59 protein-coding genes and 1 pseudogene (1 of these 60 cut by a window edge) are annotated in these 56905 nt (G+C 56.1%); 43 read left to right on the top strand and 17 right to left on the bottom strand.

The genetic code is table 11. From position 1 onward, the window contains the following. On the bottom strand, positions 1-34 hold the beginning of the coding sequence (locus APH44_RS18125) for a xenobiotic compound monooxygenase A subunit (protein ID WP_023383513.1). The gene continues 227 nt to the left of window position 1, outside the view; only the first 34 of its 261 coding nucleotides appear in the window; the start codon lies at positions 32-34; its stop codon lies off the left edge, out of view. A 356-nt stretch (positions 35-390) separates the two neighbouring features. Here APH44_RS18125 and APH44_RS18120 point away from each other — a divergent pair, with 356 nt between their 5' ends. Further along, complete coding sequence (locus tag APH44_RS18120; protein ID WP_023383514.1) at positions 391-858, top strand: hypothetical protein; 468 nt, start codon at positions 391-393, stop codon at positions 856-858. Positions 859-2628: 1770 nt separating this feature from the next. Further along, complete coding sequence (locus APH44_RS18115) at positions 2629-4092, top strand: RepB family plasmid replication initiator protein (RefSeq protein ID WP_175442762.1); 1464 nt, start codon at positions 2629-2631, stop codon at positions 4090-4092. Between the two features lie 2 nt (positions 4093-4094). On the opposite strand, the gene APH44_RS18110 is transcribed toward APH44_RS18115, so the two are convergent. The 3 genes from APH44_RS18110 to APH44_RS18100 all read right to left on the bottom strand — a co-directional run bounded on the left by APH44_RS18110 (position 4095) and on the right by APH44_RS18100 (position 6647). Beyond that, positions 4095-5042 carry a hypothetical protein gene (locus tag APH44_RS18110; RefSeq protein WP_023383516.1) on the bottom strand — a complete coding sequence of 316 codons (948 nt, stop codon included), beginning with the start codon at positions 5040-5042 and terminating at the stop codon, positions 4095-4097. 116 nt (positions 5043-5158) lie between these two features. Further along, on the bottom strand, positions 5159-5815 hold the full coding sequence (locus APH44_RS18105; RefSeq protein WP_023383517.1) for a hypothetical protein: 657 nt from the start codon (positions 5813-5815) through the stop codon (positions 5159-5161). A 16-nt stretch (positions 5816-5831) separates the two neighbouring features. Continuing rightward, positions 5832-6647, bottom strand: coding sequence for an HDOD domain-containing protein (locus tag APH44_RS18100; protein ID WP_054893895.1), 816 nt, complete (start codon positions 6645-6647; stop codon positions 5832-5834). A 305-nt stretch (positions 6648-6952) separates the two neighbouring features. Between APH44_RS18100 and APH44_RS18095 the strand changes: the two genes are divergently transcribed. Then, a complete protein-coding gene (locus APH44_RS18095; protein ID WP_023383519.1) occupies positions 6953-7570 on the top strand; it encodes a hypothetical protein in 618 nt (205 codons plus the stop codon). 37 nt (positions 7571-7607) lie between these two features. Here the strand turns inward: APH44_RS18095 and APH44_RS18090 are convergent, their stop codons facing one another. Further along, on the bottom strand, positions 7608-7931 hold the full coding sequence (locus APH44_RS18090) for a hypothetical protein (RefSeq protein ID WP_023383520.1): 324 nt from the start codon (positions 7929-7931) through the stop codon (positions 7608-7610). 111 nt (positions 7932-8042) lie between these two features. Here APH44_RS18090 and APH44_RS18085 point away from each other — a divergent pair, with 111 nt between their 5' ends. Further along, positions 8043-8411, top strand: a complete 369-nt coding sequence (locus APH44_RS18085) for a histone-like nucleoid-structuring protein, MvaT/MvaU family (RefSeq protein WP_023383521.1) — start codon at positions 8043-8045, stop codon at positions 8409-8411. Positions 8412-8494: 83 nt separating this feature from the next. Here the strand turns inward: APH44_RS18085 and APH44_RS18080 are convergent, their stop codons facing one another. The 5 genes from APH44_RS18080 to APH44_RS18065 form a co-directional block, all read right to left on the bottom strand. Then, positions 8495-9664: a hypothetical protein gene (locus APH44_RS18080; RefSeq protein WP_023383522.1), complete on the bottom strand. Its 1170-nt coding sequence runs from the start codon at positions 9662-9664 to the stop codon at positions 8495-8497. A gap of 24 nt (positions 9665-9688) precedes the next feature. Then, positions 9689-9973: a hypothetical protein gene (locus APH44_RS18075; RefSeq protein WP_023383523.1), complete on the bottom strand. Its 285-nt coding sequence runs from the start codon at positions 9971-9973 to the stop codon at positions 9689-9691. A gap of 705 nt (positions 9974-10678) precedes the next feature. Beyond that, positions 10679-11224: a hypothetical protein gene (locus tag APH44_RS29265; RefSeq protein ID WP_082412236.1), complete on the bottom strand. Its 546-nt coding sequence runs from the start codon at positions 11222-11224 to the stop codon at positions 10679-10681. A gap of 91 nt (positions 11225-11315) precedes the next feature. After that, the gene (locus APH44_RS18070; RefSeq protein WP_054893894.1) at positions 11316-12317 is read right to left on the bottom strand and encodes a lambda-exonuclease family protein; all 1002 of its coding nucleotides are present in this window, start codon (positions 12315-12317) and stop codon (positions 11316-11318) included. A 210-nt stretch (positions 12318-12527) separates the two neighbouring features. Beyond that, entirely contained in the window at positions 12528-13166 is a 639-nt protein-coding gene (locus APH44_RS18065) for a hypothetical protein (RefSeq protein WP_023383562.1), read from the bottom strand. Positions 13167-13938: 772 nt separating this feature from the next. On the opposite strand from APH44_RS18065, the gene APH44_RS18055 reads away from it, so the two are divergent. Beyond that, positions 13939-14256, top strand: a complete 318-nt coding sequence (locus APH44_RS18055) for a hypothetical protein (RefSeq protein ID WP_054893893.1) — start codon at positions 13939-13941, stop codon at positions 14254-14256. A 684-nt stretch (positions 14257-14940) separates the two neighbouring features. Here the strand turns inward: APH44_RS18055 and ltrA are convergent. The 3 genes and pseudogenes from ltrA to APH44_RS18035 all read right to left on the bottom strand — a co-directional run bounded on the left by ltrA (position 14941) and on the right by APH44_RS18035 (position 19105). Further along, positions 14941-16363: pseudogene (gene ltrA / locus APH44_RS18050) on the bottom strand (group II intron reverse transcriptase/maturase). A 475-nt stretch (positions 16364-16838) separates the two neighbouring features. Next, a complete protein-coding gene (locus APH44_RS18045) occupies positions 16839-17363 on the bottom strand; it encodes an RDD family protein (RefSeq protein ID WP_023383565.1) in 525 nt (174 codons plus the stop codon). Between the two features lie 704 nt (positions 17364-18067). Further along, positions 18068-19105, bottom strand: coding sequence for a ParM/StbA family protein (locus APH44_RS18035; RefSeq protein ID WP_023383567.1), 1038 nt, complete (start codon positions 19103-19105; stop codon positions 18068-18070). 223 nt (positions 19106-19328) lie between these two features. Between APH44_RS18035 and APH44_RS18030 the strand changes: the two genes are divergently transcribed. The 10 genes from APH44_RS18030 (at position 19329) to APH44_RS17985 (ending at position 28091) form a co-directional block, all read left to right on the top strand. Further along, positions 19329-19856, top strand: coding sequence for a hypothetical protein (locus APH44_RS18030; protein ID WP_023383568.1), 528 nt, complete (start codon positions 19329-19331; stop codon positions 19854-19856). A gap of 1803 nt (positions 19857-21659) precedes the next feature. Next, the gene (locus tag APH44_RS18025) at positions 21660-21947 is read left to right on the top strand and encodes a hypothetical protein (RefSeq protein ID WP_023383569.1); all 288 of its coding nucleotides are present in this window, start codon (positions 21660-21662) and stop codon (positions 21945-21947) included. A gap of 30 nt (positions 21948-21977) precedes the next feature. Then, complete coding sequence (locus APH44_RS18020) at positions 21978-23849, top strand: UvrD-helicase domain-containing protein (RefSeq protein ID WP_023383570.1); 1872 nt, start codon at positions 21978-21980, stop codon at positions 23847-23849. A gap of 33 nt (positions 23850-23882) precedes the next feature. Then, entirely contained in the window at positions 23883-24284 is a 402-nt protein-coding gene (locus APH44_RS18015; protein ID WP_023383571.1) for a hypothetical protein, read from the top strand. A gap of 355 nt (positions 24285-24639) precedes the next feature. Further along, on the top strand, positions 24640-25125 hold the full coding sequence (locus APH44_RS18010; protein WP_023383572.1) for a DUF2726 domain-containing protein: 486 nt from the start codon (positions 24640-24642) through the stop codon (positions 25123-25125). 46 nt (positions 25126-25171) lie between these two features. Further along, a complete protein-coding gene (locus APH44_RS18005) occupies positions 25172-25840 on the top strand; it encodes a hypothetical protein (RefSeq protein WP_023383573.1) in 669 nt (222 codons plus the stop codon). Beyond that, positions 25833-26498, top strand: coding sequence for a hypothetical protein (locus APH44_RS18000; RefSeq protein ID WP_023383574.1), 666 nt, complete (start codon positions 25833-25835; stop codon positions 26496-26498). Before APH44_RS18005 ends, APH44_RS18000 begins: the two co-directional genes overlap by 8 nt. Then, positions 26491-27096: a hypothetical protein gene (locus APH44_RS17995; RefSeq protein ID WP_054893892.1), complete on the top strand. Its 606-nt coding sequence runs from the start codon at positions 26491-26493 to the stop codon at positions 27094-27096. The genes APH44_RS18000 and APH44_RS17995 overlap by 8 nt, the downstream gene beginning before the upstream one ends. Positions 27097-27216: 120 nt before the next feature. After that, positions 27217-27663, top strand: coding sequence for a hypothetical protein (locus APH44_RS17990; RefSeq protein WP_023383576.1), 447 nt, complete (start codon positions 27217-27219; stop codon positions 27661-27663). A 62-nt stretch (positions 27664-27725) separates the two neighbouring features. Continuing rightward, positions 27726-28091 (top strand): hypothetical protein, encoded by a 366-nt coding sequence (locus tag APH44_RS17985; RefSeq protein WP_023383577.1) that lies wholly within the window; start codon positions 27726-27728, stop codon positions 28089-28091. A gap of 65 nt (positions 28092-28156) precedes the next feature. Here the strand turns inward: APH44_RS17985 and APH44_RS17980 are convergent, their stop codons facing one another. Further along, positions 28157-29449: a DUF5623 domain-containing protein gene (locus APH44_RS17980; RefSeq protein WP_023383578.1), complete on the bottom strand. Its 1293-nt coding sequence runs from the start codon at positions 29447-29449 to the stop codon at positions 28157-28159. Positions 29450-29810: 361 nt separating this feature from the next. Here APH44_RS17980 and APH44_RS17975 point away from each other — a divergent pair, with 361 nt between their 5' ends. From APH44_RS17975 to APH44_RS17910, 16 genes are all read left to right on the top strand, one after another. Continuing rightward, positions 29811-30707, top strand: coding sequence for a hypothetical protein (locus tag APH44_RS17975; protein WP_023383579.1), 897 nt, complete (start codon positions 29811-29813; stop codon positions 30705-30707). Between the two features lie 116 nt (positions 30708-30823). After that, positions 30824-31162 carry a hypothetical protein gene (locus APH44_RS30100; protein WP_175442754.1) on the top strand — a complete coding sequence of 113 codons (339 nt, stop codon included), beginning with the start codon at positions 30824-30826 and terminating at the stop codon, positions 31160-31162. Positions 31163-31350: 188 nt separating this feature from the next. After that, positions 31351-31668 carry a hypothetical protein gene (locus APH44_RS17965; protein WP_023383581.1) on the top strand — a complete coding sequence of 106 codons (318 nt, stop codon included), beginning with the start codon at positions 31351-31353 and terminating at the stop codon, positions 31666-31668. Positions 31669-32336: 668 nt separating this feature from the next. After that, on the top strand, positions 32337-33884 hold the full coding sequence (locus APH44_RS17960; RefSeq protein ID WP_023383582.1) for a DNA cytosine methyltransferase: 1548 nt from the start codon (positions 32337-32339) through the stop codon (positions 33882-33884). Positions 33885-34069: 185 nt separating this feature from the next. Continuing rightward, on the top strand, positions 34070-34411 hold the full coding sequence (locus APH44_RS17955; RefSeq protein ID WP_023383583.1) for a hypothetical protein: 342 nt from the start codon (positions 34070-34072) through the stop codon (positions 34409-34411). A gap of 218 nt (positions 34412-34629) precedes the next feature. Continuing rightward, positions 34630-35274, top strand: coding sequence for a hypothetical protein (locus APH44_RS17950; RefSeq protein WP_023383585.1), 645 nt, complete (start codon positions 34630-34632; stop codon positions 35272-35274). A gap of 238 nt (positions 35275-35512) precedes the next feature. Then, entirely contained in the window at positions 35513-35746 is a 234-nt protein-coding gene (locus tag APH44_RS17945) for a hypothetical protein (RefSeq protein ID WP_023383586.1), read from the top strand. Between the two features lie 167 nt (positions 35747-35913). Further along, positions 35914-36747, top strand: coding sequence for a hypothetical protein (locus tag APH44_RS30440; RefSeq protein ID WP_224459409.1), 834 nt, complete (start codon positions 35914-35916; stop codon positions 36745-36747). A 289-nt stretch (positions 36748-37036) separates the two neighbouring features. Continuing rightward, positions 37037-37201, top strand: coding sequence for a hypothetical protein (locus APH44_RS29800; protein WP_156342218.1), 165 nt, complete (start codon positions 37037-37039; stop codon positions 37199-37201). 39 nt (positions 37202-37240) lie between these two features. Beyond that, the gene (locus tag APH44_RS30435) at positions 37241-37801 is read left to right on the top strand and encodes a hypothetical protein (RefSeq protein WP_224459408.1); all 561 of its coding nucleotides are present in this window, start codon (positions 37241-37243) and stop codon (positions 37799-37801) included. Between the two features lie 89 nt (positions 37802-37890). Beyond that, a complete protein-coding gene (locus APH44_RS29795) occupies positions 37891-38043 on the top strand; it encodes a hypothetical protein (protein WP_156342216.1) in 153 nt (50 codons plus the stop codon). A gap of 94 nt (positions 38044-38137) precedes the next feature. Continuing rightward, positions 38138-38956 (top strand): hypothetical protein, encoded by an 819-nt coding sequence (locus APH44_RS17930; RefSeq protein WP_224459407.1) that lies wholly within the window; start codon positions 38138-38140, stop codon positions 38954-38956. Between the two features lie 474 nt (positions 38957-39430). Beyond that, on the top strand, positions 39431-40276 hold the full coding sequence (locus APH44_RS17925) for a hypothetical protein (protein WP_054893891.1): 846 nt from the start codon (positions 39431-39433) through the stop codon (positions 40274-40276). Between the two features lie 795 nt (positions 40277-41071). Next, complete coding sequence (locus tag APH44_RS17920; RefSeq protein WP_023383598.1) at positions 41072-41497, top strand: hypothetical protein; 426 nt, start codon at positions 41072-41074, stop codon at positions 41495-41497. A gap of 17 nt (positions 41498-41514) precedes the next feature. Further along, complete coding sequence (locus tag APH44_RS17915) at positions 41515-41823, top strand: hypothetical protein (RefSeq protein WP_023383599.1); 309 nt, start codon at positions 41515-41517, stop codon at positions 41821-41823. Between the two features lie 5 nt (positions 41824-41828). Beyond that, positions 41829-42305, top strand: coding sequence for a hypothetical protein (locus tag APH44_RS17910; RefSeq protein WP_023383600.1), 477 nt, complete (start codon positions 41829-41831; stop codon positions 42303-42305). On the opposite strand, the gene APH44_RS17905 is transcribed toward APH44_RS17910, so the two are convergent. Both APH44_RS17905 and APH44_RS17900 read right to left on the bottom strand, forming a co-directional pair. After that, entirely contained in the window at positions 42300-43058 is a 759-nt protein-coding gene (locus tag APH44_RS17905) for a hypothetical protein (RefSeq protein ID WP_225786313.1), read from the bottom strand. The genes APH44_RS17910 and APH44_RS17905 overlap by 6 nt on opposite strands. Further along, on the bottom strand, positions 43055-44074 hold the full coding sequence (locus tag APH44_RS17900) for a hypothetical protein (protein WP_023383602.1): 1020 nt from the start codon (positions 44072-44074) through the stop codon (positions 43055-43057). Before APH44_RS17900 ends, APH44_RS17905 begins: the two co-directional genes overlap by 4 nt. Positions 44075-44722: 648 nt before the next feature. Here APH44_RS17900 and APH44_RS17890 point away from each other — a divergent pair. From APH44_RS17890 to APH44_RS17875, 4 genes are all read left to right on the top strand, one after another. Further along, positions 44723-45523, top strand: coding sequence for a phosphoadenosine phosphosulfate reductase family protein (locus APH44_RS17890; protein ID WP_023383604.1), 801 nt, complete (start codon positions 44723-44725; stop codon positions 45521-45523). 61 nt (positions 45524-45584) lie between these two features. Further along, positions 45585-47597, top strand: a complete 2013-nt coding sequence (locus APH44_RS17885; RefSeq protein ID WP_023383605.1) for an RNB domain-containing ribonuclease — start codon at positions 45585-45587, stop codon at positions 47595-47597. 39 nt (positions 47598-47636) lie between these two features. Further along, a complete protein-coding gene (locus APH44_RS17880) occupies positions 47637-47852 on the top strand; it encodes a hypothetical protein (RefSeq protein ID WP_023383606.1) in 216 nt (71 codons plus the stop codon). Positions 47853-47972: 120 nt separating this feature from the next. After that, positions 47973-48737 carry a hypothetical protein gene (locus APH44_RS17875; RefSeq protein WP_176483540.1) on the top strand — a complete coding sequence of 255 codons (765 nt, stop codon included), beginning with the start codon at positions 47973-47975 and terminating at the stop codon, positions 48735-48737. A gap of 61 nt (positions 48738-48798) precedes the next feature. Here the strand turns inward: APH44_RS17875 and APH44_RS17870 are convergent, their stop codons facing one another. Next, positions 48799-50055, bottom strand: coding sequence for a hypothetical protein (locus tag APH44_RS17870; protein ID WP_023383608.1), 1257 nt, complete (start codon positions 50053-50055; stop codon positions 48799-48801). Positions 50056-50319: 264 nt separating this feature from the next. On the opposite strand from APH44_RS17870, the gene APH44_RS29250 reads away from it, so the two are divergent. The 8 genes from APH44_RS29250 (at position 50320) to APH44_RS17835 (ending at position 56903) form a co-directional block, all read left to right on the top strand. After that, the gene (locus APH44_RS29250) at positions 50320-50616 is read left to right on the top strand and encodes a hypothetical protein (protein ID WP_176483539.1); all 297 of its coding nucleotides are present in this window, start codon (positions 50320-50322) and stop codon (positions 50614-50616) included. A 372-nt stretch (positions 50617-50988) separates the two neighbouring features. Then, the gene (locus APH44_RS17865) at positions 50989-51363 is read left to right on the top strand and encodes a hypothetical protein (protein ID WP_023383609.1); all 375 of its coding nucleotides are present in this window, start codon (positions 50989-50991) and stop codon (positions 51361-51363) included. Between the two features lie 137 nt (positions 51364-51500). Next, a complete protein-coding gene (locus APH44_RS17860; protein ID WP_023383610.1) occupies positions 51501-52028 on the top strand; it encodes a hypothetical protein in 528 nt (175 codons plus the stop codon). Positions 52029-52238: 210 nt separating this feature from the next. Continuing rightward, complete coding sequence (locus tag APH44_RS17855; protein ID WP_023383611.1) at positions 52239-52493, top strand: hypothetical protein; 255 nt, start codon at positions 52239-52241, stop codon at positions 52491-52493. 162 nt (positions 52494-52655) lie between these two features. Beyond that, on the top strand, positions 52656-54185 hold the full coding sequence (gene dnaB / locus APH44_RS17850; protein ID WP_054893890.1) for a replicative DNA helicase: 1530 nt from the start codon (positions 52656-52658) through the stop codon (positions 54183-54185). Positions 54186-54243: 58 nt separating this feature from the next. Then, on the top strand, positions 54244-55641 hold the full coding sequence (dnaB, locus tag APH44_RS17845) for a replicative DNA helicase (protein ID WP_023383613.1): 1398 nt from the start codon (positions 54244-54246) through the stop codon (positions 55639-55641). A gap of 168 nt (positions 55642-55809) precedes the next feature. Further along, complete coding sequence (locus APH44_RS17840) at positions 55810-56061, top strand: hypothetical protein (RefSeq protein WP_023383614.1); 252 nt, start codon at positions 55810-55812, stop codon at positions 56059-56061. 416 nt (positions 56062-56477) lie between these two features. Continuing rightward, the gene (locus APH44_RS17835; protein WP_023383615.1) at positions 56478-56903 is read left to right on the top strand and encodes a hypothetical protein; all 426 of its coding nucleotides are present in this window, start codon (positions 56478-56480) and stop codon (positions 56901-56903) included. The last annotated feature ends 2 nt before the right edge of the window (positions 56904-56905 follow it).

Here is a 56905-nt window from a genome sequence, read left to right as displayed (position 1 = left end):
CCAGGTTCGATTCCGGTACCGGGCCGTCAATCAACTCGCGTGGTCATTTCACTGTGAAACGTAGGGATGAAACGAGCTCATAAATTAGCCATTTCACAGTGAAAATCAGGCCCCCGGTCATCAAGGACTTTAGGTGAAGTGCATAGATGAACCGCCCAATTGTTCTCGCCTGCCCAACGTAACCAGTACATAGACGGTGCGTATGCTTGGCCTGGCATGGGGTCCTCCTTTGATTTGTAGAGTAGAGGGCGTGGGGCAAGCAGATCAATCTGTTACCATAGGATTCAATAAAAGTACGTTTACGTGTTATGCGTCGAATACAAAACCATGTGCTGCATAACAGCAGTGCAAGCTATGGCGCATACGCCCCCAAAAGATCAGGAGAAACGCATGTCTATTGCACTGGTATTGAGCGAAGGCTCCGGAACCATCTTCGAGAACAAGAACCGCACATCTGATGCAGCACCCGTGATGATCGGCTATATGGAGTTCCCGCTGAACAAGGAGCGCAGCCATAAGCTGAAGCTTGAGGTAGCGGTCTGGCTCAAGCAGAAGAACGGCTCGAACGAGAAGTTCTACTCACTGTCAGTAGGCGGGATCAATGCCAGCCTGTTCAAGGAAGCTGACAAGAAGGAAAAAGGTCCCGACTACGCGGGTAGCTTCGGCTTCAACCACGAAATGCGCATTGCAGGCTGGCGCAAAGACGGCGTGGATGGTGGTGCACCATTCATCAGCCTTTCGGTTACACCAAAGGTTAGACCGGTGAGCCAGCCGTCGCCAGCAGCTGACGCTGCTGCGCATGCAAACCCAGCTCAGGATGGTCTAGTGGATACAGGTGATCCTCGGTTCCAATTCTGATAACCCCAGACCCCGCTTAGCGGGGTTTTTTTTTGCCTGTTCATTTCCGCAGGCAGCTTCGAAGTCGAATCACGAGGTACTGGCCCTTCATCTCAACGGCAATGGACCTCAGCTTACTACCCAGGCTTAACCGCTGTAGGAGGGTGACTTCCGCGAAGCGGTCGAAAGCTCAAACTCTGACTGCAATTGGGCCTTCACAGCGTCATTGGCGCTCTCTGCCATATGTGACCAGGCCGCCCACAACATACGGCCCACATAATCATGCAGCCCTTCATTACTGGTCTTGGGTACCGTGTAGGCAGGCACTGCCGGCGCGAGGCCAGTCAAGACTGCAACCGATCAAGACCAGGGCCATGCTGCCCATACCCATAGAGAGAGCGTGTTCTGCGCACCTGGTTACCGCCCGGGCTTTAGCTGCGTGCGGGCTCGCTCGGTCCGACTGCCATTTAGGAGGCCTTGCCAGGCCGAGCAGATACATTATTCCCGCCAATTAGGCCGGCAACACGGCTGTTCCCGATAAGGCCACGGGCACTCTGGCAATGGTGTCCTATTCCCCCGTTATCGCCCATGCTCGTTCCATCAGACGCAGCATGAGCCTGACATCTTGTTTCGTAGCCTGGTCGACTCGATCGCCCCCCTTTTTCTCTCTGTCATGGCTCAAGTGACCCAGGGCTCTTGATCGAGGTGACCTGCTGGGACCGCCTGCAGTGTTTTCACGTGAAAACCTCATGCCGCCAATTGTGCCATGGCTAGAGGTGGCGTCCTTCGTAGGCGCGGACCTCCCTGGACCTGGCTGTCTGATCACAGGGCGAAACAGCGAAATGTGCCATCTCTAGAGGCACGACAGATCGAAATTGCCCAAATGTGCCATGGTTAGTGGGCAAAATTGGGAAGCCGTCCGAAATGTGCCATCTCTAGATGAGGTAAGGGCAGTGGCCACCCAGCCAAATGTGCCACGCTTCGAGTGTCTCCCCATCAGTCTTATGCCACTTTTCACAGTGAAAACTATATCAACGATGCCGATCGCGGGCTTCGTTCAACTAGTTCAAACAGGTTGAGTCATTATGCGTCGTGGCAATCCACTATTAGGGGGGGCTAAGGGGGGAGTCGCACCTCCCTAGAACATCAATTGTGCCATCGTCAGGGGGAGGAGGGGTTCTGTAGGTGTCTGATAAGGCTGAAGAAACGAAATGTGCCATTGTTAGAGCACTGCTAAAGCAATTTCGGCAGATCGCTGCGTTCGTGTGCCACGAATCGTGCTGAAGAGTGCCATCGTTAGGGAGGGTGCCGATGCGAAATCGATCATCAGTAATGGCTGGAAAGCCCGTATTTACTGGGATTGGCCCAATTGTGCCATTGCTAGGAAGCCACAGGCCTACCAGTGGCACAATTCACGAGATCGCCTAGCGATGGCACAGTACGGGTCTAAAGGTGGCACATGTTTCTAAGGATGGCACCGGAGCCATCTACCGCCGGCACATTAGTCTCGGAGGATGGCACTGTTTCCCCTGGAGATGGCACAGAAAAATGGCTAGAGCCCTTGTGTATCAAGGGTTTGAGTGATTCACTAACAAAGCTTTAAAAAAGCAGTGAAAACAGAAACAAGCTGTTGTAGGTTTTTTGCTATCGCTTTTTTGAGTCAAAAGCGAAGGGCAAAAGCGGTACCTAGGGATGGCACAATTGGGCACTGACGTTGGAACCGTATTTTCGTTGACCAGAAGTCATACGTTCGAGTAATGTGCCACCACAGTCACCGATGGCACAATTCACATGGACTCAGAAACCCCCACACCGCGAGCTCCGAGAGCAAAGCGTACAGCCGGAGCGACAACGGATACCAGTCCAGCTAAACGCAAGAGGGCACCCAAGCTCCAGGTCGTTCGTGATGTAGAGCCATCCAAAGCCGTAGAGCTGAAAAAGGCAACCGAAGCCCTCTCGATGCGAAACGTCTCTGCCGCCAGTGACTTCACATTCCTTCAGCGAAAACTCTACAACACCCTCCTTCAATTCGCCCAGCAGCGGCCGAGAGAGGAGATGGTTCATGAGATCCCGATCAAACAGGTCGAGGACAACATTGGACACACCACGTCGAACAGCCGTGATTACCTCAAGAAGGTACTCGTGAGCATGTCTCAGACCCAGGTGGAGTTTGACTACAAGGGTGAAAGCCCTGGGCGCAAGAGCGAATGGGGCATCGCAAACCTGATCGCTGAAGCCTACATCTTGGAAGATGGCCAGACCCTTCGCTTTTCGTTCCCACCGGATCTGAAACGCCGGCTACTCGACCCAGCGATCTTCAACTTGATCGACTTGCGGATGCAGTACCACTTCTCCAGCTTCTCTGCTCTCACTCTGCACGAGATCACGTCTCGCTACCTCGGCTCACCCATGGGAGAGACGTACCGTGCACATTGGTCTGAGTGGAGCGTTGTGCTGTCAGGATCTGCTACGCCACATGCCGAATTTCGCGACTTCAACAAAATGCTGGGTCGCGCAATCGACCAGGTCAACAGCATTGAACGCAGATTCCGCATCTCACCGCACGTCACAAAGCTAAACCGGAAGATGGACAAGCTTTGGTTCAAGCTGGAGACACTGATTCAGCCTGGCCTAGACCTTGGACCATCACCAGAGCTGGTTAGCCAGGACGTGTCAAAGCGCCTTAAAGCACTGTCCTTGAGTCAAAAAGATATCGATGAGCTTGGCATGACTCACGATGAAGAGTACCTGCTTGCGCAAGCTGACTACACCGAGGCACAGATGCGCAAGGAAGGGGCTAACGTTGCAAGTCCAGCGGCATATTTCAAGGCTGCAGTAGCCAACAACTACGCCAAGGCGCCAACTCAACAGAAGGCCGCGGAACCAGGCAGGGGCAAAAAGCCAGCCGCCTCTAAAACCGGTGAGAAGTCGAAGCCGGCGCAGGCGCCATCGCAAGCGCCGAAAGCAGCACCATCGAACCAAATGGCAGACCTGCTGGAGCAGTGGGGAGCAGCTCAGCGTGAAGCTATTCGCGCCCAGTTCATGGAACTGTCGGACGAGCAGAAGAAAGAGCTTGCGGAGAAATATGAGACCGAGCTGCGCAAAGACGATCTGGCCTACTCGCAATACCGGTCGAAGGGTTTGAACACGATGGTGATCAATTGCTTGGTAGCGATCCAGTTCCAGGAGCGTTTCCCTGAGACCCCAAGCTCGGAAACACTCCTGCAATTCTTGCTGGGTGGAGCGAAGATCTAAAGCTATCTGTGGCCGTTCGAGGACGGCTGCGGGGCTATCTGTGCGGTGCGCTGGACAATGTTCAACAGCGTATCAGCGGAGAGGAAAGGGGAGTTCTTCAGCATCTGCTCAATGAGCAGAGTCACCACGCCAAAGCAGTCGCCTGGCCCGATAGGCACCGATCGAGGTGGCCGGCCTTTCGTATTCACTGAGAGAAAAACCTTCCCGGGCTGATTCTCGATCGTGAACCACTTTTCGTTTTGTGCACCATGCCCTTTCCCATCAAACTTTGTCTGCATTTGCATGAAGGTCGCCAGCACGCCAGGCAGCTCGCGTCCAGATAGCTGAATGCTGATCTTGTCAGACCAGTTGAATCTCTTGGATGCGGTCGACTCCGCGGCTTCGATCCTAATCGTGTGCTCACCGCCCCTGGTCATATCGGACTGGAAGCAAACGGCGACCTTTCCGCCGTACACGTGCCGAGTAACAAAGGTCTTCTCGCCTGCAGGCTCGCAGGCATTGTCGGAAGTGACAGGCTCCTCGGCAGCCTCAATATCCGCAGCTTCGATCAGCACCTCTGGTTCCAGGGATGCACTGTGCTGCGAATGAGCGTTCCGGTAGATTTCGCACAGAGACTGACCAACATCTGAGTCTACGTAACCACCATTGGCCCATTGTTTGAGATCTTGAGAGAACTGCGGGCCCTCGGATTTCCCAATGCTGATCAGCACTGGGAGGGATGGTTGTGGGAGCTTGGCCTGGAGGATGCGCTCGGTACACCCTGGTAGAATCGTGAAGAAAACTCCACGAAGATAGTGCAGGGCTGAGTTGTCGCCGGCTTTTGCCCGATCGATCGCGTCGGTGAGGTCATCACCCTCTGATTTGTAAACCTCATCGAGCACTTCGATGTCGGGTGCAGGAATTCGCAAACTAGAGAGCTTGGCAGATGCAGACTGGGCATCGAAACGCATAAAGAAGAACCCTTGGCTCAGTAAAATACCGTTCGTAGCCTTACGGATACTAGCAATAGGGTCTTTTCTTATCAATACGTGTTATATCCCATTTGGGAATAACTACGCAAAAGATACTACAGGATGTCTATATCCAGGGCTTTGTTTAGCTCGTCTTCAATGTCGACGGAGCAGCCATCCAGCTGGAAATCAGATTTCGCCAGTACGCCCAACGCCATCATGATCACTGGGGTTCCGAGATCAATACGCTTTGCTACGATCCTGATAGCAGCAAGATCGCGGAGGGAGGGCTTAGGGCGACCTGTGCGCCACGAGTTGAGCGTCTCATACGGCACATCGATTTTCTCGGCGGCCTCCTTCAGGTCTTCTGACCAAGTGGCTGCGATCAGTTCATCCAGAATGAAAATCGGGGATGAGGCGACGTCTGCCTTCGTGACCTCTTCGAAATAGGCCGCGGTCTCATGGCTCTGGCTGACAGCTTTCGAATTGAACACCGCTGACTGCTGAATCAGACAGTAGTCCGACCAGCGAAAAACGTCCGCCATCTGCAGAACTCGGAACCCCGAGCAATGAAGAAATGCAGCAATAAGGTCGATTCGTTTTCGATCCAGTACGTCATGGAGGGGGCGCGGTTTGGCTTTTGACTCATCCCCAAAACAACTGGCCAGCGTGTCTGCGGTGAAACCACAGGCCTTGCTAGCCTCTTGGAAGGGGAGCGATAGCAGTTCAGATCTATCGATTATGGCCTGATATAGGCGGAGCCCTGGGTTCACTACAAATCCTTCTCTCTTAACCGATCATCAGCACTGATTCAGACACACGTTGTCGGCAGCTATCCAACAAATCATGAGAGAGGCCAAGAGATTTTGCTATCTCTGGGTCCACCCAGTCTGCGAGTGATGATCTATCCAACCCCATAACCACGCCATAAGCATAGGTCGAGGATACTGATAGCAATTGGCCAAGGATATCGGGTAGGGGGGATCTATTGGAATACGTGAGCAACGCTTTTTGGATTGGGGTCGGGAATTTCCAGCGCTTCAGCAGCTCTGCTCCAACCTCAGCATTGTCAAATCCAAGCTGCGCCTGCTCGACAGGACGCCGGCCGACAAGATCGAATGCATCAACGGATTGAACTACAGTGCAGGCTTCATCGGGCATTACCAGGTGAATGAGTAGAGCGCCTATGCCTTGCATCAAACCCGTAGTGAAAGCGATATCCCGTTCTGCACCTATGCTCTCCGCCAGGGCAGATGCCATGAACGCAGTATGCAAACCCATTTTCCAGTAGGTCGGCATATCAATGCCTGGTGCGTCCGGCAGCGCCTTCAGTAGGCCAGTCGTGATAATGGTGGTACGGAAGTTGTGTATGCCAATTGTAGATATGGCATCTTCGAGACGGGAGACAGTTCCGCTGCGTCCGAAATAAGCAGAGTTGGCCGTGCGTAGTACTTTTGCGGCGAGAGCCTGGTCAAGGCTCACTGCTTTCACAATGCTGGACAACGGCACTGAGAGATCCCTAGACATCGCTAGTAGCTCCATAACCACCGAAGAGATCGTGGGTAAGGCTGCGGGATTCTTGAATATTTTTGCTAGGGCTTTCATAAAAAGTCTCAGTGAAATTTTGAGCCATCTATCCGTAGGTAGAAATTCAAATTGTAACGTCTTGAACAGGCACGGTCATTAATGATTCAAGAATTGGAAACCTGCGCCGATAGTGTCAAATGGCCAAAAAAAAGTAATTTCAGCAATCCGTAACGCGGAGATGTACGTCACCTGTATTGATTAAATTTTGATAGTATTTTTCGTTATTGGTTCGTGATTTCATCTTACACACGCATGTGACACATCCCCTGAGGCAAGGCAGTTAGGCGAAAAGCCTCAACAGCACACTCTTTCAGGAGACCCACATGATTTCGTACCCACAACATAATCAAGCGCAAACTCGTTCCCTGCTGATTTCCGGACTGTTCCCCAATGGGGAGCCGTTCGCGGAAGAGGTCCAAGCCGATTCTTCCTACGTAGCCCAGATCAAGGTGCTCGCCCAGTGTCGCTATAGCGATCTGGGTGGTGACCTGGATGTCACCGGGCTGACAGATGCTGCCACTGGGTCATCTGTACAGGACTCGCTACTGTCGGCCAAGCAGGACCTCCTCAGCGAAGTAGAGGCTGTCGAGTATGTGATTCACACCGTTCAAAATTCCCTCAATAATGGCCGCACGTTTTCAGCTGGTTCCACCAGCGAGTTGCGCGCTTACGTTGAGTTCTTCGACCTCATCCTATCCGAGGCCCCTCATGCGTTTGACGGGCTATGCTCCGGCGATCGGGTGGCAGATGATGAGGAAATCACCCTTGATTTCGAAGATTCCAGTTCCGCTGAGTTTGCGCTCGTGCCGGCAGATGCTTTGCTGACGCTGGCCACCTTGGCGCTGGGGGAGGGGAGGGCTGTTGCCGCTTATCAGGTACTGACGATGGCGAGCATCACCCGTGTTGCATTGAGCAAGGCCTGCATTCGGGCCTTGGTGTAAAAAAGACCTTCTGGATACCCTCCAGAAGGTCTTTTTTTTACCACTGCATTTTCAGTTGGTGTAGCTCACTGATGCGCGCATGCAACTGGTCCTGGAAGTGAGCTACCTGGCCTCTCAGAAGCACCCAAATGCTCGTAAAGCAGTCACCCTCTACCCAGCCTGCCCTTGCTGGATCAACGATGCAGCTGATGGTGCCGGTGAGGTCGGATGCAATGAAGCTCAACCAAGTCTCCCCCTCAATGAGTGCGCTCTTGGGTGGCTCTGAAATCAAGTAGACGCCCTCGAAGTTACGGCCGGCAAGCAGTGTTGCAATGTGGTGGTGGCGGCCGCTTTCTGCGTACTCATCAGCGTTGCAAATCATGGAATTTCCGTCGACTCAGTAGAAAAAGAACAGCACCTAGGGTATAGTAATTTTTATGCAAATTAGTTATAGATACTTGTTTGCTGAATTGCACACCAATGAGGATTACGCATGAGCAAGTTGGCTGAATTTCGTGCTGCAGAGAAAGCACTGCAAGAGCAACTTTCTGCTTTGGAAGCGCTGAAAAATGATTCAGGGCTGCAACGTGAGATTGAGTTCGAAGAAAAGCTCAAAAGCCTGATGGAAGAGTACGGCGCGAATTTGGGCAAGGTCATCGCCATACTTGACCCGGCTTCAAGTCTGCGCAAAATCAATGCACGGCCAGAAGCCGATCGTCAGCAACGTAAGCCACGTGAGGTCAAGGTCTATAAAAATCCCCACACCGGTGAGACTATCGAGACCAAAGGCGGCAATCACCGCCAGCTGAAAGAGTGGAAAACTCAGTATGGTGGTGACGTCGTCGAATCCTGGAAAAGCTAAGCCCCATTAGCTCTTCACAAAACCGGCTTCTGCAGCCGGTTTTTTTTCGTCCAAAAAAAACCCGCATAGATGCGGGTTCTTATTTAAGTGCGCTCTGCTTGAAGCCGCTGCTCTACAGCTTTTCTCATGCGCATTTCGTAGTCGATCCGCTGCTCATAACGAGCCAGGGCCGTTGCATCGGGTTTGGTCTCGTTGTTGCGCCACCGGTAGATCGTCATTTTGGTCACCCCAAGTATGGTGGCCATGTCTTCGTCTTTCTCGGTATCGATGGCGAGGCGAGTCATCCATTCAGCCAAGATGACGTTCATGTCCCGGTCGAAACGCAAAAGGCGTTCTCTCCGGTGCGGCTCCTCTGCCAGAAGACCCCGAGCCTTTTCCATTACCTCCGTGGGCACCGACGCAGTCCGGCCATAGATGTAGGAGGAGAGTCGAGGGAGACCGATGCCCAGGGCAAAGGCGTAGTCTTGATTGCGTAGGCCCAGGTCAGAGCCGATCTTCACCAGTTCTTGCTGATCAACCGAAAGCTCGGCCCGGCTTCCGCCGCGGGGACGCTTCACACCAGCATCAGCTGGCTTGGATCGCGATGAAGTGTCCGTATCGTTTTCTTGGTCGTCCGTAGGCTGAGGTTGTACAAGGCGTACCATTGGATCTTGATCCATGGCATAGATGCCGGAACTGGCCACTGTTTGTTCTCCGTTGATCACCCGTTTAAGTGCTGCGGCCATTTTAATGGTGGCAGCTTCTGTATCGATATCTCGATCGTGGTCTACTTCTACCTGGTCGGCTAGACCGACTTGCTCCAGTTCCTCACCCTTCTCTTGCATGTCCTCGATGGAGCGATGATTGATCATCAGCTTCTGGCGATCTCGCAGGACTTCTCGGCTGACGTTGTGCGCCACAGCGTACACAACCGCATAGACGGCATCCTGATCTTCAATCTTAGCCAGCATAGAGCCGAAGAAGACTTCCAGCGTCCTTTGCAGGACCTCTTCAAAGTCGCTGAGTTCGCACTTGTTTTGACGGAGCTTGACCCTGCAGATTTTGCGAACGCGCTCATCGCGATCCATCTCGAAGGCCAGACGGTTCACAAACTTGCGTGAGCGGTCCACATTCGAGATGTAAGTCCCGCACAGCTTTTCAAAGGTCGAGGGGGGGCCGGATGGCTCGGAGGGGGGGAGTGACTCGATGTCGGTGTCTTGCACAAGCCCTGAAGCAGTCTCTTGCTCCAGGGCATCAATCTTTTCTACTGCCATAAAGGGCTCGTTGATTTATCCAACCTACGCAGCCACGGTATCCACAGATCGGTCCAGTTGAGGGAGAGCGACACTCCTGAATTGCGCCAGCGAACTGGACACATCGAGGAGGACATTGATGCCGGCGGCCAAGATCTCAGTCTTGATCTCAGGGTAGGCACTCATCGCGTGCTCGATCCGCTCACCTACTTTTCGGATCTGGTCCGCTTGGCTTAGATCATCCACCCCGAACACTGTGCTGGGGTTCTGACCAGGTTCCACACCAAGGGCGTCCAGGCCGATTTCGATTGGGGAGTACTCGTGGATCATGAAGCATTACCTCTGGTAGCGACCGCATAAGGTCGCTTTTATTGATTATACGTACGTGACAGAGAACGTCAATCAAATCCATAACGCGTAAGTGGAAGACTGGTCCGTTTCAAATCGTTGTACTGTGCATTACGCAGGCATGTGATTGGTGATGCAGGGGCGAGTGATCAGATGCAGGTAGCCTGGATTGCCCGCTCGAAGCCGGACAATGCCGCGTGAACCTCAGTCATATCTGATGCAAATGTTGACGCGATAACGACGCCAGCCAGAAGAATTTCAGTCTTGGCTTCTGGGAAGTCTGTCATTGCTTTGAGCATGCACTTGGATGCGCATTTGTTAGAGCAGCTTTTATTGAATCGTGGGCAGTGCGGTTTGCCATCGGTTGAGAGGCAACCCAGCGACGAAAGACCGATTTCCGTAGCTCCCTGGTATGTGTCAAAGCTGAAAGACATGCTGTGTCCCTAATTCCTATCTAGTCCGTTGATTGGCGATGCGGGACAAATTATAGGGACGTGTTGTTATGAGGGTCAACAAATCGGCGCCAGAAAAGTTCCCTAAAAAGTGCGGTTTAATGCGTGCAAAATTTGGTCTGCACGATTTTTCGTATGCAAAAATGCAGCTCAGGCCTTGGGTGGGTGAAGTGTAATCTATTTGATGAATAAAAAAACCAGCGCCTTAAATAAGGCGCTGGTTTATGTGATGCAGTTAAAGAAAGACGTCTCCATCAGGAACAATGAGAATGTCTTCTAACGTGTCTACTATGCGGGTTTGATCTTCGAACAGGTCGCCCATGGATCCAATAGTAGGAGCTACATTTTCCGGGATCAGTTGCTTGACCCTTTTGGCTACGAGTGCACATTGCACGGGTTTTGGCCGCTGTTTACTGGTGGGTGGACTGATGCCGTTTCCTTGAGGAAGATTCTTGAGATGTGCATCGTTTCTTCTTTTAGGTGGGTGCGGAATGTCGCTAAGGTCATACGCCTTCGGCGTATCCCGCTTGCCTTTAGTCTGTCCTGTACGTTCGTGGTCGTATGTCCGTTTTGGTTTAAATGAAGCATTGTCACTTTTGGTATGAATAACCGGCCAATATGTGAAGCTTCCTGTTTTCCACCAAGCAATCACTGGTACACATATAACAAACGTCAATGTGAATAGCGCTAGCTTATGCGATGCACCCGTAGCCGCCACCAACGCGGTGTAGATACAAACTACTACAAGCCACGCGGATACATGCCTATTGATACGTTTCATTTGGTCTCCCAGGTTCGCTTTATGAGAGGGGATGCCGCACACGCCTGTGCAAAACAGGCAAAAAAAACCCCCGTTTCCGGGGGGTGTAGCGTTAGAAGATGAACTCCTTCCTCAAGGTTTGTACCGCTGGTTTAGGTGCTGGCTGTCCAGTTTGCACGGTGGGGGATACCGATTGAGGCAAAGTCGCCGCCGGCAAGTTAGGCATCGTCAGGGGTGCATTGAACTGATCACGAACAGTCACATGTTCTACAGAGGGTTTCCTGTAGACATCGATTTGGCTTTCAGTCAGGTCTACGCCGTGTGCTTTGAGCAAGGCGCGCCAGTCGACAGATCCTTTACGTGTGGAAAGGTGAACAGAGACACCTTCACTTTCATGTCGCTTGCGGCCTGGCGGCATCTGAGAGAGCAGCACAGCTCGGGCTGCTTCCTCTCGCGCTGTGGCTTCCTGAAATTGCCGGTTTGACAGCCGCCAGGCGGCCGCTGCGGCTTCCCATTCATCTGTACTCCATTTGCCTGTTTGGAGCCGGTGCCAGAAGTCGAGCTCGCCTTTAAGTATTTGATCGATCCGCTTCTGGTTACGCGGGACTTTGAGCAGCACGCCTTTAGACCCATCGAATGAGTAGTAGTGGGCGAAGCTGGCTTCAGCAACAAAGATCTGGTGCTGAACCTGGTCCACATACTCCGGTGGGACGATTCCTTTGAGAGCAAGCCCATGAGCTGTATCCCCTGGACATTTGATCTCGACCGGTATCCCCAGAAAGGGATTGAACCCGTCTAGCGATGCCCTGATAAATGGGATCGAGTCACTCTCGGCAATGATGGGCGTAACCGTGGTACCGGTGTGCTTTTCATAAGCCGCCCTAGCTATGGGTTCCAGCTGATGACCCCTGGCTCGAATACGATCGACGTAGGGGTTTGGCGGCGGGGGAGGCCCGATGCCCAGGCGGAGTCTGAAAAGCTCATATGAACTGCGGAATTTTGACGTGCCCATGATCTGGGGCGCCTCGCTAGCTCCGATTCCCTCACGACGCCATGCAAACCAAGCAGCGGAGTTTTGCTGAGCAGCTGGACCCGTGATGATGCGCATTGCCATATCGCAATCTCCTCTAAAAGTGACCTGCACCGGAACAGTGGAAGGCCTGATAACGGGAGATGCGTAACGTTCTTGCAGAAACTAGATGCCTTGGACTGGCGTCAGTGAGAGGGGGATTTAAGTAAGGAAGGTCTGAGGAGAAGGGACTGGAGCAATGGTGCTAACCTTGAAGACCGGCTGCTAGGCAGCCGGTAGCGTACAACAGCGGTGTTACTCGCCGATCCTCATCGTGCGGGGAAGGCCCAGCATGGCGTTCTGCATACGGAGATCATTCAGCGAGATCGAGGGGTCTGAAGTCGCTGCAGCTGAACTGGCGCAACCCCGGCCGGTTAAGCAAACCGTGTGAATCACCAGGTTCGTCCCCGCGAGCTTGTCGACGTTCTGGCCGCTGGTGGTCTGTGCTGCATCGGATGCTGCGGTTAGGCCTGAGGCGACGTTGTTCCCAACCATCCCAGAGTCGGTGCAATTGTTCAGCAGTGAGCAGGTCGCGAGGGATACAGCCAGAGAGGCACCCGTGGCAACAGCATTGCCCACTGCTGTGTGAGCTTCCTTGTACTGTGAGGCTGGGCCCGCATAGACCTCGCTGATTGTGTACGTGACCTTGGCATCACCCGCAGTCTGGTTGTAGCCAGCTTTCTTGAGAGCGTCATTCACATACGCTGTCATGTCACCAAGGGCGGCGTCCTCGGTCACGGCCTTGACAGGCACACCCTCTACCAGGCGCCCGTTGATCTGTGCTGCTTGAACGCGCACCGGGCCTTTCTCAACGGTGATTGGCTTCGCTGCACAACCAGGTAAGGCGATGATGACGCAGGTGGCAGCTAATGCCGCGATTGCTTTATGGATCACGTGAGCCTCAGGGGGTTGAATAACATGTAACTATAATACTGATGGGTGGCCATGGAGGCTAGTGGCAAAATGCTCATGCAGATGGGGCCGGGGCTGCCGGCGGCGCAAATAGCCATCTGCGTTAGTTGCGAATCGCTGCACCGCTAGTCGTCTCAACGAGCTGCAGGAGGGGGATCGGCTAAAATTTCTGGTAGTGCGGAGAGGTAGAGTAGGCCATGAACAATAACGTCTTCCACAGCGCCACCATCAGGGGTCAGCTTTTCGAGGCCTCAATGATTTACGAAGGCCCCTGGATTTCATTAATCACCCCACGGTCGGCCGTCCATGATGGTGTGCACCTCGGGGTGTGCAACATCGTTCAGTTCGATCCTACTAGCTATAGGTGCCATGGGTTTGGGTGGTACATCGTCAAATATCGCAGTGAAGCTCGGGTATTTCTCAGGGGGTTCACTATTGACGATGCCCGTGCCTTATCGGATGAGTTCGGGATCAAGTTGCTGGACCACGGGGGCTGGGACAGTCGAACGCTTTTTTATCGCAGCAAGGCTTGGGAGGGATTGAGAGCCTGGGTGAGATCGCATCCGAGAATTGCGAAGCGTTATGCAGCTGGTACTAACCCTTACCTTTCAGATTGGTATCTCAGAGCTACTAGCGAAGAAATGGTGCCATTGCCGCTAGGGTAGAGCCAAGATGGTAGTGGCGTGTGCGATCCTCATCTCGTGGCCCCGGCTCCCAGCCGCTCGCCCCCTCACATGTTTTTACCGAGGTTGCAATGGACAAATCGGAAATGAGCAGGCTTTTGGAGCTTCAAGTGCAAGAGAAGCTGAGGGATGGCTATTCAATAACCACCTATGCGATGGACGCAGCTGGTCGGGATCGTGTGAGGTGTGGGATTAAGACCAAAGGTCATTCCCTTCCCAACGAGAATCATGCGGCGGAGGACTGGCAGGAGTACATCGGTAAACTGGAGACGGGGGCGTACAAATCGGTAGTGAGGACAAAAGTGATCGAGACGGGCGACTCTCCAAACATCGATCAGTCTGCCGGCGGCAGTGGTACGGTGGGTCTGTGGAAGGCCCGACGTCACTGAGACAGTGGAGGCTAATACGCCTCTAGACGTAAGGGCTAACAAAGGCGCCCGCGGCGAAAAAAAACTGGGCCTTTGATATACAAAGAGCCCAGTCCTGGTAACCACAGCTGCCGCGGCGCTGTAGGTGGAGAATCCACCGTTACCAAGACTGAGCTCACCTCTTTATCGCCATTAGGATAGTCGACAGCAGTACGACGTCCTGCTTGGCTAGCTTGCGAATCCCCACCAGTTGCACCTGGCTGCTATGTGAAGGACATACGTCCGGGGAAGTCATTTGCGCTGCTCACGTAGTGGTGAGCGACCTGAGGGATAACCGCTTCGACCTAATCGTCCAGCTGTGTTGTCAGTTCCTGGGAGAAGCCCGGACTCGACTATTGTCTGATCTCAAAACTGGCGGTGCATCACCGAGTCGAGAACACAGAGGCAAACACAGGGGATGCATTAGGGAGCGGAGATATCAGGCGGTATGTGGGTAGTGCGCTAACCCGTTACCGTGTTGCTGACTACAAAGGAGGCTTCGCGACCTCGGACCTGACTGGCTTCTCCAGTGGGAGTATCCGTTAACTTTGCCTCAGGTAATGTTCAACATGGGCTGATAAACACCATTTCTATAATCGAGTAGGAGGCGGTTTCACAACCGCCGTCCTCTCACACCACCGTACGTACGGTTCCGTATACGGCGGTTCAGGTTATGCGATTAAGCCGGTTTATCGTATCCAGTATTGAGACCAGCCCGAGTCGATCCCACAGCTTCTTCGGTAGCGCCTGATTCATATGTGACGCTCCCGAGTTCCACCATGGGCCTCGGCCATTGACCGCCGATTTCCACGCCCGCGCCTCGTCGATTCCCAAACGCATCAGGTTGCGCGCCCTCGTAGAGGGCCGCTTCCATTGACGCCATATGACGCAACGAAGTTTGTGACGCACCCAGCCATCAAGCTCCTCAAGTGGCCGCTTGCTCTGACTCAGCTTGAAGTAGCCAGCCCAACCACGCAGCACGGGAGTCATTTGCTCAACGATAAATCTCATTGAGCGGGCCCGTATCCGACGCAAGAGTTCCCTGAGTCGGTCGCGCAGGCGGTGCAGGCTTATGCTCGCTACCCTCAGCTTCGGCTGTTTATGCCAGCTCATCCCATAACCCAAGTAATCACAGGCCCAAGGCCGTGCCACACGGCTCTTTTCCCGATTCAGTGTCAGTTTCAGGCGCTGGATCAGGAAACGCTCAACACTGGCCATGACCCGTTCGCCTGCACGATGACTACGCACATAAATGTTCGCATCGTCGGCATAGCGCACGAAGCGATGGCCCCGCCGTTCCAGTTCGCGATCGAGTTCGTTGAGCAGGATGTTCGACAGCAACGGCGAGAGCGGGCCGCCTTGCGGCGTCCCTTCCTGCCGTCGGCTGACGAGTCCACCTGACATCGTTCCCGCTTCAAGATAACGACGGATCAGCGTAAGAACGCGTTTGTCCTCGATCTGACGCGCAACATGGGCCATCAGGACATCGTGATTCACCCGATCAAAGAACTTCTCCAGATCGAGTTCCACGCACCAACGGTGACCCGCCACCACATGGCCGCGGGCGGTTTCGATGGCTTGGTGAGCGCTTCTGCCCGGACGAAAGCCGTAGCTGTAGTCCGAAAACAAGGGGTCGAAGATCGGCGTGAGCTGTTGCAGCAAAGCCTGCTGGATCAGGCGATCCACGACGCAGGGAATACCCAGCTGCCGTGTTCCGCCTTTGGATTTGGGGATGTCGACGGCGCGTACACCTTGCGGGTGATATTCGCCAGCCAGCAACCGAGTCTTGAGGATCGGCCAATACTGTTTCACGTAGCCTGCCAATTGGTCGACCGTCATGCCATCGGCACCCGGTGCACCCTTGTTGCTGACTACGCGTTGATACGCACGCTTGAGGTTGGCGGGTGCAAGCACCCGCTCCATCAGCGTGTCCGGCTCCGCGTTCGTCCACGCCACAGACGCCGCCGATGTCTGCGCACTGACAGCCGCAAGCCCAGGATTCTGTCCCGGACTTGGGGTTACAGTTCTCTTGCGGAGAAATTTCTGCTTTTCCGACATTCGACGAGACTCTGACGCCTACTGGCGGCATAACCTGTTCGGCCCTTGGTGGCATGGTTATTTGCCACTTACTACGGCCTCGGCTGACTTCTGTAGGTTCATCCCGTCGCCTCTCGACGCTCGGTAGCACAGTGGCAAACCTACAGATCTCCCAGGGTAATTCGCGTGACCTTCCTGCTTATGCCTGTCGGATTTACGTCACAGCGTTCCGTGCAAGTATCGGGCTTTGACGGTTTGGGCCATCTTACCCCGCTGCGCCGCCTCTATCCGCTTCCTGTTCGTCAGGCCAGCATTTTGCCTCGGGCTTCCTTCAGATTCGCAGTCACCCGCGACACCCTTGCCTTCGGCTAACACTTCCCCTTGCCGGGTGTGTAGAGGACTTTCACCTCCAAGTCACCAGCGTGGCCACCACAGCCAAGCTGGTTGCGCTTGCGCGCAACGCGCCATGCCTGGCGCACCCAAAAAAAACCGGCCCTGAGGCCGGTCATGTAATTTGGTGCGGGTGGTCACGTGCCCCGTTTAGTCACGGTGGTGGACGCCATGAGGTCGAAGATGAACTGGGATTTCACAGTGAAAACCGGAACCGCGATGAAGGCTGCAAGCACAACGGCTAGCACGAGCGGATGCCCGATGCTGAGCAGAAGCAAGACGGACATGATCTTCAAGGTGGTGCGCAAGATGCACTGCCAGATGGATAGGTTGCCGTTGAGCGAGATCGTCCTGACACGGAACAACAGCTTGCCGGCCGTCGTGCCACGCCAAGTCCTGGTCAGTGTCGCTTCGTAGATCAACCACACCAAAGGCAACAGAACAAGGAAGTAAGGTGCCAGGCTGAGTGCTGCCCCCTCAGTCCAGCTCAGGCCGGGGGTAGCAACGTCGAATGGGCCCGACGTATCGACATGGGCATTATGAGCCATGACTAAAGCCAGTAGTGCTAGCGATCCACCCAGTACCAGCGATACCAAAACAAAATCTGTCGTGGTTGCCGCTATGCGCTGAGCGACGTTCAGCAGTTTGGAGCCAATTTTCATCGTTCACCTGATTGCTTGTGGAGGACTAGAACATGTTGCCCATCGCATCGAGTGCTGCCATTTGCGAGTTTGTGGGTTCGGCCGTGGTCGGATCTTGAGAGTCATGCGATGGGCTGGCCTCATCAAGGGCACCTGCGCTTGAGAGCAGCTGCGGCTGTTGGTCGATCAACGAGTCCCGAGCATCCATACCGTAGTCAGGTGGGGTGGCGACAGGGACAGACAGTGCATGAGCCTCGACAGCACCTGTGTGCAAGGGAGCACCACTCTGGGTGCCCACCGGCTCAGGTTGCAGGGGAGGGCGAACCTCCTCGACAACCAGGGCCGGCTCCATCGGTTCAGCGGGAGCTAGGGGCCCTGAGGGCGGCGCGACTGCCGGAGCTTTTACAGCCCCTGGTTTTGCGGTGATCTCTCGCTGCCGTGGTACCCGTTTCTTTCGGCTCGGTGGAGCTGCACTTTCACGCTTGGATTGGCGGCCCGTCGCAATCATTCCCCCCGGGCCAGCAAGAGCGTTATTCAGAGCTTCGTCTAGGGTGCCGGCCTCACTGTGGCTCAAAAACCACTGATAAAAGACTCCCCTGATAAGAGGCGTGTCTTTACCGTATGGCAGTTCGGACATGAACTCCAGCAAACCTGGGCAAACGTCTTCTGGGATATTCAGATTTATTTTGCGCTCAGTTTCATTAGGGTCATATACACGAATTAACTTAGCCATTTACAGCAGACACCCTTTTTGCATTCGCGTTTACGATGCTCCGGATGATTTGTCCAAGGGCATAGCGAGCAAAACCGTCAGCAACAGCCCAGCGAGGATTTTTTACAAGAATGCTGTGTTGCCATACATCTTTGGCGCGAGCATAGATCGCCTCGGCGCTTCCACCCGCAACTAAAATCCCATTGAGGGAACGAGCATCATCGGAAAACAACGAGTTACCTTTAGAGATAACCTCCTGAACCACATGCTGTTGAGCTTCGGTCACTTGCTCTTGAATGTTTACCTCCTGACCGTACTGGAAAAGACATTTGGTGCTGAACGATTCCTCACACTCCACCAGGCTTGCTTGAATCTCGCGCTTGCCTAGGATGCGGCGCAACTGCTCTGCAGCAGCACTCATTCCTGCGCAGGAGTCAGCGCCCCGTTCAATATATTGACCTTCCCTCATCAAAAGAAAGTCAGTCGAGTAATGCCCACCCTCGATGACGCCATAGGATTTAGGCCTTCCGTTAGCACCATTGATCAGATTTTCAATGGGCATGCCCGACTGATCAAGGATGTAGTCGCAGTAAGCGCCCATTGGCTGAGGAAGTGCTTTCAACTCGACAGTTTTAGGGAGTGCTTTCCGAGTGCGCTCGACCAGACTGTCCTTACGAGAGCCGAACAACTTAGACGGGGTACCGATAATTACAAATGCCTCCTCAATACCTTGAACTCCCTTAGCACGTAACCTGGTGAAAGCCGACTGAATAAGCGCCAGATATTCAGCGGTATCCGTCCAGTTGTCGTTCAACCCGATAGAGGAGGTGAGGTTGCCCTGGAGGCGAGCGGTATCGCCAGTGAAGTATGCCTTGCCATCGACAATTTCGGTCTCGGCCTGGGCGCGAGCCGCAGTCGTCGGGTCGGTGAGTTCGACAGCTGGAACCGCCAGAGTGGGGTACATGATATCCGTTCGTTTGCCGTCGTGGTAAGCGACGACTTTAATGGCACTACGACCCGCATCCAAACCGATTGCTACGCGACCTTTCATGAAAAAAACCTATATAAACCAGTGACTTAGAAGGGTTAACGATGCGCACTGTGCAGTGTGCAGTGCCTACAGTGCAGTGCGATGTAGCTACTGTGCTGTATGCATTGATGTGAGTCTAAGATACATAACACGTATTGACAATACTGGATGGTGACAAAGAAAATTCGCCGGAACGCGCCCCCTCGGCGCGGCTATACACAACCCCCCGGCGAACGCTTAAACAATGGCTATACACAACCCCCCCTCCATCGACGATTTCGAAGAGCTTCGGCGCAAAGGCAAGGAGTCGGTCGACACCGCTGTCGACTACCTGATTCGCATCGATCAGCTCCTGGTCCGCATGGGTGAATTGCTCTACGTCATGCAGCCGTTCCAGACGGGGCGCATAGGGATCGACTTCAACCAGCACCGGGGCCAATCGCGACCATTCGTGCGGGTCTATCGAAAGCTCAAGGCCGGCAAGGGGAAATGGATGTCCACGAACGTGAGCCACAAAGGCCTCACGAAGAGAGTGAAGCGAGCCCGAGAATTCGAGCCCAATCACAAGCTTGTTCTGAGCCTGTGCGAAAGGGTTTCCAAACTCTTTGACCTCAGAGCCGAAATGCACGAGCGGGTACGAAATATGAGCCATGGCGTAAAGCTGACGCTCAAGGCCAGAGAAGATGATCTGGCATCTCTTGAGTCTCTGGTGGGCAGCATGCTGGACCAGGTGGAAACGAAGTTCGAAGGAGAGATCGACGTGGATGAGTAATCGCTAATCAGTTTCGCGAAGGCCTTGTCGATCAACGTCGGCAGGGCTTTTTTTTCGTGGCTGAGGGCGACCAGAAACTATTCGGTGACAGGCCAAGTATGAACCGGGCTATGGGCAAAGCGGACTAGAAGCGAACCGGTGTTACGCGATGTGTGACTCTGCGGCTTTGGCGAAGCTAACTAGAAGCTGACCGGTGTTATGCGCAGTGGGATCCTGCGGCTTCGGTAAAGCGGACAAGAAGCCTACCGGTGATTTGGCGAAGTGTTATCCGGGCTCTTGCTGAGCGTAGTGTGATCCGGCCGCTGAGAATTGCTTTTGCATTCGGTGGTGAGCTGACTTTTATCTGGGCCTGGCGGTGTTTGAACCGAACTGCCTCGCGCCCGCTCCCTTAATCTAATTTAATTCTCTTCATTCATTTTCTCTTATTCCGGTTGCACCATCGGCCTCATTCTGGCGCCGGCACTTGTGTCGGATTCTCTTTTTCCGCTGCTCGTTGTGCCACCCCTCGTTTTGCAAGTTTGGTTTGGGTGCCTGTCGTGGGGCTGGCCGTTGTGGATCTGCCAGTTCTTTCTGTGCCGCTTGTGCCTCTGCACCCGCCGGCTCCCTTCTGCTGATGACGTATTGGGTTCATTCTTCTTCTGTGGATTCTCTTTTCTCTCTTCTCTTCTTCATCTCCATTATTTCACTGCGACTTCTACGTCGTCTGCTGTGCGTGAGAGCATGAGTGGTGGGATCCTATTGTTCTCGCACCAGTTCTAGATGTTGAATTGTGCCATCGCTAGTTTGGGGTTTCGTTGTTGCGCTGCCGCATTGGCATTTCATTGTGCTGGCGCTTGTTCTGCTGCCGCAGGTTTGGCGCTTTTTCTCCTGCCGACAGCATAACCATTTGTGCCTTTCGCTACGCACCTCGGCCGGCGCTCAACCGTCAGTCCCTGCGGGTTGCGTCAAGCGAAACAGGCCACCGGCAGTCGGTGGCGACCCCAAGAAGGATCTGACGGGGGAGGAGAGCGACGGGCTGAGAAGGATGCGACGGGGGGAGGAGAGAGGCTGGCTGTGCAGGGGCTCGATGCTGGTCCTGCAGCTGGCCTCCGATGATCGGTCGCGGTCGGTGGTGGGCGGTGTGAGACCTGTTGCTGCGGTTTGCGATCCTGGCGTGGCCGGCAGAGTGCGATGCCCGGCGGCCGGTGGTGGGTGAAGCTGGATCTGTGCTGGCGGTGCTCGATCCGGCTCGCAGCGTGTGATGCTTGGCTGGCGGTGGGTGGTATGTGACCTGCCTGGCGAGGCCGACCCTGCTGCTCTCCTGGTGCCGCTTGTGACCGGGCAGGCGGGTATTGACGATTGGCTGGCAGTAGTCAGCACCTGGTGCCGAGTGGTGGTGCTTGGTCGGATTCGTCTCAGCTCAGGGTGCTTGGAGCCGCTTTTCTCTGTTCGGTGTCTCGTGGGTGGGAAGCACTTCATTGCCTCCATGATTCTCAGCTCATTGCATGCGTGCATGCCCCTAGGCGATTGCGGCCCGGGGTATCTCTGCCAGCGAGCGCCTCCCTTTTGGTTGCTGGGCGGCGTATCGGCGCCGACGGGGCCGGCTTTTATGGCTGCGCTTAAGCATAAATGGTTGTGCTGCGGCTTTCCGCTTTTGTCTCTCCTAGGGCATAAATGGTTGTGCTGGCGGCCAACGCTTTTCTCGCTACAGAGTCATAAATGGTTGTGCCTGTATTCGTAACACGTAACTATAATTTGCCTTGCATCCATACAAATCTATAGGTATTGTGGAGCCATAAATGGTTGTGCCAAGGAGCCACCGAGATGAACAAGTCCTTTGTGATGAAGCAGGTTGGGAAGGGGGCCGGGTCGATCGCTCTGGCTGCTGCAGCTTGTCTGTTTGCTGCATACGTTCGACAGGCCTTTGGTGGCTGGGCCTTCGCCGGCTCGTTACTCCTGGTGATCGCAGCCAGCATTCCGATGGTCCTGTTCTTCAACCTGTTTGCTGACCCAAACGTGAAGTTCAGCAAGAAGGAACGGCTGATGGATCAGGAAGACCCTCACTGCATCTTCAATGACAGCCTCAACATGTTCCGCAAAGACGACGATTGATTCACCACTCGCACCTCAAGGAGGCCGGCAATGGCCGCGAAAGCTTTCACCCCAAACAAAGACCAGGCTGTTGCCCTGGGCAGTACCGCCAAGCGCTTGCTGATCCGCGCCAAGGCGGGTGCTGGTAAGACCTCGCTGCTCATCAAGCACGCCCTGCAGTTCCCAACCCAGCGCCTGCTGTATGTGACCTTTGGAAAGGCCAACAAGGAGGACGCAGCTGCTCGCTTCCCTGACAACGTGACCACCAAGACCAGTCATGGGCTTGCTTGGGAAGTCGGTGGCCAGTTCAAGAAGGTTGGCAAGCAGGATGATCTCCACCCATCCCACCTGGCCAAGCAGTACGGCATCCCAATGGCGTTCGCTCGCCACCTCTACGTCACTCTGCACAACTACATGGTCTCTGCAGACCGGGAGATCCTGGCAGCGCATGTGCCGGCACAGATCGTTGGCGATGACCGTGAGAAAACAGCGGAGTGGGCGAAGGTTGTTTGGGAAGACCTGCAGCGCTTGCGCCAATGGTCTCGCGGGTGCGGCGATAGCCAAGCCGAGCGTGCTGAGTTCCTGGAAACCACTCATCTGCGAATGCCGCACGACGGCTACCTGAAACTGTGGAGCCTGGGTGACCCTGACCTGAGCCACCGTTACGACCAGATCCTTCTGGACGAGTACCAGGACACCAATCCTGTCTTTGCTGCGGTGATCCTGCGGCAGAACTGCCCGCTGCGCTTGGCCGGTGACGACTTCCAGGCAATCTTCGGTTTCCGTGGTGCCTACAACACCTTCGAACCGTCGCAGTTCGACCAGGTCGTATCGCTGAGCGAGAGCCACCGTTATGGCGCCGGCATCGCCGAGCTGGCCACCATGCTCTTGCGTGAGTTCGCCGGCGAGCAGGATCCAGTGCGCAGTTCACGCCATGAGCTGACTACCCGTTTTGCCGTCGACCGCACCAAGCCTTACGCGATCATCGGGCGCACCAATGCGAAGCTGTTCGCCAGTGCTGTCCAGCTGCTGGAAGGCCAGCGTCTTCACTTCGTGGGTGGCGTCAACGAGTACCCGTTCGACAAGCTCGTTGAAGTGCACCACCTGCGCGCCAACACGGGTGTCCGTCTGCGCGATCCTTTGCTCAGTGCGTTCCGCTCTCTCCAAGATCTGGAGGCTTATGCCAACGACACCGATGACAAAGAGATCCACGCCCTCATCAGTGTTGCCAAGCAGTATGGCGATCAAATCCCGAGCCTGGTACAGCGCATCAAGGATGCTTGCGTCAGCGACATCAACGACGCGACCGTCATTCTTTGTACTGCCCACCGCTCGAAAGGTTTGGAGTTTCCGCAGGTGGTTCTGCTGAGCGACTTCCTCAACCTGATCACCGATGCCGGCCTGCCGCTGGTGCTGGATACCCCAGAGCTGCGCCAAGAGCTCCACCTGCTGTACGTGGCGCTGACCCGTGCGATGGAATCCATTGAGGTGAATGAGCAGATCCAGGCAGTTTTGCGTTACTGCGAGACCGCTGGGGTGGTGGGTGAAGCGGTGGAACCTGTCGCGAAGCACACCGAACAAGTGGGGGGCCTATCGCTGGTTGTTAGCCCTGAACAAGAGGCCGAGACCTTTGCTGCGATCACCGGCGTGGGGGCGCTTTCCAAAGTGGCTGAGCTGGTCGGCGCCGATGCTGCCCTGCTGTTCGAGGGCGATCAGGTTGAGTCGCGCATCGAGCTGGCCATCCTGCGTCATGCGGCCCTGACTGCGGCGGCGATCGCGGGCGTAGTGGGTGTCTCCGTATCCCAGGCGGCCGATACCGTTGCGTCGATGGTGCGCCAGGGTCGCCTGCATGGTGGCCTGTTCATCGGTTGCCCAGATATCACCGGGCGCCTGGTCAGTGACCTGCACCTGGAAGTGGCCTGATGCACTACCTACTGATCGTTGCAGGGGGCGAACATGGCTGACGATTTCATCCGGATCTTCTACCGCCGGGAAGCGGGCGGAAAATCCAAGAAATCATCCGTTTCCATTGACCCGCTGATGTTCGAGATTTTCGTCAAGATCAAGGGGAGCATCGGTGAGGCCCGGGACACCCTGAGGGAATGGGCGAAGGCTGCGGATACCGAGCGTACCGATGCGAACTACCGCATGGGGAACTCTCGAATTGTGCAGCAGCGGATGTCCCAGGAAATCCTGGACATGGTCAATGAAGGCATGGCCGCTCGGGCGGTGAAAGAGACGGAAGCCGCGGGCGAGGGGAAAGGCCGGGGTTCTCGACGGGGCAAGCGGGTGGTGGGTGTCCAACCCTCGCATCAGCTGCCGGCGGTCACCGGGCATCTCTCGGAGGATCACGTCTAGCGGCGTTGCTGGCGCTCATGATCGTGCCAGGCGGGGCAGGCTTCGAATGGTTCGTTTGTGTGATTGGTCAAGTCGGCGCGCATGATTGCAGGACGGTGACTTGCTTTGGCTACGGGAGGTTTGGAGAGAGGTGTTGCACGACACGAGCGTGTCGCTAAGGGAGGATGACTCACCCTAACGGTTCCACGCCCAACGAGCAATACCCAGGGCAGGTTTGTTGATCGGCGGAGGCGCGTGCTCCTCCCGAGTTGGAAGCGAAATCACATTTACTTGACCAACATCACAGGCGGACTACACGCCATTTTTTAGCCAGTGTGCGTATTGGTACGCGTAAAGAATCTATTTAGGAGTAGGTATGTCAATTCTCAACAGCATGGATGGAGTGCTTGTTCCCGCGCTGGTGATCTGCGCCTTTGCGTATTTCGCCATTGCGATGCTGAAGCGCCGCAAAGGCTACTCGACCAAGCATTACCAGTGCATCCCCCTGCTCACCGAGCGCGAGCAGGACTTCTTCTGGCGGCTCAAGGAGGCGGTACGCGACGACCTGGTCATCGCGCCCCAGGTGGTCTTCGGCGCCTTCATCAAGGTGAAAGCCACCGCCATGACCGACAAGAACCACGCACGGCATATGGTCGCCCACAACCGCTGCGACTTCCTGCTCTGCGACAAGCAGCTCAAGCCGGTAGCGCTGGTCGAGGTCGACGACTCCACGCACAACAGCGGCAAGGCCAAGGCAAAGGACCGGCGTCGCGACGAGCTGATGAAGGCCGTCGGGGTCACCGTGCATCGGTACCGCGGGATGCCGTCGGCCAGAGACATTCGCAAGGACCTGAAGCTGTAGAGCTCAGGACCTCTCATCCACAATTAGAACTCAGAAGGTGATCACCATGAGTGACTTCGATTCATCCAGCGAATACTTCGCTCGCGCAGAAGCTTCGGCCGGCGAAGGAAAGCTGACTTTCCGGGGGCTGTTCCTCGCGTTGCTAGGGCTGTATGTCATTGCTGCGGCAATCAGCATCGGCGTCTTGACTTTCAAAGTACCGGTCAGTGCTGAGGATCTACAGCATGCATCCTGGCTGGTGCACGCCCCCTACTTGCTCCCCTTTATCTCCGGCGCATTGTTGATCATAGGCTTCGCACTCGTGCTTCAGTTGATTAGCCCGATGACCCTGAGCTTCGGTGTGCTCATGATCAGCTTTATCGGCGCCGTTTCCACTGAACCGAGTGTCTCACTGCGCAGTGCTGTTCTGGCTGGGGAAGCGAAAATCGGCTGTTACGATTACAGCTTGCTCGCCTGTACCGAGATGCTGGGGTTACCCAGTCGCGCAGCCAACCTAGATCAGCCGGCCCAGCCGAGTGTCCACCAATTCATCCCTGTCCAAGCGATGGCCTTCGTTCGAGCTCCGTTCGATGTGTTCAAAGCGGATGAACTCAACCAGATGCTCGATACACAGCGCCTGGAAGTGAAAGGTGAGATGCGCAAGGGCCTGAAAACTCAGCCCGACACCCTCCCCACATCCGAAGCGACGAGCTCAACAGGTGAGCATCATGAGTGACCACGATTCTTCCAATGACTACTTCGATCACACGCCGGGGACGGCAGGCGAGGGATCACTGATCTTCGCGAGCGTCTTCATGGCTGCGGTGGTGGGGTACGTCGTGTTTGCGGCAATCAGCACCGCCGTCCTGAACTTCAAGGCTCCCGTGAGCGCCGAGGACCTGCACCTCGCTTCCTGGTTGGTGGTTCCGCCATCGCTGTCGTTCATCTGCGCATTTTTCAGCTTCATGTGCATCATGGGTGGCGCCCTGCAAACCTTCAGAGGCAGCTCTTTGGGACTGTTCCTCATCATGATTGGTGTGCTTGCTATGCCCACCATCTTCCCCAGCGTCTCGTTCCGCAGCGCCGTGCTGGCAAGCGAGGCGAAGGTCGGCTGTTACGACTACACGAGCCTTGCCTGCACCAAGATGCTTGGCCTCCCCAGCAGCGCGACATCCGATCAGTCGAGCAAAGTTGAACGCAAGACATCGGCGCCGATCGAGGTGATGGCTTTCCTGCGAGCACCTTTCGATGTGTACAAAGCGGACCAGCTCAACCGAATGCTCGATGCCCAGCGCCAGGAGCTGAAAGAAGAGATCCGCAAGGGCTTGCACAGCCAGGAAAACACGCCCCCTACATCCCTAGTCACTAACCCAGCAGGTGAGCATTATGAGTAACCAGGAATCCTCCAGTGAATACGTCGACCCTGCGCCAGGGACGGCCGCCAAGGGGCCTCTGATCATCGCAAGCCTGCTACTGGCCGTGCCGGTGCTGTTCGTCGTGTTTGCCGTGATCAGCGCAGCCGTTCTGAACTTCAAGGCTCCTGTGAGCCCCGAGGACCTGAAACATGCCTCGTGGTTGGTAACTCCTCCAACCCTCTCGTTCTTTTTGTCCGGTGTCAGCGTCTTCGCGTTCGTCATCGGCGCCTTTCGCGCATTTATGGGCAGTGCCTTCGGCCTGGTACTGATCATGGCTGGGATTGTGAGTGGTACCACTATCTTCCCGAGCGTCTCTTTCCGCAGCGCTGTTCTGGCAGGTGAGGCGAAGGTGGGCTGCTACGACTACACGAGCAGCGCCTGCACCAAGATGCTGGGCCTTCCCGACGCCGCGGCCTCTGAGCAGTCGAGCAAAGTCGAAGGCAAGACATTGGCGGCGATCGAGGTGCTGGCGTTTGTCCGGGCTCCGTTCGATGTGTTCAAAGCGGATCAGCTCAACCAAATGCTCGATGCGCAGCGCACCGAACTGAAGAAGCAGTTGGACGCTTACGCCGAGTAGTCGGTGAAGTCTCGGGGTGGCCGGTGCCGACCACCTCCGAATCTAAGGCTCCACCGAACAAGGGGTGGAGCTCTAATAGTTAACTGGATGCGCTGAGCACCAGCCATAAGGAATCGAGATATGAAATCGCTGTTCGGGATCGTTTTTGGTTGGTTTGCAGGGGTTGCGCTCGCGGGGGCAATGATTGGTATCGTCGGCCTGTTCGATGCCGGGGTTGAACACTTAGGGTTCACTGAAAATACAGCCAGGTACTACATCCTTAGCCTGATGTTGTGCATCACCATGCTGGTGATGTCCAAACCTGCCCGACGTATGTGGAAGCTCATGGGGCTGTTCGGTTTGGCCCTGTTTCTGATCATGGGAACTGGACTGACTCAGGGAATCGAACCGGTACCTGCAGGCGACCAGGTTGAGCAGATCCGAGCTCAGCTGGATGCCTTGGGCATCCTCGGGGCCAAGGCTGTCATGTACCTTGCGCCAGGAGGTCTGGTGTTGTTCTACACCTTGATGGCTTACATCGGGATGCGTGAAGAGCAGGCGAGGAAGCGGGTTTACCTGACCGACTAACGGATCGACTGGGGGCGGGCTGTTTGAGGCAGCCAAAAACACAGAACAGAAGGGGGTAGGTGATGCAAAAGCATGAGTTGGACGCAGTGGACGGTGTTGACCGAAGCTCGGTTTATCGGGTCCTGGGCGCAATGTGTTTGGCCGTCGGGATTTTCTGCATCGGTCCCATGGTGATCGATCAGCAGCTGGTGAACATCGCTCTGAACATGTCACCAGAGAAGACCGCTGTGATGATTCTATCGGCGGCCGGTGTGGTCCTGTCCCAAAGGGGGATCGCCGGTTTCATCGTGCTCATGCTGGGGGTCTTGGTCGCTGGGGCAGCGTTTGAGCTGTACTACGCTCTGGATGCGGCTGCGACGATGGGGGCGATCGGCTTTCCTTTCCTCATGCTTGGGATAGGTGTGCTCATCTTCAACCCAGCTCGCTGACCTCCGCACTACTCGCAAGGCCCGCCATCATGGCGGGCTTTGTTGTTTGAGGCTGCGGGGGAGGGTTACGGGTTTCTACGTGCAGCGAACCGGCGAACCCACTCTTCGCATCTATCTAGGCGGTCTAGGAGGTCCTTCTTTGGCTTGCAGTCTTGATACCCATCTGAAACCATCTGCCTGACCACTCCTAGCCCTGCCAGGACGTCAGCTGCTCCTCTGATGGGGGTAGGGGCCGGTGAGTAGTAGTCCTGGCGCATCTGCTTGTCGGGAAGCTCTGCATCTTCGTACTCTTCCTCGAACCATTTGTTAAGGGTTATGCGGACATCAATAAGCGGTGACGTAGGGCTAAAAATCATTGAGAACGGGAAATTCTCCAAAATAGGGCCGACTTGTAAGTGCTTATCCAAGTCCATGCGGCGAGCCGGCCGCCATCGCGAGCGAAATCCCGGCTCACCGGGGCCACAAGGCACAGCGCCGTCTCGCTCAACCCCTTGAGGGGGTGGCATTATCCTCGCACGCCTCCTTTTTCCACTGAGCGCTCTAGCCGGGCTGATGAATTGGCTGTTGTATGCGTGAGAGTCGTATGTCCACTCCTCAGCTTGTAACCGGGCTTCGAGGGCATGGAGCTTCTTGGCCGAACGCGTGATTAGAGCGGCTGATACCGAGTGGAGGCGTGGGGTTTCGCCGGCCGAATAGACCCCTCGCCATCGAATCCCAACTGTATGAAACCCGTGCTCTTTAGCCCAGTCGATCTCTTCTCGGAACAAATGCCGATATGGCTCATCCAGAATGACAATGCACTTCGACTCATCGTCGTACCAGGTAGACTTGTGATCCGCCTTTTTTGAGAGATTCAGGCTTGTGCCATAGGTCTCGTTTACAAATGGGGCTCGGAAACCTGTCACAGCCATGAAATTCAGAGCGAGTGCGGCCCGTTGCGCCTTCCTCAGGCCGTCGTGCTCGCTATAAGCATCACCCCTGAGCTCCAGATGATCAGGGGCCTCCAGCCGAAAACCGGATAGGTAGGCTGTCCTTTCAAGAGATCTTCCTGGGAGAATTTCTGTCAGGGGGAGCGGCAGCAGGAATGACAGGGTGGTCCGCCCCGATCGAAGTTCAGGACCACGTTTGAAGGGATCTGGGCTCTGGCCGTGATCTTTCCAGTAGAAGGATACAAAAGTCTGGTGGAGTTTCTTTGCGGTCCCTAAAACTGACTGGGCATGCCGGAGGTTCTGAAAGCCAGCACTCTGCGCCGCTTCATCAAGGGCAGCATGATGAGGAATGCTCTTCTCTTGCTTGATTAATTTAGCTACGCGCTTGATACGCGCAACGGTGGTAGGTCGAGTGTGTTCGGTTGCCACGATATCTCTCCGGCCCTACTTGTTGCTGCGTCACCCGTCCACCGCTATGCATCAGGGCCAAAGTTATGGTCCGAATCTTGAGTAGCTGGCAGTGCTGCTCGTGCAGCTTCGCGATGACGGGTAGCTGGCGTCTGCTGGGCGCCATGGGAGATTGTAAGCTGCGTTCTGTGTGTGTGACTAGACCAAACACACAGACGGACCACGCACTACAGGCCGGCAATCACCTATAAAAGAAATCACCTCACGCGACGTATAGGTACGTGTGGTGAATTAGATTTGCCATTATGATGTAGGTCTGAAGGCGGCCCTCGGTATCCCAGGGCCTCATGTAGCGATCCTCAGCGGATCCAGGGGAGGGGGCATGGCCAAACAAGATGAGATGACGAATCGATCCATCGCGATCCTGATCAATCTGTCTGCGGGCTTGGATGAAGCCGGCATCGAGTGCGGCGATGAGCGCGTACCGCTCACCGCACACCTGCGCCTGGCCGCCGCCGCCGGCGCCGCCTCGTTATCCCAGCGAGCCAAGCGGTCGACGCCGTTCTCGAACCAGACGAATAGTCCGCATGTGAAGTTGGTCAAGACCGCTGCTAACTGGCTTGACCAGCTGAAGGTGGTCAAAGGGTTCCACGGAGACGTCTCGGCTGCCGAGTTTCTCGGTGTCAGCCAGACCCAGTTCTCCCGCTGGCGTACCGGCAAGGACCTCCTGGACAACTACCACGCCTGGCAGATCGCAGCAGCGTTGAATGTGAACCCGATGGTGGTGATCGGCAGCGTTGGTTTCCACCACTCTCGCGACACTGATCGCACCAGGTGGTTGGCCATGCTTTCAACGGTCCTTGATTCGGAGCTTCCTGCGGTACCTGCGCTGACGCCGTCGGCGCCAGCCCGGGCAACTGAGCAGGTGCAGCAACAGCAACAGCAACAGGCACCTGCGCCTAGCAGTACTGGCGCTGAGTCGACCGCCCAAGGCAGCAAATGGACAGACGAGGAAGATCAGCGGCTCGTTGCGAGCTACCGTGACGGCTCGGCGATCGACGTTCTGGCTACGGCTCACAGGCGCACTCCCAAGGCCATTTTGCTGCGACTGAGCAACACGCACCGCTTGATACCGGCTGAGCAGCTCGCAAGCTTGTGTGAGCTCTACGGGGTGAACCTGAACAGTCCTGGGAACGGGCGCAAGACCGAACAGAGAAAGGGCTCCCCGCGGCAGAGAAGGGGGAAGGCCAAGGAACATGCTCCAACGGTGTTCCTTTGAGTGATCTGGTGCCTGAGATCAGCTGCTGGCGCTAGGAGTACAAATGTACTCCTAGCGTGCAGGTGGCACTTTGGCGACTCGACCAAATGTGCCACGCGGATCACCAGAAACTAACGATGGCACATTTCGAATGGCGCCAGCCCAGTGTTTACAGGTTGGAAATGGCGGTTCCGCAACAAACACTAGCGATGGCACATATCGGCGCCATCGGGACAACTAGCACAACAGAGGTGGCCATGAACAAACCCCAACTCCCAGAAGCACCACCCCGGCGAACGCTGCTGCAGCGGCTCTTCGGCGCTGGAATTGGGCAGAACTTGATTAAAGTCTGGGTGACAGAGACAGGTAGTTACGCCTTTGGCCAGGTGGTTACCGAGACGAAGGTGAAACTCGGTCGATACACGGTGCTGCAATGGAAGACATACAGAACGCCTGATCTTGATCGAGAAGAATAGGGGCCAGCGCTATAGCCGGCCTTTGCTCGGCACTGGGGATCCCCCTCTTGTTCAGTGTGCCTTGCTGGTCTGGGCTTCGTTATCTGCGGGTGTTCCCCATATCGAGTTGACCAGTGAACGCGATGGCGCTGTCGGCCTCGCACCTACTCAATCCTGCTACTGACAGAAGTCAGCAACGGAGATCATTGATGCGCACACCCAACGAACAGGATTCACCCAAACTGATGGCCAGGTCGATCGAGCTGATCACCGACCGAGACGAGAAGTTCTCTGAAGTCGTTACCAGCATGGGCAGCTACGGCAACAAGTCCTTCCAGGAGGCCTTCAAAGCACAGTACCCCGAGGACTGGGCGACGATCGAGCGAAGCTACTCGTTGTCCGGGCTCCACTACGGCGAGGAGGGACGGTTTGTCGATGGGGAATGGACCTTGATTGCGATCGAGCCTTCACCATCTGCGCTGCTGGACGCGCAGTACTGCGACTACCTGCGGAACCCACCCTTTTAGCGATCGGTTGGCATGCACCGCACTCTGGCCTTGGATGCTGCCCGGCCGCATGAACGCTACACCCACTCCGGCCATGCTTGGCCGGAGTTTTTCGTTGCTGAACCTACCAATCAATTGGAGTGACCTGACGATGCCAAGAGGCTTTACATCAATTCATTTTCACGGTGGGCCTAAAAATGGCGAAGTGCAGGAGGACGTTCCCTGTTCAAGCTTGGGGGACTCTGTGAGCGTTCCGAGCGGGAGCGGATACACGGATGAGCCAGGCGGGGTTGTAGGTGTCTTCGTAGATGCATTCGAGCTGCCCGACAACTGGATGATTTCCAGCTCATTCAAATACGTCAAGCGGAAGCCAGTTACAGGTTGCTCTGGGGCGCATTACGACTTTCAGGAGAGGACGCTTGTGGAACGTTGTCGCGCTACTACCAAGTCGAATACGTGGTGCAGAAACGTAGCCATGCAGGGGAAGAAAACCTGTAGAGCTCACGCCAAAAGCCAAAATCTAAAAGACAAATACTGAAAGGGCGCGGCCAGAGAGTTGTTCTATAGTTTAATAATCTCTTGATAAAGATTGTCCTATAGTTTAATTTCGGTGTCCAGTAAGTAAGCACACCAGGTGAGCTCCACCAATCCACTTGGCGGGCACCACACAACTCTTCTAGGACGGCTGCATGCTGATCAAAAAAATCCTCACTCACTTCCACTTCTGCTGCGGCTTGGGCGGTGGTGCCAAAGGCTTCAACGAGGCGAAGCCCATCGTCGGCAACATGCAGGCTGAATGGGAGTGCCTAGGCGGCGTCGACGTTGATCCGGCCGGCCTTGCTGACTTCAAGCGTTTGACCGGTGTGGAGGGTACGCAGTTGGATCTCTTCACCCGCGAGCAGTACATCAGGTTCCACGGCAAGGAACCGCCAGCCGGATGGAGGGAAGCAACCACAGAAGACATCCGCCGTGCAGCACAGAACCGCCGGCCCGATACCGTCTTCATCAGCTCCCCGTGCAAGGGCGCCAGCGGACTGCTGTCGGAGAAGATGAGCGCGACCCCCAAGTACCAAGCCTTGAACGAGCTCACCCTGCGTTGCATCTGGCTGATGGCGGAGACCTGGCGCGACGACCCTGTGCCGATGCTGGTGTTCGAGAACGTCCCGCGTCTGGCCAACCGCGGCCGGCACCTGCTGGACCAGATCGGCGCCCTGCTAAGCCACTATGGGTACGCAGTCGCCGAAACCACCCATGACTGCGGGGTGATCGGCGGCTTGGCTCAAAGCCGCAAGCGTTTCTTGCTGGTGGCTCGCCATGTAGAGAAGGTCCCGCCGTTCTTGTACGAGCCCGAGAAGAAGAGCCTGCGCTCTGTAGGCGACATCCTCAGCCGCATGCCTCTTGCCGGCGACATCGAGCGAGCGGGACCAATGCACCGAGTGCCAGCTCTGCAATGGAAAACCTGGGTCCGCCTGGCTTTGGTTGAGGCCGGGAAAGACTGGCGCAGCCTCAACAACCTGGCGATCCAAGATGGGTATCTGCGTGACCTGGTCATCGTCCCAGGATATCGAGCGGGATATATGGGGGTGCATGGCTGGAACGAAAGTATGGGCACGGTGGCTGGACGATCGAACCCAACAAACGGGGCGTTCTCGGTGGCTGATCCGCGTGCCCGGGCAGGCGCCCTGCAATATCAGCAGTACGGTGTTCGCCGGTGGCAAGATACCAGCGGCGCCATCATTGGCGTCAAGAGCCCAGGGCAAGGCACATTCAGTGTCGCTGATCCCCGAGCGGCCAAGATGCGCACGAGTGGCGAACCCTACCTGCCTGGCGGGCACTACGGCGTGGTGCCTTTGCATGGCGTCGCGGGAGGTCAGCATGACGACAGCCGGTGGGACGTTGCCGGCACCCAGCTCCCAAGCGCTGACGAGAAGCTCACCTGCATCATCGAATCGCTCGACGGGACCTGGCACCGGCCCTTCACGACCTTGGAGCTGGCGGCGATCCAGAGCCTTGTCGAGCCAGAGGAGCAGCTGGAATTGGACGGGTTGAGCGATCAGGCCTGGCGCGAACGAATCGGCAACGCAGTTCCCCCGAAGGCAGCGAAAGCCATCGGTCATGTGATGGGCACTACGTTGCTGCTGGCAGCTCAAGGGGAGACTTTCATGCTGAGCAGCATGCCCATCTGGGTGCGGCCAGTCGCGGTTGGCCTGAGCGTATCTCAGCTGGCGGCACAGTGATCATGATCGGCCCACGGCTCCGGCGTGACCGCGGCTTAGGCGCGAGCTCCGCCGGCGCACACCGGCTGAAGACCCTTTGGAGACCGTCGATACAGTGCTGCCACTGATCGGCAAAACCGATGCCGGGTGCGCCTGGCATCATCACCACGACGTGAAAATCACGTCAACACGATGAGATGTAGAAAATGGATGATAGAAACAACGGCCTTCTGATCGAAGGCTTCGTGCAGGGTTCCTATGACCGTATGTTCGGTGCCGGCAAGGTGGAGGCTCGCCACCACCCGCTCACCAGCTGGTCTCAGGCAACCGTCTCCGGTAGTCAAAGCAACTTCCAGGACACGCAGCGCGATGTAAAGCGTACCGTCGAAGCATTGCAGAGCACCCTCTACAAGGAAGGTGGCAATGATGAGCTGCTGACCGAGCTGTCTGCAGTCGAAGAGCGTTTGACCAGCGCTACGACCGTCGATGAGCTGGGCACCGTGATCATCGAGTCGCGTCCAGTGCTTGACCAGGTGTTTGGCCGGTAAGGCAGCCGCCTGAAGCCCTGGACTGCGTTCAGGGCTTCTCACAGATCGGTGCACGCATCCGCCACCTCATGCGATCGAGCTGACGGGTGTGTAGACCTCCGGCATCCGCAACACCGCTATGCACAGTCTTCGAGCTGTGCCGAGCCCATAGAAACACAATCATCAATGCCCTGCTGGCGCCGTTGCGCCAGAGGTTGAACGCCTGCAGGAGGCAAAGCATGAGCATCACCAAGATCACCGAATGCCGCGAGTGCGGTAGCACGTCCCTGAGCTGGCAGACGCACAACAAGAACATCAGCGATGCTCAGCACGGGCGTTTGCGTACGAGCGACATTCGTTGCCAGCTGATTTTGGGTTGTGATCACTGCTCGGAAACTCTGGCCATTATGAGCGCCGATCAAGTAGCGGCATGGCTCACAGAACAAGGGCAGGCACAGTCCGTTCAGTACCAAGGCAGCGATGCCGTACCAACGGCCGCCAGTGCTGGCGAGGTTGAAGAGTCGCTTCTGTGGCTTGACGACTTTGTTGCGCGCTGCAATGGGGATGACCGCGGCTCCTGCGCAGCAGTCGAGACTCTGCGTGCCGCCCTGTCCGCCCAGGTGCAGGCCAAGAAGGTCAGCGCCGTTGTCTTGCGTGAGGCGATGGAGAACCTCGCGATCAGCGCTTCTGTGGCCGACCACCCACCCGTATTCCTGCCAGCGTCCGTGCGCCAGCATCCGCTTGTGATGCTGGGCGGTGTGTGCGTGCGGGTTACATACTCCGGACTGAAGTGGTACCACGAGCAGCTGGTCAATGACCGCTGGGAAGCGCTGGCCGTGGATGAGTTCGAGGCGCTGTTGGTCGAAGCGCTGGCGAAGGCATGAGCATGCCCGCTGATCACTGAGCTCTCGCGGTACCGAATGCCCAGTATGAGCTGGGCTGCCGCAGCTGTTTGACTTGCGAATCATCCACTGGCCTGTGCTGATGGTGGTGGGTCTCCAGACCGAACCGGCGTCAGCGGCGCAGCAAAAATAGGCACAAGTGCCTAAATCAGCCTACTAGGCACAAGTGCCTACTGAGGATTCTCTATCTCAGACCCACTCATCGATGGAGAGCCGACACATGGCTGTCACCCCTCGCAAACCTCGCAACAAGCCGACTCAACTGCAGACCGGCATTCTCCTTGCCGCTGCGGATCTCTCTCGCTACATCTACGACAGGGGCGATGCCGCTGCGCTGCTAAAGCGTCAGGGGCTAGCCGATGCCAACTGCTCGGCCATGGACGAAATGGACAAAGAGGAGCTGCGGATTCTGCGCGATGACTATGGGCTTGCCAGTCTGCGCGGGCTGGATTGAGGACCGCCTCGTTCCAACCATTCTCAACTCACCCAGGAAAAGAGCCGCCCGTCATGCGACGCTAGATTGTTCCACTGCAAGAACCGCACGGAGCCAAACGCCAAAGTGCGGCCTGTTGCAGGCTGAACCAGGCCATCGGGCAGGCTATTGAAGAGGCTCGAAAGTCAATGGATGACCAGGACTACAGTCCACCAGGATGGGTTTATCGTGAACACGCGGCCGCTGGTGGTGTGGCGATCACCGAAACCAGCGGGAGGCGTTACCCTCCGGTAGATTGGGCTGCAGTAGGGCCTGCCCGATGGTTCGACTGCAAGCTTGGAAAACTCTCGGACGTAGAGCTGGCGCGACTGATCGGCATACACCCCGATCGAATTCGCCGCCGGCGGGAGCAATTGGGGATACCTCCATGGTCGGTTGCTCAACAGATAGAGCCTTTCAAGCACCTCCTCGGCGTGCTCACCGATGGGGCGATCGCTTCCTTGTGCGGCGTGTCGCCAAAAAGCGTCACGGTTTACCGTGAGTCACTGGGTATCCTCCCGGTGTTGAGGCCGGCTCCTCGAAAGCAGGTGCTTCCCACCGGTCATCCACTGAGGATCTACAAACCTCTGTTTGGCTATGTCAGTGATCAAGAAATCGCGAAGGTGGCAGGTGTGGATCTTCATCTGGTGCAAGAGGTGCGCGAAGCATTGGGCTTCGAACCCGTGAGCCCATTGATAGAAGAGGCTACTTCAATCCCAACCGCGGATTACCACGGGCCATGGCTCGGGTACGAGTCCTTGCTGGGTAAGGTATCTCCGGCCCAGATCAGCAGGGAGGTCGGGGTACCCTATGACGTAGTAGAGCAGAGACGTGTGTTCCTGGGCATAGCACCCTACAAGCGCTTGTCCAAGGCGGTTCGTTTTGATCACTTGCTGGGCAAGGTCCCCAACAGCCTGGTAGCCAAACTCGCCGGCGTGTCGACCGCACGTATCGCAGAGCGGCGCAAGCAACTCGGCACGTGACCATGGCCGAGGCTTCGGCCCAGTCAGGCTGACCGCCGAAATGCTCTTCACCCACAGATAATTCCACACCCGGGTCTGCTTGCGTCCATGCAACCCAGAGCGGTGTAAGAACTCGATCACACCACACCGATCACGGCAAGCGACAATGCTGGACACGCTGCTGCTGGGCGCTCACAGGTGACATCAAGGGCGGGCGAAAAAGATTGTCCTATAGTATAATTTTTGCCTTGCATAATTATTGTCCTATGGTTTAATCTTATTCTCCGTATTCATCTACCAGGACAAATCAATGCGTACCTTCAAAGGGTCCATCAAGACTGACGTTCAGGGCTCCGATGTGGAGTTTGAGTTCGAGGTCGAGGACAACGCCACCCAGACTGAAATCGAATACGAAGCCAAGCAGGCTGCCTTCGAGCACGTGGATTGGAATTTCGAGGAAGTGAAGGGCTCGTAAGGCACTTCGGCCCCCACCCAGATTGGACAGGTGATAGCGATGGAACAGGTTTATCCGCAGGAGACGCTTGAGCACAAGCGTGCAGGTTTTGAGCAGGGCATCAAGAAGATCGCCGTCGAGCGCTTTGGTCACTCGGCCAATGACAACACCTTCTACATGCTGATCGAGCGCAACCGTAATGGCCGCTACGCCGTTGAGTGGGTGCGTGGGGCGTGGGAAGGCCTGCAGCTGGCTGAACAACTTCAGGCCAGCGCGCTGGAGATCGGTATGGGCCCGAAGGCGCTGCAGATCAATTTCCCGGCGGCCGAACGTGCGAGCGTCAGCGATTCCAAGCTCTACAGTCATGCCGAAGTGCCGAGCATGGACCTGGCCGACGAGGACTACATTCTGCACCTCACCGTGCGGGCTGCCGACCCAGACCAAGAGCGTCTCCTTGCCGATACCTGTACTCGTGCCGTGACATCAGCTCCCAAAGCGCTGGCTGCCATGCAGCAGGCCTATGCCAAGCTGGACAGCGTTGCCTTCGTGTCGGAGGAGGGTGACACCGACGAGGTTAAAAGCGCCTTGCTCGATGCCATGGCTGCTCTCTCTGTTCAGTGAGGTTCCTCTCTGCGCCCGGGAGAGAAGCATGACCAGGGCGTGGGTTGGGTTGAGGTCTGAAATCAGCGCCAGCACACACAGGATCCAACATGGACCAGCAGCCGAATTGGCGAGTTACCTACCATGACAACCAGGGTAAGACCATCACCGTCGAGGTGATTGCATCCACCTACAACGACGCCATCAGCAGGGCGTCCGCCAACCTCTTCAACGTGTACTTCCAGTCTGCGGTACAGATCTAGGTCAGCTCCTGAAGCACGCATCCCCAGCCATCGAGCTGGGTCGATGCCGTGGAAGCGGCGCGGATTTCGCGTGCGCAGCAGGGGTAGGAAGATCATGCCGTTGACCTGGAACGTTGCTTATTACTCGGGGATGTCCAGCACTCAGGACCTGAGGGCTGCCGTTGATGAGGGCGTCCCAGTAGGTGTTGTTGCCACACTGCTGGACACCCTTAAACTCCTTCGGACGCTTCCACGTCATTTGGATGCAGGCGGCGCCGTGTTCATTGACTCGGGAGCCTTTTCTGCATTCCAAAAGGGCGAGCTCGTGAGCTGGGAGAAAGTGTTTTTCGCCTACGAATGCGTGCTGGGGTGGACGGACAACCCCGGGGCGCTGAGCATCGTGGCACCGGATGTCATCGGTGACCAGTCGGCAACCCTCGACTTGTGGGCTGTGCACGCAGAGCGAGTTCGCACATGGATCACGGCCGGCGCTCGTGTGATCATTCCCCTGCAGCGAGGGGAGCTGTCTGCCGGAGAGATGCTGGCGCATGCCAAGCGGATATTTCAGACCGACCAGTTCTGCGCGGGAATCCCATCCAACTTGGCGGCAATGAGTGCTGAGGATTGTGCAACCTTGCACCATCACGACTTCCACCTGCTGGGGCGTGTGGTGATCAACGCCGAGTTGGGCGATAAACTGCGTGCCCTGCTGGCCAACAATCCCGATGCCATCTACACGGCAGATGCGAACTGGCTGCGGTCCCGCATCAAGGAAATCAGCCTCGCGGCTAAGGAAATGCGGCAAGCGCCGGCGGACAATCCGTTTGAGACGTCGCGCACACGTGCCGTACGAGCGATTCTGCGCCTGGATCCGTATCACCAGCAACCCGGCCCCTCGGGCGCCCGCCAATCGGAGCTGACTTATGGCACATAACACTGGCACCGCTCAGTGCTCGCACTGTGGGGCTGAGTATCGACTGGTCACAGAACACAATCGCGATATGCAGCGGCTCTGCAGGGCCTGGCTCAGCCGCCACGAGCGGCCGTGTGCAACCAGGACGCCGGAGCAGCGTCGGGCCTGGGCGCAGAAGTACGTAGGGAAGGATTTCACTGAAAGCAGCTTGACGGTCAACCTGGAACATCCTGGGTTTAAAGAGATCCAGCCGGGTCATGCAGTTTTGGGCGACGCTCCAGTTCCTCTAAACCCATCTGTGGGATTGCACTGACTGCTACTTGGCCATCCTGCCGGGCAGATTCGTTCTCCCTCCTGTTGAAGGTGCGGGTTGATCGCCGCTTTGGCAGAGTGTTGCTGGGCGAACACCCATTCTGTCAGTGGCGATAGCAGCGCATCAGCTATCGCAGCCATTATGCCAGTGAAACCACCTGTCATTTCCATAGGAGCTGTGAAGTGAAGTCCGTCGATGTTGTGAGCAAGGCTTGGACAGATACATACGAAGAAATTGCTGCTAAGGCCCAGCTTGTGCGGGATGTGCTGGAGCAGCGCAACGTGAGGCTGCGGTCCGGCAGCGCACTTTCGCAACTGCTTAGCCAGGCCGACAAGCTGAGCCTAGCGTGGGCAGAGCAAGTGAAGCCAGATGACCGGGTGGTCTGGGAAGCGGCGTTCGTGAACCGTCTGGCTGATGCGGTCACCAACTTGCCTGAAGAGCCAGGAATTCAAGAGGCGCTCAAGCGTATGGCCGGCAGCGTCATGCAGCCGGATGATCGGAACACCTCCCAAGGGAAGGACGCTCTCTGGGAGCTGGTGCTGCTGTCCGACTTGAAGAGCCGAGGGTTAGCAGCCAAAGCTGCAGAACCCGATATCCTGGTTGACTTCGGCATGGGCGACTACCCGATCGCTTGTAAGAAGATCTGGTCTGAGAACGGAGTTGAGAAGCGTGTTAGCCATGCTGCCAAACAACTGGCGCCGTTCAACAATGGCGGGGTCATCGCTCTCAATCTGGACGATTTGGTCCCCGTCGGGAAAGCTGTGAGCGTTCCCACCAAGGAGCTTGCAAAGGCTGTTCTGACCAAGTTCAACTTGGACTTCATTGAGCGTCATCGAGACGTGCTGCAAGATGCTGTCATGAGCGGCAAGTGCGATGGTTTCTTCATCTCGACGACCGCCTTTGCTGTCCTGGCGGAGGAGGAGACATCGGCCTACCTCGCTACGCAAGGTTCTTTGTGGCACCTCGGAGATTCGTCGCCAGAGTCCTGCGAGCGCTTCCTTGCATTTGGTCACACGCAGGGCATGTAACCAGGAGCCTGCAGAACCACGAAGCGCCGGAAAATCCTGGGAGTGACAGTCAACACAGTGCTGTCGAGTAGCCTCGCTAAGGTCGAAAAGATGCGAGAGGATTGACAGCCGCTTCGAAAAATCAGACATTGCGATTTCTGAGGACGCAAGTCTGTTTCGTTGAGCGCGGTCAGTCCTCTTGGGATTGGTCGCGTTTTCCTACATTTTTGGGGTCTCCTTTTCTGCTCATTGGTCATGACTCTCATGACTGATCAGAATCTCAAGCAACCGGCTTGCCCGCCGACCCTCTCAGCATTTCCGGCATATCATCAAATCCCTTCCTCAACGCATGCTATCCGATCATTCTTCAGCTGTAGCTCTTATACTGATCTGTCCTCAGGCTGTGGTAACATCAGTTATACGTACGTGTTATGTATCAATTTGCTTGTGTCTGGGGGTGTGTATGGCAAGTGACGAAGCTCTAGGGTGTGATTACCAAGGCAGGCATTTCGGTGCGGCCTATCCCGATGCGCAGTGCGTCGACGGTTTTCTCTGGGATGAGGATAGCTGCGATGAGCCTGGAGGTGCTCTTCTCCATGGAGGCGACATTCCCTGCCCAAAATGTAATTCAGCTGCGCATGCCACGTACTACGGTACGGAAGAAGACTCAGCGTCGCCCTCGGCCCAGTCGACTGGCAACGGTCCTTACCAGCTACTCCCCAACAACCCCGAAGATTCGCCGGGCTGTGCACCTGCTCTGTCGTGAGCTTGATCAGCTACACAGGTTCGAACGTTCATACACTCACTGGAAAAAGCATGTCACCACTTCGAAAGATTGCTGTGCTCGGTTGTGTCGCTCTGTCGCTGGCAGGGTGCAATGACAAAAAGATCAATGTCACCATTCCGACTGGCTCGACCCTCTACGTCAAGCTGTATCACCTCGGTGATCCTGCGCTCGGCTCGGTTCTGCCAACCGAGTACCGGGCTGGAGGGTTTGGCAAAGTGGAATATGAAATGTCTCAGGTCCTGGCCGGAAATGAATGCGCCCTGGGCATTCCTCTGAAATGGAACAGCCGCCAGCTCAAGCATGAGACTTCTACCGCCACACTGTCCTGCGACGGAGCTGATCAGCGAGAGCTGAAGGGCTATGTGATCGGTGAAGACGGCAAACAAGGCCTGGCCGGTGTTACGTTGGGCAGCGTGGTCCCGTTTGTGGTCACCGAGACAGCAACGGTCAAATAGCCCCGGGGGAGAGCATCATGCAGCTGTCGAAATTGCGGCCACGGCTGTACCCAAACGGGCGGCTAGCCCTGGAGCTGCTCTACGAGGATGGTGAGCACTGGGGCGTGCTCACAACAAACCTCGTGGAGGCCGAGTTGGCGGTCGATGAGGTGTGTATCCACGCCTGGCAACTGCCCGATCAGGTCTTGGATCTGCACCTGGCATCCGGAAAGTTTGAAGACACTGGCAGGGTTGAACCTGCTGGTTTTGAAGACGCACCTGTGTGGCGGGTCATCTGCCCAGAGCTGCTGGCGCATGCCCAGCGAATGCGGGCTCATACGAGGTAAGCAACATGGATTACTCGCAACTGCTTGAGCGGAGCTTTCTTCAGATGGCTCACACGTCTGTAAGCCGCCTGGGATATCTCGCGGAGCACGTTTTCGGGTTCACTACGGATTCACCCAGTGCTGACGAGCTGTTCGCTGCCAAAGCTGTAGAGGTCTGCGCTGCGCTGGGCAATCGAACGATGCGGGAGTACGTTACTACCAAAGACGGGCACCTCTGGTTCTTGTTGATGTTCAACATGCCATTCTTCGCTGGGCGCCTCGATTGGGGCACCTCGATGACCGGATCCTGGTGGAGCGTTGAGCATGGAGAATTTTTGGAGCTGGATAGCTGCGGGCTCTGGACAGAAACCGGCCAGCTGTTAGAACCGATGCGCTTCACACTTGACCAGTGGAAGGAGTTCATCAACGCGGTCGTCGCTTTCGCTGCGCCCGAACTGGGGCCGGGCGCTGGGAAAGGCTTTGAGGAATTGCCGGCGTTATGAGGTCGGCTGAAGGCCGAAGGATTCTGCAATTCGGCCGATGATGGTCTTGAGGTCACCCCGAATCTTGAGCGCTTTGAAGTCGATCTCTTCGACCGCCAGGCGCTCAAGGAATAGCGCCATGTCTGCAGTAATGCTTGCGGGCAACTCAATCACCTCGCCAGTCAGCAGGCCCGCCAGGGCCAGGACATCGTTCCGATGCTTCCTGACGTTCTTCGAGTCAACTGCTTCACCGTTTGCCTTGCGCTGAGACAAGTCGAGCCAGGCCTTAGCTTTGAAGGGGATAAGACGATCAGCGCTGATGTATGTCAGCTCCTCGCTCTGATGGCGGCCGGAACGCAACAGGGTGTAATAGTCTTCATCGAGCAGGATAGCGCTCAAACTCGAAACCGACTCATCTGTGGGGATTGGGGTCAGCGTTGCGTTTTCCTCATGCTCAAGGCCATCCGGTGCACGAGAGAATAGTTCGATCATTACCGGGTAGGTTTCGTCGGCGGGATTCTGGAATCTGTAGAAGACCGGCCTGTCACCCCCTCTTTGTTTGATCTCATAGCCGCCGGCCTTTATGAACTCCCAGAACCTGTTAACAAAATGGGAGTCCAGAGCCTCAATCACGAGCACGATGTCTAGGTCTTTCGTGGCCCTGAAGCTCTCTCCCGCGTCTTCCATCGCCAGAGCAGAGGCAACGCCACCGATTAGGACGTAGCTATCGCGGAAATCGCGAAAGTGCCGGCCAAAAATATCTAAACCTTTCACGCTAACCAATGTACCTGCTCCTTGAGTTCATCCAACGCAATCTGAATGCGTTCGTCGGGGTTGTCTTCCAGGCTCAGAAACAGCGACGCTGTGTCTGCCATATACTGCGTTTCGGTGAGCGACGGATACCCCCAGATCTCCACCCACTCCTCGATCGAGTCCACCGACTCGACTACCTCAAACGCATCAAGCGCCAGCATGTCATTGAACACTTTCTTGCTCATCCCCCATACGGCCTGCTTAGGCTCCGCCAGCATCGTGTACTTGGCCAGGGCAGTTTCCCCCGCGATGAATACTCCCGGGGCCATGGGGATAGCATTTCGGGTAATACCAATTCTCTTTTTGACGGGGGACCGCAGGTGCTTCTTGGCCTTCTGGAACACCTCTGCAGGCGACCCGTTGAAGGCGTAGGTCTTCCAATGCAGCTCGCTTTTCGCAGGGCTAATCACCCCCAGCGATACCAGCTGATCCACTGCCTTCGAGAGGGTCACGCGACTGTAGCCCAGGTCCCCCAGCAAAGCGTTCGTAGTGAAGTAGGTTTCGTCGGGTATCCCGGAATATAGGCACGAGAGAAGCATGGCTTGGGCCGCGGGGAGGAGGGCGGCTACCTCGCTCTGCTCTCGCCGCTGACGGAAGCTTTCACGCAGGTCCAGCGCCATCTCAGGTATGAACATCTGGAAGCTGGGCTGGATGAAATTGACCTGGTGCATGATCAGGCTGCGGCGGTCTTGAGTCGACAAGGACCAGCAGACGTACACTACTACCTGGTTGGTGACGTTGCGCACCATCTCGATGTGCTTCTGCAGCTTCACGATGCCTGGGTACTCAATATCATCACGGGAGACCAGCAGCATCATGTTGAACGCCGAACTGTTCCCCATAGGTACGCTCAACTCGTAGGTCTTGTAGCTGTCCCGGATGGTATAGGGGACTCGGAGTGGCACCGGAGTCATCTGCGCTGCCACACCTAAAACGGACTCAATGTAGGCCTTAGCTTCGTCTTGTAAATTCGGCATGAGCCGGCCTCGTGTTAACTACTTTTTTTCACTGTAAACCACAGTGGTTTACAAGTCAAAAAAGTGGTTTACAATCCAATGTTTACTGGGGTTAAACGGAAATGTGCCATTTATAGTGGGTTAGAAAAAGCCCCAGCCAGAGTATGCGCTGTGCACTGCACAGTGTGAAGTGCACACAAGCAGTTCAAGCGCCGTCAGGTGGTCTGCTGACTTTTCCTACATCCATAACGGAACCGTCTGATCGACACCGTTGGATCAGAGGGGGAAGGTCAGGTTTTTCACCGAGGAAATGGAGCAAGGAAAATGGCTAGGCCAAACACCAGCGAACTGAAGCTACCTCTCAGCTTACACTTGGATCAGAGCACCCTGGATGCGATCATCCGCTTCAGGGCCGCACGTGCAGCACATTTGAAGTATGCGCACGACGATACAGCTGCCAGCGCAGAAATGTTTCTGGCGCTCCAGCAAGCTGAGGCCGACCTGGCCAGGGCGGTTGACGAGCTTCTGGTCAAGACTGCGGCTGAGACGGCAGAACCACACCCGCGACCGCAGAAAAATGTTGTCCTATAGGACAATATTTCAATTGAAAATAGTTGTTCTATAGTTTAATCTTTTCTCATTGACGTCTATCAATGAGGCCAGCAGGAAATGGATCGTTTTCAGCAGCAGGGCTTGCTTTTCGGGGATGAAACCCGTGACTCCACAAAAGCCGAGCTTGACCAGTTGATCGCCAGTGGTGCGCTGTTTGTGGCCAACCATTCGGGCGGTAAGGATTCGCAGGTGCAACTGATCCGTCTCCTGGAGCGCGTTCCGGCTAGCCAGCTGGTGGTTGTCCATGCATCGCTGGGCCCGATGGAGTGGCCGGGGGCGATGGAGCTGGCCCGTGATCAAGCCGCCGCTGCAGGCCTTCCTTTCATTGTTGCCACAGCCTCGAAGACGCTGCTGGAAATGGTAGAGCGTCGGTTCGAGATTCGCCCCGAGGTACCGAGCTGGCCATCTGCGTCTACTCGCCAATGCACGAGCGACTTGAAACGAGGACCCATCCAACGTGAGGTCAGGCGCTATGCAAAGGCCAATGGCTTCAAAACGATCGTCAACTGCCTTGGCCTGCGCGCTCAAGAGTCGCCAGGGCGAGCGAAGCGGGTAGTTTTCAGCCGGATGGGGATCAGCAACTCTGTGTTGACCTGGTTCGAGTGGTTGCCAGTACATGACATGCGCACGGATGAGGTCTTCGGTGCCATCGCTGCAGCGGGGCAGCGTCCTCATCACGCCTATGCCCTCGGTAATGATCGATTGAGCTGCATTTTCTGCGTGATGGCGTCCAAGCCTGACTTGCGTAACGGGCGTGTCCATCACCCTGAGCTTTTCGAGCAGTACGTCGCTCTTGAGCGGCGCACGGGCTACACGATGCACATGAATCGAATCCCACTTGTTGAGTTGGCGGCATGACCGCCCTCTGACTGCTTCCAGTGTAGAATCCACACACAGCTTGATAGGCCAAGGATCCACCGTGACTTCACCATTCTTCGTGACCATCGATTCCCAGAAAACGCTTGATATCGACGACGCGATATCGATCACCCAGAGCGGCGATCTGTACATCATATCAGTTGCCATCGCCGATCCTTCTGCGAAGGTTGGGGTCGGCTCTCATGACGATAAGTTGGCGTTTGAGCGGGCCGCCTCGATCTATGCCCGAGATCGTGCAGTGCAAACAATGCTGCCACGGCACATCGGCGCAGATCAAAGTAGCCTTGTCGCGGGGCAACCACGGCAAGCGATGGTTTTTACAATCACGCTCAATAGCTCGCTTGAGGTCGTCGGTTTTGAACCTAGCTGCCAGGTTATCACCGTCAACACCCGTCTCACATATGAGGCCATTCCGGAGATAGCCCGAAGCACTCAAAGCCCTTTGCGTGAAATGGTGGAGCTCCTCAGTAGGGTTTCGACGCTGCTGCTGCAGCGCCGCCGATCGAAAGGAGCGCTTGCCCTTTACGATATTCGCAAGCTCATGCTCTCGGATGAGGAGGGCAATCTTCGCCAATACGAGTCGTTGGATCAGATGGTCGGGCACATCATCGTGCAAGAATTCATGATTCTGACGAATTCCCAAATAGCCCTCTTCATGGCCGAGAATGGGCTGCCGGCGGTATACCGTAACCACGCAAGCCGAGTCTCCGCTCCGCATGCACTGGACCTGGCCAACACAGTCGAGCAGTGGTTGAAAGAGGGGCTGGTGACCGAAGCCTCTGTGGGTGCGCAGTTAGGGGCACTCATAGAGCGTGCTGTTTACGATGGCGTGGCGCGTGGGCATTACGGTCTTGGCCTAACGCTGTACCTCCACGGCACCTCTCCGCTTCGTCGGTATGCCGACTTGGTGAACATTCGCCAGATTCGGGCGCATCTCGACAATTGCCCGCTGCCATATTCGCAAGCAGATCTGCTTACAATCTCTGCGTCGATCAACAAAACGCTGCGAGAGCGATCCGAATCCACTGTCGACTACCACAAGGAGGTGCTGGCGCGGAAAGCTCAGCGCTTGGTGGCGAGTGGGAACCTGGTCAATATGGAGGACAACGTACTCAGCGCTGCCGTGAAGCTCGCGAAAGACGCCGGTCATTTGCCTGAAGCTGTAGTGGCTGAATTGATACGAAGACTCAACAACAACACGATAGCGGACGCCATCGTCGATCGACTTGCGATTCAAATCCCAAGGGAAGCAATCACCGAAGATCTTGGGGTGGCTTTCTCGAACTGGATGTGCCAGCACCCTCACAACGTGGTCAGGATCATCATGAACGGAATCCAGACTCAAGTTTTTGAGGGGCTCGATGAAACGGTGCACGGTGTAAATGGAGGCTTCAAGTGTGTGGTTGCTGTCTCGGCAAGTGGGCGGCGTCTTCAGGGAGTTGGTGTGCACCGCGAGAAGCGTGTAGCAAAGCAGAAAGCCATGGTCGAGATTTTGTGTCGTCACTTGAGTTTGCCCATAAACAGCCTTAGCCCTGAGGCTCCGACGCAGTCATCAAGCTCTCCAGCGCCCCGCGCTACTGACTACAAAGGTGCGCTAATTGAACTTTGCCGGAAGCGGGGGTGGGCTGCTCCCCATTTGCATGTCGCGATGAGTGGACCGTCAAATGCTGCAAGCTTCACAGCCACCGCGACTGTCCACCCGAAGGGTGGCGACGTCGAAAGTGCTACCTCACCAGAGTGTGCAACCAAGAAGGCCGCTGAAGCAGCTGCTTCGGCCATCCTATTGGAGCGACTGGCCAAGTCACGTGAGGCGACTTCCGTGAGCAGCTCAAACCCGGTAGTGCAGCTAAATGAGATGGCACAAAAAAACAGGCTGGCGGAGCCCAGTTACATCTTCACCCAGCTGAGCATTGCCCCTCCGCAATTCGAATGCGTGGCGCAAATTGTGGTAGATGGAAATGTGCTTTCGGCCAAGACAGTGGCTGGAGGTAAGAAAGTCGCGAAAGAGCTAGCTGCTGCCGAAATCCTTGGGCAAGTGAAAATAGCGAGCTGATTGAGGCGCCCAGTTGACCGCCGCGAGGGAGCTAAGCAAATGAGCACTGAACGGGAAGAATTAGAGGGGTTCGAGCTGACCTACAGTGTGCAGATCGACAGCAGCCAACTACTTGAGCTACTAGTTGACGAGATGGACACTGGGGACAGCTTTTGGCAAACCACGAATGCGAGCGGTCAGGTCCTGGACCGTTCCGAGCGTTACGAGGATCAGGCCCGGTGTCTGCGTGACGGCCTGAATAAAGTGCTGAACTAGGAGCAAGCACCAGGTGTACTCAAGCCCAGCCATCTAGCTGGGCTAGTCTGGTTGTTGAGAGTTGCATTCTCAGATGCTGCTGGAGCCTTTAGCCAGCAAGGGCAATCGAATGGACGAGCGATGAATCTGAACAGAATTGTTGATCAGCAGATGGCGCGAGCCGAGGCCTTGATTGCTGGTTACCTTGGTTTGTACGCTGGCAGCATCGACCTGGCTGACTTCAACCCAGGCTCGATCAAGCGGGCAACTCCAGAGTTCAAGCGTTGCGTGCAGCTGATCCAGGACCTCGCGACCATGACGGTGGTCACTCCGTCGACTGTACGGAAGATGGAGGCCGCCGTGGATGCACTGGCCGGCATGGTCAGGGCACCTCAGATGATGGCGCCCACTCGCGCTCTCTGGGCTATCGAAGATAGGATTCGTCGTACCCCGCTGGCGCTGGTTCGTCACCTTGCCGCAATTGCAGGATCGGTGGCAGCGGGTATCTGGGGAACCATCGAAAAGAGTGCTGAAGCAGATGTGGGCGTAGCGATAGCCGCGGCCCTGGTGATGCTGTCTTTCGGCTGTAGCCTGAGCCATCTGCGAGACCCTGACCACACCGTACCGAAGGGGCTCTTGGCGTTCCTGGGCGTTGGAGCGCTCGCGCTAGTGACGAAGGGCGTGCTGTTCACATTCTTGGTTTTTGCAGTCATCTCGGCGGGCTTCTTCATCCGAGACATCTCCCTATGGTGCCGCCGGCCGAAGCCGGGCGCTGCAGCTTCGCTCAACCGTGATAATGATGTGCTGTTCGGTGATAACGGCAACATCTACACGGTCGAGGAGCTGTACGACCTTACCGGCGGTCCGGCCTGCGCAGAGCGACTATGGCCTTGCCAAAGACGATGATTGAACGTGCAGCTGATTCGTAACGCATGGGAGCGCAGGGAAGCCTATCCTACTATCCTGCTCAGCCTGGAGAGGAATAATCCACTGAGATCCACAGCTCATTCACCAAGATGTTTTTCTTGGTAATGTCATGGCCAAAGACTCTGTTTTCCTTGAGGGCGGGTCGGTTGCTGAATTCCGTGAAACGATCGTTGCTGATGATGAATGCATTCGGTGAAGAGGCCAGTTCAATGATCATTTCATCGGCGCTGTGGCCTTTGTCGACGCGGTATGTCTCCACAGTTGGGAAGGTGCTTTGAATGTCCTCCCACGAAACCTGGAGCTTCCTCGTGATGCCTGGATCGAAGACCAGAATGATTTCACTGCCAGGCCAGTTTGACAGCAGGGCCGGAACGAGTGCACTCAAAGCGTTCAATCCGATGAACTGTTGACTCTTGCCCCGGCCACGATTGCATAGGTTGTTCCCGTCAATGATCAGCCGCTCGATGACTCGATTATCGCGCTGCTGCAGTGACGCCATGCGCTGCTCCCATTTGGCGAGCTCACGTTCAAGGTCCTCAACATCGCTGGTTTTGTGTCTGACGACCTGGGCAATGTCATCTGTTCCGAAGTAGTTACTGCAAGCCCCCTTTACTCTCGCAGCCTCGACTGAGCGTGGTGGTGCGTTTCGGTGGCGATCTCTGAAATGGATCGCTTGGGCCAGCTTCTCCTTGGCCACATCCAGACGCTGACGATATTTGAGGCACTGTGCCTGTGGCTCCCGAATATGCTCTTCAAACCTAGCGATTTTGGCTGAAAGACTTTCAATGGCTGGCTGCAGTCTCGCGATTTGCGAACTGTAGGTTGCGTAGTCGGAGTCGGTTTCGAGCCAGTCCAGGGAAGAGTGGAACTGAATATCGTATCGAAGCCTCTGTACCAAATGCTGCTGGGTGGCTATCTCTCCATCCTCGCCAAGCAATGCCCCCAACCGAGCAGCTTTCTCGGCTAGCTTGGCTTCCTCTGCCTCGGACATTTTGGGTGGTTCTGGAATCCGGCCCGTCACTGCATCGAATGCTTGCCCGAGGAGCGAGCGGTTAGCGCGATAGACGGCCTTGTAGATAGTGGCACGATCAAGCAGGGGCACCACACCCAATTCGGTTCGTTCCCGTTCGAGGTCCTTTAGTTTCACCTCGGCATTTCTGAGCGCCAACTTGGCCTGGTCTTCATCAAAGCGATGCAGATGGCCGTAGAGTTCGTACTGCTCCTGCAAGCCCGCTTCAGCCGCGGCCAGGGCGGCGACAGCTGCTTCGAGCTGCGCACTGTATGGGTTCTGATCCATTGCGTTCCCAAATGATGGAGATCTGCGAGCAACTGATGCGCACCAGGGCACCTGTTTCATAGCGCAACTGAACGCCCACTTTAAGAGGAAGCGTCAGGAGAGTGAAGAGCCTGGGGCGGAGTTGACGATGGTCCCTTAACGAGGGTCGCCACGCATACGACTGAGGGGGGGGTGTGACAAGGTAATTCAATACTGAAGAGTTATCTGTACGCGTTATGTGTTATTTTTCAGTCCGGCAAGCGAGCCATGTCCGGGAGATCCTTGGTGAGTTCAGAAAAAAACACCCGCAGGCGTGCGGTTTACTGGGGCGTAGCGTTGCTCGCTCTGATCGGAGGACCGCTGGCCTATAGCGGCCTAGGTTTGAGCAAGCTGAGAACTGATTTTTCATCTGCGACACCTGAGGAAATTGAGGCGGCGACCCGTGAGTCGAAATGCGCAAATCGTCTCCTGGTGAATGCCAACCGAAGCGCGCAGGACATCCGCATTAGAGATCTAGAGTGGGTCAAGGAGCGCTGCGCGCTAGTCGAGCGTCAGGCCGAAGCTTTCAAGGGGGCACCATGATTCCGTCTGGCCAGCAGCCCGCCCAAAATCAAATTCGGCGCAACTACGTGGTTGGCGCCATCTGCATCGCAGCTTTTTCTGCGAGCTCATTCGCATACACGTTGCCCGGGCTTACCGCTAAGGCGGCATCGCTTGTCGTTGGGTACTGGGCGGCATTGCCGTTTGTACACCTGGCCACAGGGCATGGGTTCGGATTCAAGAAGAAGCGGACAGGAGTCACAGGCTGCTCTGGCGTAGATCGCCAGTGGTGTGATGCTGGAAGTGCAGTTGAGCAGTCATCCCAAGCGCAGAATGAGGTTGCACTAGGCATTGATGCTGTTTCTGCCTCGCGCACTCCCTCCAGCCCAAGCAATTAGTACAGGTTGAATCGAGATGAATAGAAAATTCAAGAACGGTAATTCTGGCTGGAAGACAAACTGGCTTGGCGTTTGTGAGCGCCCTCGGTTCTTCACCGTTATCACGCTCAAAGCACTGGTAATGTTTGTTGTACTAACGATTTTGAGCTTATTGCGTTCTGCTGCGGTATTATTTGTAATTCTTTTTGTGGTGTCAGTAGTTGGCAAGATCTTCTCCACTGCGGAGCCGATCGATCTGCATAGCCTCGCCGAGTTAGAGGGTGCGCCGGATTATTTCACACTGATAATCATGGCTTTGATCTGGCATGGGATGGTGTGTGATGTTTTTGCTGCCCTTAAAAAGTGGCGGATAAGACGTAGTCGGAATCAAAATGAAATTAAAATGAGCTAACGGAGCTAGTGTGCTCAATGGCTACCTAGGTGCCGAAATCAATAGTGAGTCTTGCGCAATTTTCAGTCAGAATTCACCGGCAACACCGGGTGACTGAACTCGGACCCTACGAAGGCGGCATCTAGGAGCAAAAGCACTTGAACACCCAGGAGCAACTGCGTCACTACGAGGCAACGATGATCTCAGCCCCGCGGCGTGTATTGGCTGGCCATGTCGACTGGAAGAAGGACATCACACGTGACGCTGGGGTCTACGTGATATGGAAGGGCCAGTCTCCAGTCTATGTGGGCGAGAGTTCGGCCCTACGAGCCAGGATGAGTGACCTGACGAATTTTAAGAATCATTCATTCGCCAAAAAAACTTGTGCTTTGTTTGGCCTTTGCGCCAGCGACAAAAAGGGCTTGATCAGCACATATTCCAGCAACTATGAGCTGTCCTTCTGCGCAATCCCGTTTGGGCGAAAGGAAGTCGAGGAGTACTTGATTTTGCGCTGGCGCTCAACCCTGTCGAACAAAGAGACAGCACGGCAGTTGGCTGGGCCCCAGTACAGCTGGGTTGAGCCAGCGCCTCCCTTCGAGACCGAGACCGGCATTACTGCGGACATCCAAGAGCTGTTGGGCAGCCATTCAAAAGGACTCGATGTCGAATTCGCGGAAGCACTTTAATTCTTCCTTTGCTCTGTATTTTCGTCAGTCATGAAGATCTCATGTTTTCACTGAAAATATAGGATATTCAGTGCTTTACAGGTCGTCTGCGTAACCTTCTATGCCGTTTGACATTGAGTAAATCTTTCAGGATTATAGTTGCGTGTTACGACCTTGCGGTTGTAATCCGCAACTGCGCATGTCAGCGCACGGCCCCCCTGGAGAGTTTGAATGTCAATCCCAAAACCGAGTGCCGAAACTTCAGGCCAGGACGGCGATGATGCTGGCTTGGAGGCGGCGCTGCAGGAATTCCGCGATAAGATCCAGGCCGCTACTGGTCGATCAGTGCTCCCGCTTGAGTTGGCGGCATTCCGCGCCCAGGTCGCTACCTGCATCGCTCACCGGCAGCCACGGCTCGTGCAGTTTGGCCTTTGCGACTTTCAAACTCGCACCGGGCGGGCAACGTTGATCGAAGTGACGTTCTGATCCGGCCGGCCACCCAGCGGGTGGTAGTTGCGTTCTAGGCCCCCAAACAACGAACATCGTGACCAAACACCAGCTGTCAGCGCAGGTCAGGACCACCTAAGGGTACTGATTGCAGCTGGCAGCCCGATCCACACCAGCATTTCGACGAGTAAGGCCTGAGGCTTGAACGACCATATCCATCTAGCGGCTGAATACGATCAGACCCCCAGTCGGGAGCTGCCGCATTCTGTTGAAGCCGAGCAGGCCATTCTAGGCGGATTGCTGAACGAGCCACGTGCCTGGGTGCGTGTCTCGGACCTGGTGGTCGAATCTGATTTTTTCCACGCAGACCACAGGCTCATTTTCAAGGCTATTTCCAGGCTGCTTGAAGAGGGGCGTGCGCTTGATGTTGTCACAGCCCAAGAGGCACTGGATAGAGCAGGGGAGCTCTCGAACGCCGGTGGGTTGGCCTATCTTAAAGAGCTTTCCGATAACACTCCGTCCGTTGCCAACATCGCGTCTTTTGCCCGCGTAGTCAGTGAGCGGTCGCTGTTCCGAAAGATCATTGGCGTCTGTGGGGAGATTGAGCACGGCGCCAGCTCCCCGAATGGCCGATCTGCAGAAGATCTTGTGCATGATGCCGAATCGAAAATGCTGTCCGTGGCCGGTCAACGGCCGAAGGAAGGTGGGCCGGTTGGTATCGACACACTGCTCAGGAAGGCCGTCGAGAAGATCGAAACCGCCCATGAGTCAGGGCTTGAGTCCCTGGGCCAGTCGACAGGCTTCGTCGACCTCAATAGCAAACTGAGTCTGTTGCGGCCTGCTGACCTGGTCATCGTGGCCGGCCGGCCATCCATGGGCAAAACCACTTTTGCCATGAACATTGTGGAAGAGGCCGTTCTGCGGTCGGAAAAAGTGGTCGTGGTCTACTCCATGGAGATGCCTGGCGATGCACTGCTAACGCGCATGCTCTCCTCGATGGGTGGCATTGACCAGTCGCGAGTCCGATCCGGGAAGCTGTTAAACGAGGACTGGACCAAGCTGACCAAGGCTGCCAACGCGCTCAACAAGAACGATCGCTTCTTCATTGACGACACGCCGGCGCTGAGCCCTTCGGAGATGCGCAGCCGTACGCGGAGGCTTCGGCGTGTGCACGGCGAGATTGGCCTGATCATGGTGGACTATCTGCAGCTGATGCAAATCCCCGGCTACGGCGGCCTCAATCGTACCAACGAGATTTCGGCCATCTCCAGGTCACTAAAGGCTTTGGCCAAGGAATTTGATTGCCCCGTGATTGCACTCTCGCAGCTCAATCGCTCGGTGGAACAACGCAAGGACAAGCGCCCGGTTAACTCCGATCTGCGCGAATCCGGGGCAATTGAGCAGGACGCGGATGTGATCCTGTTCGTGTACCGGGATGAGGTGTACAACCCTGACTCCCGCTTCGCTGGTACGGCCGAGATCATCATCGGCAAGCAGCGTGAAGGTCCGACCGGTTTTGTGCGGCTTGGCTTTGAGGGGCGATACACACGCTTCGTCAACTTAATGCCAGGCACGCACGACTTCACCGATCAAGAGATGGGTGTAGAGATGATTGATCCCCATTCTCGCCTTGGTCGGATGCCGGTGCAAAAGCTGGCAGAAGAGGCTTCCAAGAAGGTCGAGGGCAAGGGCAGGGGGCGGCGCCGGAAAGGTTCGAGAAAGCCGCCATGAAGCCCGCTGACACCTCGCCAACCGGTAGCGCTCCCCACTCACTCAACAAGATGCCCACATGAACGAAGATTATGCTTCCGAGCAGCTTGACCTACAGACCTCCTCGCTGAAGGTGCCACCGCATTCGATCGAGGCTGAGCAGTCCGTGCTCGGTGGTCTCATGCTCGATAACAACGCCTGGGAGCGTGTGCTCGATCAGGTCTCTGATGGCGACTTCTACCGACACGATCACCGGCTGATTTTCCGCGCCATTCAAAAGCTGGCCGACCTGAACGAGCCTTTTGACATCGTGACGCTGCATGAGCGTCTGGACAAGGAGGGGCTGAGCAGCCAGGTCGGCGGACTGGCCTATCTGGCGGAGCTGGCAAAGAACACCCCGTCCGTGGCCAACATCAAGGCCTACGCTGCGATCATCCGCGAGCGGGCGACCCTGCGCCAGCTGATCAGCATCAGCACTGACATCGCGGACAGTGCCTTCAATCCAGAAGGGCGGAATGCAGCGGAGATCCTCGACGAAGCCGAACGGCAGATTTTCCAGATCGCTGAAGCCCGGCCGAAAACCGGCGGCCCGGTGGGTGTCAAAGACCTGCTGACCATGGCCATCGACCGTATCGATACGCTGTTCAACTCCGACAGCGACATCACCGGTGTTTCTACCGGCTTCACCGACCTGGACGAGAAGACCAGCGGCCTGCAGCCGGCCGACCTGATCATCGTTGCCGGCCGGCCTTCGATGGGCAAGACCACCTTCGCCATGAACCTGGTGGAGAACGCTGTGCTGCGGTCCGAGAAGGCGGTGCTGGTGTTCTCGCTCGAAATGCCAGGTGAGTCGCTGATCATGCGTATGCTGTCGTCGCTCGGCCGCATCGACCAGACCAAGGTGCGATCCGGCCAGCTCGACGATGATGACTGGCCGCGACTGACCTCAGCGGTGAACCTGCTCAACAACCGCAAGCTGTTCATCGATGACACCGCCGGCATCAGCCCCTCGGAAATGCGTGCGCGCACCCGGCGCCTGGCCCGTGAGCACGGCGAGATTGGCATGATCATGGTCGACTACCTGCAGTTGATGCAGATCCCGGGCTCTGCCGGCGACAACCGGACCAATGAGATTTCCGAGATCTCCCGTTCCCTCAAGGCCCTGGCCAAGGAATTCAATTGCCCAGTCATCGCCCTATCGCAGTTGAACCGCTCCCTGGAGCAGCGCCCGAACAAGCGCCCAGTGAACTCCGACTTGCGTGAGTCCGGTGCGATCGAGCAGGACGCCGACGTGATCATGTTCGTTTACCGGGATGAGGTGTATCACCCCGAGACCGAGCACAAGGGCGTAGCTGAGATCATCATCGGCAAGCAGCGTAACGGCCCTATCGGCTTTGTGCGGCTGGCGTTCATCGGCAAGTACACCCGCTTCGAGAACCTCGCGCCGGGCATGTACAACTTCGACGATGATGAGTGATGACTCCATGATCAGTTAGTGCCAGCCGCTATCCCAGCCTCGCCCTCTAACGTGGTCGCTATGATCGCGGTAGGACGGGAGGGGTGCGGCTCATCATGCCCTGCTGCTTTCATGCTCAATGTTGAGCATCTCCTGGATACGAAGCCTACATCCTCCTGGAGATGCCACATGCACAACCTGAACGTATCTGAACTGACCTGGCCCCAACAGGTAGCTCTCGACGACTACGTCCTCTACACGCAGCGCCTTCCTTGCCAAGGTGTCGCAGCTGAGCAGTGGTTGGAGCGGAAGCGAAAAGACTTTATAGAGCACATCATGCACATCAACGAGCAGGCCAGTTACACCGCCTTCCTTGCTCGCCTGATCAAAGAAACTCCCTCGCCCGCCGCCCGCCGAGCTGAACTGGCATCACGCCAATGAAGCCTCGGCTGCAGGTCCTGGTCCTGATCAAAGGAAAACCCCGGCAGACTGATGTCCAGGGTCTTTTCCGCTTAGCCATCACCGCACGCAGCTCTGACGAGTACCCCTGTTGCGTGGTCAGCTTTCAGTAAACGCTTCACCCACCCCGGCCAAGGCTGGGGTTTTTTATGGTTGGCGGTTTCCTCTGGTTACCTGGACTGGAGCCTGGGCGGGCGGTCTGCGCGTGCAGCTGTTTTGTGAAAGCGCAACCCGCGCCGTATGCGATGCGCTTGCACCGGCGTCAACTTAATTTACTAGTATTATGCGTACGTGTTACGCTTCGTTGGATTTCATTTTGCGCGAAGCACTCCGCGCATGCCGATGCCGAGTGACTGAGCGACTTGGTGTCAACGCCCAAAGTCGAAGGGAAAATACCGATGAATGAGTACGCCGATTGGAAGCAGGCGGTCGTGGAAGCTGTAGCAAGTAAGGGTCAGATCCCCCGCGACATCGCAGCGAAGGTTACCGAGGACAATAGCCCTGTCCTCCAGCATGCATGGGGCCTGCAGCTCGATGTCAACGTGGCTGCAGTAAGGATCATCGAATCTGAGGAAAGTGCGGCGATTGAACAGCACAAGGCCAGCCTGACCATGATCTGTCGTGTCGCGCCGTGGGTACTCCTGGCTTCCGGTGGTATGGCTGTGATTGCTAAGACGTTCCATCCGCTGGCCGGCACTCCACTCGCAATGATCGATTCACTGGCAGTTTTTGCGGGAGGCACTGGGGGCCTTTGCGCCCTGTGCTTCTACGCAGCTGCGCGTCTCAAACTGGAAGAGTTTCAGAAGACTGAAGAAAAAACCTAAGG

It is taken from the genome of Pseudomonas sp. NBRC 111143, assembly GCF_001320965.1.
Lineage (GTDB): Bacteria > Pseudomonadota > Gammaproteobacteria > Pseudomonadales > Pseudomonadaceae > Aquipseudomonas > Aquipseudomonas machongensis.
This window is presented reverse-complemented; position numbering and strand designations above follow the sequence as displayed.

Bases quoted from the DNA above. Each gene is read 5' to 3' on its own strand.
- APH44_RS18120 (WP_023383514.1), top strand. From the start codon at position 391: ATGTCTATTGCACTGGTATTGAGCGAAGGCTCCGGAACCATCTTCGAG.
- APH44_RS18115 (WP_175442762.1), top strand. From the start codon at position 2,629: ATGGACTCAGAAACCCCCACACCGCGAGCTCCGAGAGCAAAGCGTACA.
- APH44_RS18110 (WP_023383516.1), bottom strand. From the start codon at position 5,042: ATGCGTTTCGATGCCCAGTCTGCATCTGCCAAGCTCTCTAGTTTGCGA.
- APH44_RS18100 (WP_054893895.1), bottom strand. From the start codon at position 6,647: ATGAAAGCCCTAGCAAAAATATTCAAGAATCCCGCAGCCTTACCCACG.
- APH44_RS18095 (WP_023383519.1), top strand. From the start codon at position 6,953: ATGATTTCGTACCCACAACATAATCAAGCGCAAACTCGTTCCCTGCTG.
- APH44_RS18090 (WP_023383520.1), bottom strand. From the start codon at position 7,931: ATGATTTGCAACGCTGATGAGTACGCAGAAAGCGGCCGCCACCACCAC.
- APH44_RS18085 (WP_023383521.1), top strand. From the start codon at position 8,043: ATGAGCAAGTTGGCTGAATTTCGTGCTGCAGAGAAAGCACTGCAAGAG.
- APH44_RS18080 (WP_023383522.1), bottom strand. From the start codon at position 9,664: ATGGCAGTAGAAAAGATTGATGCCCTGGAGCAAGAGACTGCTTCAGGG.
- APH44_RS18075 (WP_023383523.1), bottom strand. From the start codon at position 9,973: ATGATCCACGAGTACTCCCCAATCGAAATCGGCCTGGACGCCCTTGGT.
- APH44_RS29265 (WP_082412236.1), bottom strand. From the start codon at position 11,224: ATGAAACGTATCAATAGGCATGTATCCGCGTGGCTTGTAGTAGTTTGT.
- APH44_RS18070 (WP_054893894.1), bottom strand. From the start codon at position 12,317: ATGGCAATGCGCATCATCACGGGTCCAGCTGCTCAGCAAAACTCCGCT.
- APH44_RS18055 (WP_054893893.1), top strand. From the start codon at position 13,939: ATGGACAAATCGGAAATGAGCAGGCTTTTGGAGCTTCAAGTGCAAGAG.
- APH44_RS18045 (WP_023383565.1), bottom strand. From the start codon at position 17,363: ATGAAAATTGGCTCCAAACTGCTGAACGTCGCTCAGCGCATAGCGGCA.
- APH44_RS18035 (WP_023383567.1), bottom strand. From the start codon at position 19,105: ATGAAAGGTCGCGTAGCAATCGGTTTGGATGCGGGTCGTAGTGCCATT.
- APH44_RS18030 (WP_023383568.1), top strand. From the start codon at position 19,329: ATGGCTATACACAACCCCCCCTCCATCGACGATTTCGAAGAGCTTCGG.
- APH44_RS18025 (WP_023383569.1), top strand. From the start codon at position 21,660: ATGAACAAGTCCTTTGTGATGAAGCAGGTTGGGAAGGGGGCCGGGTCG.
- APH44_RS18020 (WP_023383570.1), top strand. From the start codon at position 21,978: ATGGCCGCGAAAGCTTTCACCCCAAACAAAGACCAGGCTGTTGCCCTG.
- APH44_RS18015 (WP_023383571.1), top strand. From the start codon at position 23,883: ATGGCTGACGATTTCATCCGGATCTTCTACCGCCGGGAAGCGGGCGGA.
- APH44_RS18010 (WP_023383572.1), top strand. From the start codon at position 24,640: ATGTCAATTCTCAACAGCATGGATGGAGTGCTTGTTCCCGCGCTGGTG.
- APH44_RS18005 (WP_023383573.1), top strand. From the start codon at position 25,172: ATGAGTGACTTCGATTCATCCAGCGAATACTTCGCTCGCGCAGAAGCT.
- APH44_RS18000 (WP_023383574.1), top strand. From the start codon at position 25,833: ATGAGTGACCACGATTCTTCCAATGACTACTTCGATCACACGCCGGGG.
- APH44_RS17995 (WP_054893892.1), top strand. From the start codon at position 26,491: ATGAGTAACCAGGAATCCTCCAGTGAATACGTCGACCCTGCGCCAGGG.
- APH44_RS17990 (WP_023383576.1), top strand. From the start codon at position 27,217: ATGAAATCGCTGTTCGGGATCGTTTTTGGTTGGTTTGCAGGGGTTGCG.
- APH44_RS17985 (WP_023383577.1), top strand. From the start codon at position 27,726: ATGCAAAAGCATGAGTTGGACGCAGTGGACGGTGTTGACCGAAGCTCG.
- APH44_RS17975 (WP_023383579.1), top strand. From the start codon at position 29,811: ATGGCCAAACAAGATGAGATGACGAATCGATCCATCGCGATCCTGATC.
- APH44_RS30100 (WP_175442754.1), top strand. From the start codon at position 30,824: ATGGCACATTTCGAATGGCGCCAGCCCAGTGTTTACAGGTTGGAAATG.
- APH44_RS17965 (WP_023383581.1), top strand. From the start codon at position 31,351: ATGCGCACACCCAACGAACAGGATTCACCCAAACTGATGGCCAGGTCG.
- APH44_RS17960 (WP_023383582.1), top strand. From the start codon at position 32,337: ATGCTGATCAAAAAAATCCTCACTCACTTCCACTTCTGCTGCGGCTTG.
- APH44_RS17955 (WP_023383583.1), top strand. From the start codon at position 34,070: ATGGATGATAGAAACAACGGCCTTCTGATCGAAGGCTTCGTGCAGGGT.
- APH44_RS17950 (WP_023383585.1), top strand. From the start codon at position 34,630: ATGAGCATCACCAAGATCACCGAATGCCGCGAGTGCGGTAGCACGTCC.
- APH44_RS17945 (WP_023383586.1), top strand. From the start codon at position 35,513: ATGGCTGTCACCCCTCGCAAACCTCGCAACAAGCCGACTCAACTGCAG.
- APH44_RS30440 (WP_224459409.1), top strand. From the start codon at position 35,914: ATGGATGACCAGGACTACAGTCCACCAGGATGGGTTTATCGTGAACAC.
- APH44_RS29800 (WP_156342218.1), top strand. From the start codon at position 37,037: ATGCGTACCTTCAAAGGGTCCATCAAGACTGACGTTCAGGGCTCCGAT.
- APH44_RS30435 (WP_224459408.1), top strand. From the start codon at position 37,241: ATGGAACAGGTTTATCCGCAGGAGACGCTTGAGCACAAGCGTGCAGGT.
- APH44_RS29795 (WP_156342216.1), top strand. From the start codon at position 37,891: ATGGACCAGCAGCCGAATTGGCGAGTTACCTACCATGACAACCAGGGT.
- APH44_RS17930 (WP_224459407.1), top strand. From the start codon at position 38,138: ATGCCGTTGACCTGGAACGTTGCTTATTACTCGGGGATGTCCAGCACT.
- APH44_RS17920 (WP_023383598.1), top strand. From the start codon at position 41,072: ATGTCACCACTTCGAAAGATTGCTGTGCTCGGTTGTGTCGCTCTGTCG.
- APH44_RS17915 (WP_023383599.1), top strand. From the start codon at position 41,515: ATGCAGCTGTCGAAATTGCGGCCACGGCTGTACCCAAACGGGCGGCTA.
- APH44_RS17910 (WP_023383600.1), top strand. From the start codon at position 41,829: ATGGATTACTCGCAACTGCTTGAGCGGAGCTTTCTTCAGATGGCTCAC.
- APH44_RS17900 (WP_023383602.1), bottom strand. From the start codon at position 44,074: ATGCCGAATTTACAAGACGAAGCTAAGGCCTACATTGAGTCCGTTTTA.
- APH44_RS17890 (WP_023383604.1), top strand. From the start codon at position 44,723: ATGGATCGTTTTCAGCAGCAGGGCTTGCTTTTCGGGGATGAAACCCGT.
- APH44_RS17880 (WP_023383606.1), top strand. From the start codon at position 47,637: ATGAGCACTGAACGGGAAGAATTAGAGGGGTTCGAGCTGACCTACAGT.
- APH44_RS17875 (WP_176483540.1), top strand. From the start codon at position 47,973: ATGAATCTGAACAGAATTGTTGATCAGCAGATGGCGCGAGCCGAGGCC.
- APH44_RS17870 (WP_023383608.1), bottom strand. From the start codon at position 50,055: ATGGATCAGAACCCATACAGTGCGCAGCTCGAAGCAGCTGTCGCCGCC.
- APH44_RS17865 (WP_023383609.1), top strand. From the start codon at position 50,989: ATGAATAGAAAATTCAAGAACGGTAATTCTGGCTGGAAGACAAACTGG.
- APH44_RS17855 (WP_023383611.1), top strand. From the start codon at position 52,239: ATGTCAATCCCAAAACCGAGTGCCGAAACTTCAGGCCAGGACGGCGAT.
- dnaB (WP_023383613.1), top strand. From the start codon at position 54,244: ATGAACGAAGATTATGCTTCCGAGCAGCTTGACCTACAGACCTCCTCG.
- APH44_RS17840 (WP_023383614.1), top strand. From the start codon at position 55,810: ATGCACAACCTGAACGTATCTGAACTGACCTGGCCCCAACAGGTAGCT.
- APH44_RS17835 (WP_023383615.1), top strand. From the start codon at position 56,478: ATGAATGAGTACGCCGATTGGAAGCAGGCGGTCGTGGAAGCTGTAGCA.